Origin of the sequence: Bacillus sp. USDA818B3_A, assembly GCF_009928415.1 — a bacterium.
GTDB lineage: Bacteria > Bacillota > Bacilli > Bacillales > Cytobacillaceae > Neobacillus.
The window spans coordinates 14,211-61,123 of record NZ_JAABNN010000019.1; the positions used below are offsets into that span (position 1 = coordinate 14,211).

The 46,913-nt window shown below is 39.5% G+C and carries 44 protein-coding genes and 1 other annotated feature; of the genes, 17 read left to right on the top strand and 27 right to left on the bottom strand.

Annotated elements, in window-relative coordinates:
* A partial coding sequence (locus GXK58_RS21400) for a LysM peptidoglycan-binding domain-containing protein (protein ID WP_160725216.1) occupies positions 1–1,108 on the bottom strand: 1,108 nt, incomplete at its 3' end.
* Between the two features lie 264 nt (positions 1,109–1,372).
* Between GXK58_RS21400 and GXK58_RS21405 the strand changes: the two genes are divergently transcribed.
* Entirely contained in the window at positions 1,373–1,774 is a 402-nt protein-coding gene (locus tag GXK58_RS21405) for a cytochrome-c oxidase (protein ID WP_160725217.1), read from the top strand.
* Between the two features lie 581 nt (positions 1,775–2,355).
* On the opposite strand, the gene GXK58_RS21410 is transcribed toward GXK58_RS21405, so the two are convergent.
* Positions 2,356–5,439 (bottom strand): efflux RND transporter permease subunit, encoded by a 3,084-nt coding sequence (locus GXK58_RS21410; protein ID WP_160725218.1) that lies wholly within the window; start codon positions 5,437–5,439, stop codon positions 2,356–2,358.
* 95 nt (positions 5,440–5,534) lie between these two features.
* Between GXK58_RS21410 and GXK58_RS21415 the strand changes: the two genes are divergently transcribed.
* From GXK58_RS21415 to GXK58_RS21425, 3 genes are all read left to right on the top strand, one after another.
* A complete protein-coding gene (locus GXK58_RS21415) occupies positions 5,535–6,362 on the top strand; it encodes a TetR/AcrR family transcriptional regulator (RefSeq protein WP_160725219.1) in 828 nt (275 codons plus the stop codon).
* Between the two features lie 158 nt (positions 6,363–6,520).
* On the top strand, positions 6,521–7,780 hold the full coding sequence (locus tag GXK58_RS21420) for an FxLYD domain-containing protein (protein ID WP_160725220.1): 1,260 nt from the start codon (positions 6,521–6,523) through the stop codon (positions 7,778–7,780).
* Between the two features lie 9 nt (positions 7,781–7,789).
* On the top strand, positions 7,790–8,920 hold the full coding sequence (locus GXK58_RS21425) for a S1C family serine protease (protein WP_160725221.1): 1,131 nt from the start codon (positions 7,790–7,792) through the stop codon (positions 8,918–8,920).
* Positions 8,921–9,101: 181 nt separating this feature from the next.
* Here the strand turns inward: GXK58_RS21425 and GXK58_RS21430 are convergent, their stop codons facing one another.
* Positions 9,102–10,346 (bottom strand): cation:dicarboxylate symporter family transporter, encoded by a 1,245-nt coding sequence (locus GXK58_RS21430; protein WP_160725222.1) that lies wholly within the window; start codon positions 10,344–10,346, stop codon positions 9,102–9,104.
* Positions 10,347–10,674: 328 nt separating this feature from the next.
* Between GXK58_RS21430 and GXK58_RS21435 the strand changes: the two genes are divergently transcribed.
* The 3 genes from GXK58_RS21435 to GXK58_RS21445 all read left to right on the top strand — a co-directional run bounded on the left by GXK58_RS21435 (position 10,675) and on the right by GXK58_RS21445 (position 11,934).
* On the top strand, positions 10,675–10,875 hold the full coding sequence (locus tag GXK58_RS21435) for a hypothetical protein (RefSeq protein ID WP_160725223.1): 201 nt from the start codon (positions 10,675–10,677) through the stop codon (positions 10,873–10,875).
* Positions 10,876–10,961: 86 nt separating this feature from the next.
* The gene (locus GXK58_RS21440; RefSeq protein ID WP_160725224.1) at positions 10,962–11,174 is read left to right on the top strand and encodes a hypothetical protein; all 213 of its coding nucleotides are present in this window, start codon (positions 10,962–10,964) and stop codon (positions 11,172–11,174) included.
* 58 nt (positions 11,175–11,232) lie between these two features.
* On the top strand, positions 11,233–11,934 hold the full coding sequence (locus GXK58_RS21445) for an HAD family hydrolase (RefSeq protein ID WP_160725225.1): 702 nt from the start codon (positions 11,233–11,235) through the stop codon (positions 11,932–11,934).
* 210 nt (positions 11,935–12,144) lie between these two features.
* Here the strand turns inward: GXK58_RS21445 and GXK58_RS21450 are convergent, their stop codons facing one another.
* Positions 12,145–13,476, bottom strand: coding sequence for an amino acid permease (locus GXK58_RS21450; protein WP_160725226.1), 1,332 nt, complete (start codon positions 13,474–13,476; stop codon positions 12,145–12,147).
* 112 nt (positions 13,477–13,588) lie between these two features.
* Positions 13,589–13,813: a binding site (T-box leader), on the bottom strand.
* Positions 13,814–13,974: 161 nt separating this feature from the next.
* On the opposite strand from GXK58_RS21450, the gene brnQ reads away from it, so the two are divergent.
* Positions 13,975–15,327: a branched-chain amino acid transport system II carrier protein gene (gene brnQ, locus GXK58_RS21455; RefSeq protein ID WP_160725227.1), complete on the top strand. Its 1,353-nt coding sequence runs from the start codon at positions 13,975–13,977 to the stop codon at positions 15,325–15,327.
* Between the two features lie 434 nt (positions 15,328–15,761).
* Here the strand turns inward: brnQ and ptsG are convergent, their stop codons facing one another.
* Both ptsG and nagB read right to left on the bottom strand, forming a co-directional pair.
* A complete protein-coding gene (gene ptsG / locus GXK58_RS21460) occupies positions 15,762–17,702 on the bottom strand; it encodes a glucose-specific PTS transporter subunit IIBC (RefSeq protein ID WP_160725228.1) in 1,941 nt (646 codons plus the stop codon).
* 78 nt (positions 17,703–17,780) lie between these two features.
* On the bottom strand, positions 17,781–18,527 hold the full coding sequence (gene nagB, locus GXK58_RS21465) for a glucosamine-6-phosphate deaminase (protein ID WP_160725229.1): 747 nt from the start codon (positions 18,525–18,527) through the stop codon (positions 17,781–17,783).
* Between the two features lie 234 nt (positions 18,528–18,761).
* Between nagB and GXK58_RS21470 the strand changes: the two genes are divergently transcribed.
* Entirely contained in the window at positions 18,762–19,487 is a 726-nt protein-coding gene (locus GXK58_RS21470) for a GntR family transcriptional regulator (protein ID WP_272928171.1), read from the top strand.
* A gap of 60 nt (positions 19,488–19,547) precedes the next feature.
* Here the strand turns inward: GXK58_RS21470 and GXK58_RS21475 are convergent, their stop codons facing one another.
* Positions 19,548–19,856, bottom strand: a complete 309-nt coding sequence (locus tag GXK58_RS21475) for a spore coat protein (RefSeq protein ID WP_160725230.1) — start codon at positions 19,854–19,856, stop codon at positions 19,548–19,550.
* Positions 19,856–20,059, bottom strand: coding sequence for a hypothetical protein (locus GXK58_RS21480; protein ID WP_160725231.1), 204 nt, complete (start codon positions 20,057–20,059; stop codon positions 19,856–19,858). The genes GXK58_RS21475 and GXK58_RS21480 overlap by 1 nt, the downstream gene beginning before the upstream one ends.
* Positions 20,060–20,182: 123 nt before the next feature.
* Between GXK58_RS21480 and GXK58_RS21485 the strand changes: the two genes are divergently transcribed.
* From GXK58_RS21485 to GXK58_RS21495, 3 genes are read left to right on the top strand one after another with little or no spacing between them, the layout of a single operon-like run.
* The gene (locus tag GXK58_RS21485; protein WP_160725232.1) at positions 20,183–20,392 is read left to right on the top strand and encodes a spore coat protein; all 210 of its coding nucleotides are present in this window, start codon (positions 20,183–20,185) and stop codon (positions 20,390–20,392) included.
* A 15-nt stretch (positions 20,393–20,407) separates the two neighbouring features.
* Complete coding sequence (locus GXK58_RS21490) at positions 20,408–20,767, top strand: spore coat protein (protein WP_160725233.1); 360 nt, start codon at positions 20,408–20,410, stop codon at positions 20,765–20,767.
* 18 nt (positions 20,768–20,785) lie between these two features.
* Positions 20,786–21,922, top strand: coding sequence for a zinc-dependent alcohol dehydrogenase (locus GXK58_RS21495; RefSeq protein ID WP_160725234.1), 1,137 nt, complete (start codon positions 20,786–20,788; stop codon positions 21,920–21,922).
* 124 nt (positions 21,923–22,046) lie between these two features.
* Here GXK58_RS21495 and GXK58_RS21500 read toward each other — a convergent pair whose 3' ends face one another.
* The 3 genes from GXK58_RS21500 to GXK58_RS21510 all read right to left on the bottom strand — a co-directional run bounded on the left by GXK58_RS21500 (position 22,047) and on the right by GXK58_RS21510 (position 24,906).
* Positions 22,047–23,357: a hemolysin family protein gene (locus GXK58_RS21500; RefSeq protein WP_160725235.1), complete on the bottom strand. Its 1,311-nt coding sequence runs from the start codon at positions 23,355–23,357 to the stop codon at positions 22,047–22,049.
* A 68-nt stretch (positions 23,358–23,425) separates the two neighbouring features.
* Positions 23,426–23,809 (bottom strand): MerR family transcriptional regulator, encoded by a 384-nt coding sequence (locus tag GXK58_RS21505; RefSeq protein WP_160725296.1) that lies wholly within the window; start codon positions 23,807–23,809, stop codon positions 23,426–23,428.
* Positions 23,810–23,979: 170 nt separating this feature from the next.
* On the bottom strand, positions 23,980–24,906 hold the full coding sequence (locus tag GXK58_RS21510; RefSeq protein ID WP_160725236.1) for a DMT family transporter: 927 nt from the start codon (positions 24,904–24,906) through the stop codon (positions 23,980–23,982).
* Between the two features lie 113 nt (positions 24,907–25,019).
* Between GXK58_RS21510 and GXK58_RS21515 the strand changes: the two genes are divergently transcribed.
* Together GXK58_RS21515 and GXK58_RS21520 are read left to right on the top strand one after the other, a co-directional pair.
* Entirely contained in the window at positions 25,020–26,417 is a 1,398-nt protein-coding gene (locus GXK58_RS21515; protein ID WP_237389741.1) for an aminotransferase-like domain-containing protein, read from the top strand.
* A 121-nt stretch (positions 26,418–26,538) separates the two neighbouring features.
* A complete protein-coding gene (locus tag GXK58_RS21520; RefSeq protein WP_160725237.1) occupies positions 26,539–28,002 on the top strand; it encodes an alpha-amylase in 1,464 nt (487 codons plus the stop codon).
* 75 nt (positions 28,003–28,077) lie between these two features.
* Here GXK58_RS21520 and GXK58_RS21525 read toward each other — a convergent pair whose 3' ends face one another.
* The 4 genes from GXK58_RS21525 to GXK58_RS21540 form a co-directional block, all read right to left on the bottom strand.
* Entirely contained in the window at positions 28,078–30,330 is a 2,253-nt protein-coding gene (locus GXK58_RS21525; protein ID WP_160725238.1) for an EAL domain-containing protein, read from the bottom strand.
* A gap of 190 nt (positions 30,331–30,520) precedes the next feature.
* A complete protein-coding gene (locus GXK58_RS21530; RefSeq protein WP_160725239.1) occupies positions 30,521–31,006 on the bottom strand; it encodes a hypothetical protein in 486 nt (161 codons plus the stop codon).
* A 113-nt stretch (positions 31,007–31,119) separates the two neighbouring features.
* Positions 31,120–31,779 (bottom strand): PspA/IM30 family protein, encoded by a 660-nt coding sequence (locus GXK58_RS21535; RefSeq protein ID WP_160725240.1) that lies wholly within the window; start codon positions 31,777–31,779, stop codon positions 31,120–31,122.
* 1 nt (position 31,780) lies between these two features.
* Positions 31,781–32,194 (bottom strand): hypothetical protein, encoded by a 414-nt coding sequence (locus GXK58_RS21540; protein ID WP_160725241.1) that lies wholly within the window; start codon positions 32,192–32,194, stop codon positions 31,781–31,783.
* A 251-nt stretch (positions 32,195–32,445) separates the two neighbouring features.
* Here GXK58_RS21540 and GXK58_RS21545 point away from each other — a divergent pair, with 251 nt between their 5' ends.
* Positions 32,446–33,393 (top strand): L-lactate dehydrogenase, encoded by a 948-nt coding sequence (locus GXK58_RS21545; RefSeq protein ID WP_160725242.1) that lies wholly within the window; start codon positions 32,446–32,448, stop codon positions 33,391–33,393.
* 30 nt (positions 33,394–33,423) lie between these two features.
* Positions 33,424–34,665 (top strand): MFS transporter, encoded by a 1,242-nt coding sequence (locus GXK58_RS21550; RefSeq protein WP_160725243.1) that lies wholly within the window; start codon positions 33,424–33,426, stop codon positions 34,663–34,665.
* A 136-nt stretch (positions 34,666–34,801) separates the two neighbouring features.
* Here the strand turns inward: GXK58_RS21550 and rpiB are convergent, their stop codons facing one another.
* The 12 genes from rpiB to GXK58_RS21610 form a co-directional block, all read right to left on the bottom strand.
* Complete coding sequence (gene rpiB, locus GXK58_RS21555) at positions 34,802–35,248, bottom strand: ribose 5-phosphate isomerase B (RefSeq protein ID WP_160725244.1); 447 nt, start codon at positions 35,246–35,248, stop codon at positions 34,802–34,804.
* 28 nt (positions 35,249–35,276) lie between these two features.
* Positions 35,277–35,423 carry a GapA-binding peptide SR1P gene (locus tag GXK58_RS21560; RefSeq protein WP_237389742.1) on the bottom strand — a complete coding sequence of 49 codons (147 nt, stop codon included), beginning with the start codon at positions 35,421–35,423 and terminating at the stop codon, positions 35,277–35,279.
* 137 nt (positions 35,424–35,560) lie between these two features.
* On the bottom strand, positions 35,561–36,892 hold the full coding sequence (locus GXK58_RS21565) for an MFS transporter (protein WP_160725245.1): 1,332 nt from the start codon (positions 36,890–36,892) through the stop codon (positions 35,561–35,563).
* A 364-nt stretch (positions 36,893–37,256) separates the two neighbouring features.
* Positions 37,257–37,967 (bottom strand): FadR/GntR family transcriptional regulator, encoded by a 711-nt coding sequence (locus GXK58_RS21570; RefSeq protein WP_160725246.1) that lies wholly within the window; start codon positions 37,965–37,967, stop codon positions 37,257–37,259.
* Positions 37,968–38,038: 71 nt separating this feature from the next.
* Positions 38,039–38,797 (bottom strand): SDR family NAD(P)-dependent oxidoreductase, encoded by a 759-nt coding sequence (locus GXK58_RS21575; protein ID WP_160725247.1) that lies wholly within the window; start codon positions 38,795–38,797, stop codon positions 38,039–38,041.
* Between the two features lie 24 nt (positions 38,798–38,821).
* The gene (locus GXK58_RS21580; RefSeq protein WP_160725248.1) at positions 38,822–39,775 is read right to left on the bottom strand and encodes a transketolase family protein; all 954 of its coding nucleotides are present in this window, start codon (positions 39,773–39,775) and stop codon (positions 38,822–38,824) included.
* The gene (locus tag GXK58_RS21585; RefSeq protein WP_272928173.1) at positions 39,775–40,617 is read right to left on the bottom strand and encodes a transketolase; all 843 of its coding nucleotides are present in this window, start codon (positions 40,615–40,617) and stop codon (positions 39,775–39,777) included. The genes GXK58_RS21580 and GXK58_RS21585 overlap by 1 nt, the downstream gene beginning before the upstream one ends.
* A gap of 223 nt (positions 40,618–40,840) precedes the next feature.
* The gene (locus GXK58_RS21590; protein ID WP_160725250.1) at positions 40,841–42,172 is read right to left on the bottom strand and encodes an MFS transporter; all 1,332 of its coding nucleotides are present in this window, start codon (positions 42,170–42,172) and stop codon (positions 40,841–40,843) included.
* A 123-nt stretch (positions 42,173–42,295) separates the two neighbouring features.
* Positions 42,296–43,321, bottom strand: coding sequence for a zinc-dependent alcohol dehydrogenase (locus tag GXK58_RS21595; protein WP_160725251.1), 1,026 nt, complete (start codon positions 43,319–43,321; stop codon positions 42,296–42,298).
* A gap of 298 nt (positions 43,322–43,619) precedes the next feature.
* Positions 43,620–44,309 carry a FadR/GntR family transcriptional regulator gene (locus GXK58_RS21600; protein ID WP_160725252.1) on the bottom strand — a complete coding sequence of 230 codons (690 nt, stop codon included), beginning with the start codon at positions 44,307–44,309 and terminating at the stop codon, positions 43,620–43,622.
* A 247-nt stretch (positions 44,310–44,556) separates the two neighbouring features.
* Positions 44,557–45,234, bottom strand: a complete 678-nt coding sequence (locus tag GXK58_RS21605; protein ID WP_160725253.1) for a PspA/IM30 family protein — start codon at positions 45,232–45,234, stop codon at positions 44,557–44,559.
* Position 45,235: 1 nt separating this feature from the next.
* Positions 45,236–45,586, bottom strand: a complete 351-nt coding sequence (locus GXK58_RS21610; RefSeq protein ID WP_160725254.1) for a hypothetical protein — start codon at positions 45,584–45,586, stop codon at positions 45,236–45,238.
* A gap of 197 nt (positions 45,587–45,783) precedes the next feature.
* On the opposite strand from GXK58_RS21610, the gene GXK58_RS21615 reads away from it, so the two are divergent.
* Positions 45,784–46,701, top strand: coding sequence for a nuclease-related domain-containing protein (locus GXK58_RS21615; RefSeq protein WP_160725255.1), 918 nt, complete (start codon positions 45,784–45,786; stop codon positions 46,699–46,701).
* Positions 46,702–46,913: the final 212 nt, after the last annotated feature.

Below are 46,913 nucleotides of genomic sequence, written 5' to 3' on the forward strand. Positions count from 1 at the left end.
ATGCTGCTGGTGCAGTCGCTGGTGCTTTTGTTGTTTCACTTGTTGCTGCTGGTGCAGTTGCCGGTGCTTTTGTTGTTTCACTTGTTGCTGCCGGTGCAGTCACCGGTGCTTTTGTTGTTTCGCTTGATGCTGCCGGTGCAGTCACCGGTGCTTTTGTTGTTTCGCTTGTTGCTGCTGGTGCAGTCGCCGGTGCTTTTGTTGTTTCACTTGTTGCTGCTGGTGCAGTCGCCGGTGTTTTTGCTGTTTCACTTGATGCTGCTGGTGCAGTCGCCGGTGTTTTTGTTGTTTCACTTGATGCTGCTGGTGCAGTCACCGGTGCTTTTGTTGTTGTTTCGCTTGATGTCGATGGTGCAGTCACCGATGCTTTTGTCGTTTCACTTGATGCTGCTGGTGCAGTCACCGGTGCTTTTTCTGTTGTTGCTTCACTTGTTGCTGGTTTTGCTGACTCTGTGGTTGTCCCTGAAGCCGCCTCTGTTGTCGCACTTGAAGCGGCCGGGGTTGTTGTTCCAGAAGTTACTGTCGGATAGCTTTTTGCTGTACCCTTGGTCTCCACAGTGCTTTTAGATGCCGATGGAGTAGTTGTCTGTGTAGAGACAGTAGCAGCGTTACTGCTTACGTTTAACGTTTTTCCAGCATAAATAGTATCAGAGGTTAACTGATTGATAGATTTAAGTTGAGGAACAGTTAGATTATAACGCGCCCCGATTTCAGATAGCGTATCACCTTTTTGAATCGTATAAGAAGAATCACTTACGTCCGATTCTGCTATCTTCAATTGTTGTCCCATCCGAAGGAAACTAGAAGTCATGCCGTTCAAGCGTTTTAATTCGCTTACGGTTGTCCCATTATTTCTAGCAATCTTCCAAAGACTATCTCCTTTTTTAACTGTATAAGTAAGTGAAAGTTTTTGATTCACATAGATTGTATCACTTGTAAGAGCATTCCACTCTTTTAATTGATTTATAGACACATGGTTAGATTGGGCAATTTTCCAAAGGCTGTCACCTGAATGAACCGTATACTGTGGTTCCTGTGCACTCGCTGTCGCTCCAAAAGCAGTAAGGACAAGCCCAGCGGTTGCAGCTGCTGTTACTAGATTTTTCTTCACTTTTTAGTTTTCCTACCCTTCCTTAATTTACTTCAATAGTCATATTAATGCAATTTTCGACAAAAAACATCCTACGAAAGTGGCAGTTTATTGATGCATGCAAAAAAATTGGTAAGATTTTCATCAAAATGTTTTACACTATTAACAGGGACTTTGATAGAAATTGAATTTATACCATTTTTACTATTAATATGTTAAATTCTGTATTATACTTAAACAGCAAGTCATACATAACCTTAACAACAGGGGGATTAAAAGGGAGAAATGGGAAAAACGTTTATTAAAATTGCAGCAGTATATTTTTCAATTGGGGTTTTAGTGGGAATGACAATGGGAATTCTTCACGACTTTAGACTGACTTCCACTCACGCTCATATCAATTTATTAGGCTGGGTATCAACGGCTCTATTTGGAATCATTTATTCAATCTATCCGTTTGCGGCTAATACAAAATTGGCTAAAACTCATTTCTGGTTACATAACATTGGTTTTCCAGTAATGGTGATTGGATTGGTTTTAGAATCTTTTGGTGTCGCAGCGGCATTGCCTATTATGATTGTAGGTTCTTTAGCTGTAGTGGTTGGTACACTATTATTCACAACCAACATCGTTAAGACGCTTAACAAAGGTACTAGCCAGAGAGCAAATAACAATTTAAATGCTTAATGAGAACATAAAAAAGGCTTCCGTGACGGAAGTCTTTTTTGTTTTTAAGAAATAGAGAAGTGCTGCGAACACTTCTTAACCACTCTCTTGGTCCATCTTGGGTAAAAATAATTCCCCCAGATACTCGGCATGCGCCAAATACTGCTCTACAAATTCCGTTAAGGTAATTGGTATCCCGGTATCCTCCAGCCAATAATCAAAACTGATCGCGATATTCTTTTTGATGATATCGTTTTTATACCAGTGCGGTGCGAGCGGATGATTAAGGTCAGCGAGGACATCAGCAATCTCTTGGATGGTTGTTATTTACAACACCCTCTTTTTTAAAAAATGGAGACCTCTTTATTTAATGTATGTAGTTCACAAAATTTAACTCACATAAACAACTTCTTAGATACCTATTTTTTAAAAGTGCCGATAAATGCATGAAAACTGCCGATAAAATCGGAAAAAGTGCCGATAAATTGTTTGAAAGTGCCGATAAATCCCAAAAAAGTGCCGATAAGCCGTCTTTACAAGGACAGGCAAGCTATATAAAACGAAAAAGCCCAGCAAGACTCATCATCTTGCAGGGCAATCCATTAATTTTCTTGCTCTTCTCTTCGATTTTTCTTAAACCACTTCGATAATACCTCATAAACAATCGGTACCACGAACAAAGTTAACAAAGTCGAACTCGTTAGACCGCCGATTACGGTTATACCAAGGCCTTTCGAGATCAAACCGCCGCCGCCTTCACCAAGGGCCAGTGGAATTAACGCTCCGACAGTTGCAATTGCCGTCATCAAGATCGGACGCAGACGTGTCGCACCGGCCTCAAGTACCGCATCACGCATCTTCAAACCATCACGTTCCATATGAATAATCCGGTCCACAAGGACAATCGCATTCGTCACGACGATACCAATCAACATCAATAGACCCATCATAACGGAAACAGAAATCGTTTCGCCGGCAATCAAGAGACCGACAAACGAACCTATGACCGCAAACGGCAGTGAGAACAGGATCGCAAATGGGGCAACCCCTTCACGGAAAGTGACAACAAGGATGAAGTACACGATCGCAATCGCGGCTAACATCGCAGCTCCAAGCTGTGTAAAGGTCTCCGTCATATCTGCCTGAACTCCGGCAGTGCCGACGGTAACTCCTTTCGGTATATCAAGTTTATCCACTTCTTTATCCAAGCGATCCGTTACTTTTTTAACATCCTTACCAACAATAGTTCCAGACACACTCGCATAGTATTCGCCCTTACTGCGTGCCAGCGTATTGAGCGTGGTTCCTTTTTCCACTTTTACAAGCTGTGAAAGCGGAACAGTCGTACCCAATGCAGTTGGAACTGGCGTTTTTAACATGTCATCAATCGAGGCCGGCTGTTTGGATTGTTCCTGCTGGACAATGACATCCAGAGATTCGCCATTTTTCTCGATTGTCGTTAACACATCTTGCGTCTGCATAGGGTTCAGCATCATAACAAGCTGTCCTGCGGTTAACCCATATTTCATCAAGTCATTTTGTACTACTTTGAAGGTGTACTCCACATAAGGGTCCTCTGCACTGGAAGAAACATCTTTTAACCCTTTATCCTTCTGCATCACTTTTTCCACCTGGTCGACAGATTCATAGAGTTTATCTAAATTTTCACTGTAGAAGGTGTAGCTGACCTCATTGGAACCTGCTGACATTGCCCCAAAGTTCTGGCTCTTCCAGGTACCTGATTGATCAAGGTTTTTCACGTATTTTTCAATTTCCTCTTTTACCTTAGGGAAATCTTCTGTATCGGGGTCAAAAATTAAGTACATTAGGCCCCCGCCGCCGCTGCCGCCAAACATGGCAGTGGTTGTGTCCCCTTTATCCGTTACTGAGATCTGAACGATATCAATATCATCACGCTTCAGCATCTTTTCTTCCACGTATTTAACGTTCTCTAACGTTTCAGCTTTTAACTCACCTGCTTTTGGCGTGTAAGTTAAATACACCATTTTTTCTTCTTCACTGCCCATGAAACTGAAGCCGATTAATGGCGTTAGCGCCAAACTTCCGGCTAATAAAACAACCGCCAGGATGGATGTAATCACCTTATGATTAAGCGTCTTTTCGAGCGCCCACTTATACCATTTCGCAAGCTCTCCAACTTCTTTATGTTTTTTGCCTGTTTTTTCACCATACAACTTTTTCTTAAACAGGGTATGGGACAAAGCCGGCACTACCGTAATCGCCACAAGTAATGAAGCTCCAAGGGCGAACGTCATGGTTAACGCAAACGGGGCAAACAACTCTCCGACCATGCCACCGACAAAAATAAGCGGGGCAAACACGGCAACCGTTACTAATGTGGAGGATAGGATTGGTTTAAACATTTCAATCGTCGCTTCACGGACAAGGGCGCGTCCATTTAATTTCTCATCTTTTAAATGTAAGCGGCGATAAATATTTTCCACGACAACAATCGAGTCGTCGATTACCCGGCCGATCGCAACAGTAATCGCACCAAGTGTCATAATATTAAGCGTTATATCGAGCCAGTGGAGAATCATTAAAGCCATGAAAATCGACACTGGAATCGAGATGATGGACGTAATCGTTGATTTTAGACTGCGTAGGAATAGCAGGATAATCACAACAGCAATGAAACCGCCAAAGACTGCTTTTTCCACCATGGTTGTGATTGATTCTTGAATGGGCTTGCCTTGGTCTAATGTCACATCAACATGAAGACCATCGATCTTTTTTTCTTGTTCTTTAACAACGTCCTTCACACTATCGACTACATCAACCGTGTTGGCACGCTGCTCTTTAACAATTTGAATGGCGATTGCATTTTTCCCATTTGTACGGGAAACGGACTGCACTTTACCCACTGTTTTAATAGAAGCAATCTCGCTTAATTTTACAAATGGGGTGGGATGTGTTTTTGTCGGTGTCACAGGAATCATCGTATTCTTCAATTCATCGGCTGTCATGTACTTGCCGTCAATGGCAACCGCCTGCTCACCTTCTTTAAACGTGTAAAGCCCCAATGAAACCGCCATATTGCTTGCTTGGATCATTTCTTTGATTTTATCTTCCGTCAGACCAAATTCCTTCAACCTTGCTTGGTTGTATGTAAGGTCGACCTCTTCTATATGCTGACCGGTAATCGTGGCGGATGCCACACCATCAATCTTTTCAATTTTTGGAAGAAGAACATCTTCTACTGTTGAGGTTAATTCCACAATATCTTCTTTTGAACTGCTCGCACTAAGGGCCACAACTGGCATCATGTTCATGCTGATGGCCGTAACCGTCGGCTCTTGTGCTCCCTCTGGGGACTTTACATTATCTAATGCGGATTGTAATTCACGTTTCGCTTCATCCATGTCGATTCCGTATTCGTATTCCACTTGAATACTTGACATGTTAGAATAAGAATTTGAATAAACGGCTTTCACATGGTCGAGGCCTTCAACGGCTTTCTCGATTGGCATCGAGACATCTTCCATTACCTTTTCAGGAGTAGCCCCCGGATACACATCTGTGACCATTAGGTACGGAATGGAAATGTTCGGGATTGTTTCCATATTCATTCGTGTACCTGAATAGATACCTGCTACTGTTACGATAATCGTCAGTAGCCAGACAGCCAGTTTATTCCCAAGAACAAAATTTGCTATCGCTTTCACTGTTACACCCACCCTTGATTGACTTACTAGACTCAATTATTTATAATAATGACCAGCCAGTCATTTGTCAATAAATGACGTTAGGAGAGGTAACAATGAAAAAACAATTAATCATGGAAAAAGCACTCGAGCTTTTTGCAAAGCAAGGGTTTGAAGCCACTTCTGTTCAACAAATAACCGAACATTGCGGAATTTCAAAAGGGGCCTTTTATTTGTCTTTTAAATCAAAGGACGAATTGATTCTTGCTTTAATCGATCATTTTTTGAATCAAATGATCATAGATATTGACTATACGGTCACAAATAGTAATAAAGATAAACTTCTATACCAATTTTATTACACGGTATTCCATACTTCCTATCAGCACGCTGATTTTGCAAGATTGCTAATGAAGGAACAATCCCATTCCTTTAATAATGAGTTTATGCTAAAAATACATTACTACGATCGGTTACTCTCAAACACAATCTTAGTCATGCTGGACCAATTATATGGCGAAAAAGTAAGTGAGACGAAATATGACTTAATGTACTGTGTGAAAGGATTTATGAATACCTATTCGCAATTATTTTTCTTTTATAATTTGCCGTTGGACTTTGAAATATTAGCTGAATCGCTTGTGGAAAAAACAAACTTGTTAGCGCTGAATACGACTGTCCCGTTTATTTCCGAAGAGCTTACCCAGGTGTTTAATCGTCCGATAAATGAGGAAGTCACCAAGGAACAAATCATTGAAGTCCTTGGACAAAAGATGGAGGAAATGGATGATTCAACGGAAAAGGAATCGCTGCTTTTACTTAAGGAGCAGCTGGTAGAACCCACTTACAGTTCTGTAATTATTAGAGGTCTTGTGGAGAATATCCGAAATCATCCTCATTGCAAGTGGATTTCCTTTTTACTCCGACGGTATTATGGGTTTTAAGCAGGACACATTATGTGTGCTGCTCTTTTTTGGGGAATAAGAACAAAAGTTCAATAATTGTAAGCCAAATTACCGTACGAAAATGTAAAAAGCCCCTGCAATAATTTCATTTTACTAGTATAATATACCTATAATTCCCTTTTTATAGGAGTGATAAAATGTATTGTCAACATTGCGGATCAAAGATATATAATGAGTCCGCCCGATTCTGCCCAAACTGCGGCTCAAAATTAGCTTTAGAATCAGAACAAGAACATCAGTCAGCCGAAGAGGCACAAACACAAGAGTTAGCAGAACCTGAATTGGTTAATAGCCCTGCAGTGAACTCAACCGAAGAACAATCCCGTTATACACAAATTAAACGGAGGCGGGCTGGATTAATTTGGCCTATCGCTGTTCCCGCCTTATCGCTCATTGTCGCTGGCGGATCTTCCTATGCTTATTACAGTCATCAGAAGGAGACCAATAAAAGTGTCATTTCGTTAAAGGAAAAAGCAGAAAGGGAGGCCCTAAACGGCAAATATACGGAGGCATTGTCTTCCTTGAAAAAGGCACAAACATTAAGACCTACATATAAAGTGCTGACAGAAGATAAGGAAATGATAGAAAAAGCAGTCCAAGTGGATAAGTCATTAAAAGAAGTTACTAATTCCCTGAAAACACAAAAACTGGATCAAGCAGATTCACAGATTAATAAATTAGGAATTACATTACAAATACTAAAAGGCCCGCTTTACACTCCTCTTAGTAAACAATTAGAGGAAAAATCAACGACACTGGCAGTGGCAAAAATAAAGATTGAGATAAATAAACTTAACACTGTTGAAGACTTAGCAGGAAAATTAACTGCATTATCCTCGCTCAATTCAGCGGAAACAGAGGAAGTAAAGCGATTGATTACGGCGAAAGTGGTTGAGCTAACTACCAAAAAGGCAGAAGAGCAACTAGGTGATAAGAAATTTACAGAGGCAACCGCAACAGTGGATAAAGGTTTAGAATATGCAGCCAACGACACAAAACTAGTTTCTTTTAAAACCAGAATAGAAAATCAACAAGCAGCTTTTGAAAAGGCAGAGCAGGAGCGGATTCAAAAAGCAATTGAGGTTGCCGCACAGGAGGATTTAAATAATCATACCGCTGCTGTCAGCGTTGACAATCTGGATATTTATACGGATGAATACGGGGATCTCCATATTGCAGGTGACCTTAAAAACAAAGCCACAGTACCTATTTCGTCCATCAAAATCTATTATACAGTCTATGATAAAGATGGAAATAACCTAGGATCGGATTATACATATGGTGACCCTTATTATTTAGACCCTGGTCAGAATGGCAGCTTTGACGATTATCATTATGGAGTATATCAAGACTGTACCGTAAAAATTACTAGACTGACATGGGAACTAAATGAATAGGGGGTATTAATGATGAAATGGCTGATTAGCATTACTAGTTCACTGCTGATTCTTGGAACAAGCGGCGGCTTCATTTTTTATTGGCATCAAGAAATTCCTGCCCAACTTAAAAACACCTCACTATTTGAACCGATCAAAACAAAAACAGCAAGTGCTAAAGTATCAGAAAAAGAACTAAAAGATATCATTCATGATATTCAGAAAGAAGTCGTCATGATTCAACAGGAAGATGGCACTTTAGGGTCGGGATTTCTCTATAATAAAAATGGTGACGTTATAACAAATGCACATGTTGTAAGCGGCGCAAAAACGGTAAAAATCAAAACATCGGATGCCAGAGAGTTCCAAGGAACCGTCATTGGGATTAGCCAAGACGTTGATGTTGCAGTGGTTCGTGTCCCAGGAATTGCAACTGAAAAACCATTACAAATTAGCAAAAAGAAGTCGGATGTGGGTGAAGAGGTATTAGCACTTGGGAGTCCATTAGGTTTACAAAATACCGTAACAACTGGGATAATCAGCGGCGTTGGCAGAGACTTTGATATTGAGCCTTTTCATTATAAAGATGCTTATCAAATCTCAGCACCAATTGCACCAGGTAACTCAGGCGGACCATTGATTAACCGGAAGACTGGTGAAGTTCTTGGTATTAATTCGGCAGCCACTGATCAGGGTTCCATCGGATTTAGCCTTCCTATTGTTAATATTTTGTCACTCGTTGAGGGCTGGTCGAAATCCCCACTGACAGAGTTACCTTCTGTCTCGGTTGAAACAGCCGCTGCAGATACGAGTGAGGATGAAGAGTCGCCAGAAATAACTGCTAGTTATCTAGTAAGCTATTTTTATGAAAGCCTGAATTCCCGCGATTATGTCACGGCTTATTCTCTATTAGGCAGCTCTTGGCAGAGTAAGGTAGGTTTCTCCAAATTTCGTAACGGCTATTTACAGACTCAGTCAACCACTATAGACGATATCCAAACAATGGTGGATGGAGAGAATATTACCGTAACAGGTATTATTACTGCTGTAGATTTGAAGGATGGAACTGAAAGTTATGCCAAATATAAAGTTCAGTATACAATTGGTTATGAAAATGACCAGTTAAAGATTATTAGTGGAACAGCTAAGGAAATCCATTAGAAAAAAAAGCAGGACACTTTAAGTTAATATTGGTACTCTACGGTTAGCCAGATTTCTATTTGGTTAACCTTTTTATTTTATCCTGAAAATATTAGATAGTTTTGATTGAAGGATGTATCCCAATTTTAACCTCAAATAAAAAAAACAGAGTGCAATCTGCATCTCTGTCTTCAATCCAATATTAAGCTGCTACTTTACCTTCATCTTTAATCTTGTGGCCTTCCCACTTCGTGATCACGATCGCAGCAAGAGAGTTACCAACGATATTTACACATGTACGTGCCATATCAAGAAGACGGTCAATACCCGCGATAAACGCAAGACCTTCAACAGGGATGCCGACACTGCCCAGTGTTGCAAGAAGTACAACAAACGATACCCCTGGAACACCAGCAATACCTTTAGACGTTACCATCAACACAAGTACAAGCGTAATCTGATGCGTAATACTCAAATGGATGCCATACATTTGCGCAATAAACAACGCCGCAATCGCCTGATAAAGAGTGGAACCATCAAGGTTGAATGAATATCCAGTCGGAATAACGAAAGAAGTAATCGCCTTTGGACAGCCAAGCTTCTCCATTTTTTCCATGATCTTCGGAAGAACTGCTTCCGAGCTTGCAGTAGAATAACCAAGTAGTAATTCATCCTTCAAATAAGCCAAAAACTTGAAGATATTGACCCCAACAATCTTAGCAGTAAGACCTAGAACAACCAAAATAAAGAAAATCATCGCACCGTATACAACGATAACTAATTTCCCTAATGGAATCAGAGACCCTATACCAAATTTTGAAACAGTCACGCCAATTAACGCAAAAACACCAATCGGAGCGAACTTCATCACTTGGTTAGTTACCCAGAACATCGCATCGGCTGTGCCTCTAAAGAAGTCGAGAATCGGTTTACCCTTTTCTCCAATCGCAGCCACACCAAGACCAAAAATAACAGAAAAGAAAATGATCGCTAACATATCACCATTTGCTAATGACTGCATAATGTTCGAAGGAACGATATTAACAAACGTATCGGCCATAGAATGTGATTGAGTGGTTTCCGCAGTTTCCACATACGAATTAATATCTGTCTTCGCTAAGTGTGACCGATCGACACCAGTCCCAGGATGGAAGACATTAGCAAAAAGTAATCCTAACACAATGGCAATGGTAGTAATGATTTCGAAATATAGAAGGGTTTTTCCGCCGAGTTTACCAAGCGATTTCATATCACCAGTACCAGCAACACCTACAATTAGACTTGAAACAACGATTGGGATAACAATCATTTTAATTAAACGGATAAAGATATTCCCAATTGGCTGTAAGAAATCAGCTACATGAGTATTCCCATAAAAAATCGCACCCACGGTAATCCCTAGGGCTAAACCAATGAAAATCTGCCAAGCAAGACTAATCTTCTTCATAACCTCTCTCCTTTTCTTAATAATTATAGAAGTATATCTAAAGAGCGTAAATTCAGTTTAATTAATATCATATCATGATACTACAATATAATTCTAGTTATTTTTTCTCGCATACACAACACTGAAAATAATGGCAGAGCATTATAATCCTTAATTTTATTACTATTGTAGTAGCTTTTATTTCCTATTCAGACCGTTTTCAACGCTTTTTTCATGATAATAATATAGTTATTTTTCACTAAATTGTCATAATTTCAAATCGAATAAATAATAAAAAATCTGTCCATACTTTTAGCAGAAAGAGAATAATTAGTTGGAGGTAGTTTGGATGGGGAGAGATTTAGAAAGCATTTTTACGGAGTTAAAAATCGTTAAAAACAAAGAATTGGAACAGTGTACTATTGAACTAAATCAACCGGATTATAACGATGTTGTTAGAAAAGCTCTATTCATTTATAAACATCAACTCCTGGAAAGTTTAGAAATGTATGATACATATCTAGAAAACAGACAAACGATGGTAATCTAGTGAAAGGCTCCTTTTATAAGGGGCCTTTTTCGATAATACTTCCCTTCGCTCATGAATAAATATAGGTATGCGAAAGGGGAAATAAAATGGACAATCATGGTTTCCTACAATTTGTACTATATAAACTCGTATCCATTTCAATCCAGCTGATATTACTCTATATCCTTGTCTTATTATGTGAATGGTTCGCAGAGAAAAAGGGATATAGCATCTTTGAGCGGTCATTTCTCATCACTCTCGTTTCCCTTCCTGTCTTAACATTCATTATTTGGACAATCATCATCTACCGGTTTCTTTAATGATTGCATTTTAATATAATAAGAGAAGTGTAATGCATTTAAAATAGGAGTGTAGTCCATGAAAGCCTTCTTTTTCGACCTGGATGATACTTTATATGACCAGCTGCAGCCCTTTCAAGCGGCATATAATAGTATTTTTTCTACAATTACAAATATACCCATCCTACAACTTTTTAAAAAAAGCAGAGAGTATAGTGATAAAGTATTCGCACAAACTGAATCAGGGGAAATGCCATTAGAAAAAATGCATCAATATCGGATGATCCATGCGTTTAAGGATTTCGGATATACGATCACTACTGAAGAAGCAGATGCTTTTCAGAAAGAATATAAAGACCAGCAATATAAGGTTTCCCTGATACCAGAAATGAGAAATATCCTTCAACACTTAAGCGCTATGGGCATACCGGTTTATATCACTACGAATGGCCCCTCTTCCCATCAGCGATTAAAAATAGAATCATTAGCTATTTCAGAGTGGCTGCCATCTAACCATATTTTTATCTCAAGTGAAGTTGGTTATGCTAAGCCGCATAAGGAATTTTTTGATTATGTGATTGAGAAAACAAATGCACCTCACGCACATAGTTTCATGGTTGGAGATTCTTTTGAGAATGACATCACCGGCGCCCATCATGCGGGGTGGAACTCGATTTGGATCAATACCAAAAACCGAACGAAGCCGAATGAAACAATTCATCCAACATATGAGACAAATTCCTACCAGCAGCTTGAAAAACTAATTAAATCCTTCTATTAAGCCAGAGTAAACAAAATCCTCTTCCACAATAGAAGAGGATTTTAACCATCTTGGTAAACATAAATGATTGTTCCAAATGGGGAGGCACTTGTTTAAAGCCATCCGTTCTAAAGAATAATGAAGACCAATCAATTGCCAGTTGATAAGGGTGTTACAAATAAAAAAACCTGAAAATCACGGTGGTGATTGTTCAGGTTTTCATTTATCACTTTACTTCTTATTCTTGTTATCAATTAGCACCGAGAACAGCACCAAAATAAGCAATATCCCTATACATACAAAAATACTCAATCGGTTCTCCTCGCTGAACGCAAAGGCCACACAGCTAATGATTAAAGCAACAGCCGTTAACGAAGTCGCATAAGGAAATCCCCAGACATGAAAATGCGGTAATTTATTATAAGTTTTACGAAGCTTCAACTGAGCTAAACAAATCGCAATCCAAACCACAGAGACCGTAAACCCCGGAATCGCCATCAAATACCCAAACACACGGTCAGGTGAAAAATAAGCCACAAACGTACCGCAAATTAGAACGACCGCACTCAAGATCACACTAAATAATGGCACCCCGTTCTTCGACACATACGAAAACTGCTTCGGTGCTTCCCCTTCCGCCGCTAAAGAATACAACATCCGGGTACAGCCATAAATACCTGAGTTAGCCGCTGACAAAACAGCCGTAATAAGGACGAAGTTCATAATATGAGCGGAACCCGGAAATCCGACTGCGGATAACACTTGGACAAACGGACTTGCCTGATTGCCGATTTCATCCCATGGAATCAATCCGCAGATAATCACGATCGGAACCGTGTAGAATAGGACAATTCTCCAAATGACCCCTTTAATTACTTTTGGCAATACCTTCTCAGCATCCTTTGTCTCCGTAAGCGTTAACCCGATTAATTCAGACCCGCCATAGGAAAAGATAACAATTAATAAAGCTGAGAACACACCTGACCAGCCGTGCGGGAAGAATCCTTTATGCTGGACATAGTTTTGTAGATAGTGCGTTTCACTGCTAGGAATGATACCGAATAAAATACAACCGCCTAGAACAATGAAGAGGACAATCATCGTTATTTTTATTCCAGCAAACCAAAACTCAAACTCTCCATACTTTTTCACGTTCATAAAATTAATAGCTACAATAAAAATGGCGCTTATAAAACTTAACGACCACAAAGACATGGAAGGAAACCAGTATTGCAGGAAGCTTCCGGCTGCGATGACTTCAATCACGCACACGGTGAGCCACATAAAACAGTACAGCCAGCCAATCACAAACGATACCTTTGCTCCAAAAGCCAGCCGGATAAATCCTTTCATATTTATTCCCGGATACGCAATGGCCATCTCGGCAATCGCACTCATGACCACCAGCAGCAATAAGCCTGCGAACAGATAGGAAAAAATAACAGCTGGCCCTGCGATCGATACGGTTTCAGATGTTCCTTTAAATATACCCGTGCCTATGGCTCCCCCGATGGCCATTAGCCGTATATGGCGCGGTAATAATCTTTTTTGTAATTCCAACATAACTCCTCCTCATAATGTAGGCTGTTCATTGAACATAACTAGCATTTTGCAACTTCTCTCAGGCAATAAAAATTTTTCAACAAAAATAAAAAAGTCCCTACTGATCAGAATCAGTAGGGACGACTATATCGCGGTACCACCCTAGTTGCAGACAAAAGTCTGCCTCTCGACTTTGTTAACGATCCATTGACCGTCTTTTCCTCATAAAGCCGTGTTCATTTCGAAAAAGATGCTCCGGGACTGAATTTCATCCTTATCTATGTGCTGATTTGCACCTTCCATCAGCTCTCTAAAACAGTGAGATAAGCACTACTACTATTCCCTTCATTGCTCAGGTTATGTGAATTTTAAAGAAGTAGTTCCAAAATCTAAGTATGTTCTGTATTATAGAATTTGAATTATTATTCTGTCAATAATTTTTCAAAATAATATACCGGCATAGCTAACTGCTAAAAAAGGTGTTAAAATGAATCAAATTCTTCAAGAAGGAGCACATATATGCAACAGAAAATATCATTCTCTACCTATGCAGTCATCGGTACCATGTTGTTTGGTATGTTCTTTGGTGCAGGTAACTTGATTTTTCCTATCCAAATGGGACAACTTGCTGGAACCAATTTTTGGCCTGCTTTAATCGGTTTCTTAGTAACAGCAATCGGCCTCCCATTTATGGGGATATTGGCATTTGGTTTATCCGGAAGTAACGGGCTGCGCGACTTGGCGGGACGTGTCCATCCAGTATTCGGAGTCGTCTTCGCGATGGCCCTTTACCTAACAATTGGACCATTTTTCGCCATCCCACGTACAGCAACTGTACCATTTGTAGTAGGTTTCGAGCCATTTATTAATCCAGAGCACACTGCTTTATATCTAGGACTCTTTAGCTTCCTATTTTTTGCCATCGTTTATTATTTCTCGTTAAATCCAGCTAAAATTATCGACTATATTGGAAAATATCTAACACCGGCATTTTTAGCTTTTTTATTCTTCTTGATTATTGTTGCCCTCGTCAAGCCTATGGGGAGTTTCGATAAGCCGACAGGCGACTATAGCGGATTGGCTTTTATTACTGGCTTTAAAGAGGGATACAACACGATGGATGCTCTCGCATCACTAGCATTCGGAATTGTCGTCATCAATGCCATTAAGGGACAAGGCATTACTGACACAAAGACAATTGCGAAAGCAACGTGGAAGTCTGGTATTTTCGCAATGGCACTAATGATGCTGATCTACGGGCTTATCACTTATATGGGAGCTTCAAGTGTATCTGCCATTGGTACATTTGATAATGGCGGATTAATCTTCGCTAAGGTTGCCCAGCATTATTTCGGATCATTCGGAGCGATTTTACTGGCGATTATTATCGTACTGGCATGTTTAAAAACAAGTATCGGCCTTATTACCTCTTGCAGCGAATTTTTCAATAGTGTTTTTCCAAAAGTAAGCTATAAAATGTTCGTGCTAATCCTATGCCTAGTATCCTTTATCATTGCTAACTTTGGTTTGAACAATATTATTCAATACGCAGTACCGGTATTAATGCTACTTTATCCTTTAGCAATTGTTCTAATCTTATTAGCATTATGCTCACCATTATTCAAACATAAGCAAAGTGTTTATGCTGCATCTATGTTCCTTACTTTTTGCGTTAGTTTCTTCGACGGTTATAGTACATTAGCGGGCAGCTTACCAGGTGCGACAAACTCTTTATTTGAATCCATCAAAGCAGCTTACATGGAGTATTTACCGCTCTATGATATCGGCCTTGGATGGATTTTACCGGCTTTAGCTGGTGCAATGATCGGGTATGTTTGGCCAACAAGTTCTAATAAAGCTGCTATTAATTGATAGTAATTAATTGGTGTCCCATCTAGGGGCACCTTTTTATGTACAAAAAATTCTTCAGATATGACACTTGGCACTTTGTTAATGTTTTTCAAACTATCAAAACGGATTATTCCGCATGAAATAATAGAAAGATCGCATCCGCGCGCTGCGCGGATCTTTATACCCCCCTTTCGCTTGGTGCCCTAGAGCACTAAAGATAATGATTGATGTAAGTATAAGTACTAATCTCTTCAAATTATATAAACTTCCTTTTAATAATATATAGTTTAAAAGTTTACATAAAATCTAGCGGCACTTCAATATGAAAGGGACTATTTATTTATTTTTTCTTAATAATATAAAAATTACACACTAGATTGAAATCGATAAACATAAAATCAAAAAGGAAGCCCGGTTTATTACACAGGCTTCCTTTTTATTGTCTGATTTACAACCTACTTTATTTTTAATACAACTGACTCGCCAGCTTGTACATCCTCACCTAGAGTCCTATCTAGTTGCTTCTCTGGTGATAAATTTGTAATAACAACTGGTGTAATCACTGAAGGAACCTTTTCTCTGATGGCATGTAGATCCACCATCATAATCGGCTGGCCTTTTTTCACTTGATCACCTTCAGAAACCAAGGATTCAAAGCCTTCTCCTTTAAGCTGCACGCTGTCAATACCAATATGAATCAGAATCTCACTGCCTGCCTTACTTTTCATGGTAATCGCATGTTTCGTTGGGAAGATACTTACGATTTCTCCATCAACAGGTGCCACGACCTTACCATCCACTGGCTCGATGGCAAATCCATCACCCATCATTAAACTAGAGAATACTTGGTCCGGAACATCAGATAGCGGAATCACTTTACCTGACATTGGAGCAGCCAGTGTATCCTCACCTGAAAGCTTGTCCGATTTTTGCATTTGAGGGTCGGCTGCTTTACTCTTCTTTGACTTTACCGCATTTCCAGCCATAATCGACTTAATTTCATCCTTAAGAGCATCCGATTTCGTCCCGAAAATAGCTTGGAAGTTATTCCCCATTTCTAAGACACCAACAGCACCCAGCCTTTTAAGCTGATCTTTATCCACATTGGCACCCTTGTCAACGGTTACACGTAAACGAGTGATACAAGCATCTAGATGTACAATATTATTCTTTCCGCCTAAGGCTGCAAGGACATCAACGGCCAAATCTCCCCCGCTTGAAACGGCCGCCTCACCTGCGTTTTCCTCATCAACCTCCCTGCCAGGAGTCTGTAAATTCCATTTTTTAATCGCAAATCGGAAAAGGAAGTAGTAAAGAACCCCAAAAACAATCCCTACAGGAATAGCTACCCAACCATTGGTAGACAATCCGTAGTTTAATACGTAGTCAATTCCTCCCCCAGAGAAGGTATAACCATGACGAACATGGAATAAATCCATAATCACAAACATAACTCCAGCCAACATAGCATTAACCAAGTAAAGCAACGGTGCTACAAAAAGGAAGGCAAACTCAACCGGTTCGGTAATACCAGTCAGCGCTGATGTTAAGGCAGCTGAGATAAGAACACCGGAAACCATCTTGCGTTTTTCGGGTCTAGCGGCATGAATCATTGCTAATGCAGCAGCCGGCAGACAGAAAATCATATAAGGGAAGTCTCCCATCATGAATCGTCCGGCAGTTGGGTCCCCTGCAAAGAAACGAGCCATATCCCCTGTAACGATTTCACCTGTAGCAGGGTCTGTATATTGCCCCATCATAAAATAGAATGGCGTATAAAAAATATGATGCAGTCCAAACGGAATCAATAAACGATAAATCGTTCCATAGAAAAACAAACCAATCGTTGAATCAGAAATCATTCCACTTAGAGCATTAATCCCATTTTGAATGGGCGGCCATAGGAACGAGAATACCACCCCTGTAATTAATGCACCTAGCGATGTAACAATTGGAACAAATCGTTTGCCTGAAAAGAACCCCAGTACTTGAGGCAGTTCGATTTTTGAAAAACGTTTATAAAGGAAGGCGGCTAATAATCCGATAATGACCCCGCCGAATACCCCCATATTTATAAGGTGTTCTGCTCCCTCATAAGGCGGCTTCAGCCCAAGCAAAGTCCCCATATTGTCCAGAGTTTTCGTCAAGATTAAATAACCAATAACTGCGGCTAACCCTGCTACACCTTCGCCTCCGGCCAAACCAATCGCCACACCGACAGCAAAGATTAATGGCAGGTTATCAAAAATAACTCCTCCGGCATCTTTTATAATTGGCATATTTAATAAATCAGTATCACCAAAACGAAGTAATAAACCTGCAGCAGGTAAAACGGCAACCGGTGTCATCAGGGCTCGTCCTAGCTGCTGTAAAATTTGAAAGGCTTTTTTAAACATAGATGTTTTCTCCCTTATAGAATAGTTGTTGTTATTTTCCCTCAATGTTGGTTCAATAAAGGATTTCCCTTTGATAGATTAGCTGGCTTGTGTAACCTTCAACTTTTTCGCAGCCTGTTGATCGACGATAACGGTTACATCAGGGTGCGACTGTAAATAGGAGGCAGGCAGCTCAGGTGTGATCTTCCCCTCGACCATTGCTTGAACGGCATCAGCTTTCTCATGCCCGCTTGCTAAAAGTATAATTTGTTTGGATTGCGTTAAGATGGTCTGGATACCCATGGATATCGCCAGACGTGGAACAAGTTCTTCACTGCCAAAGAAACGTGCATTCGCTTTAATAGTACTATCCGCCAATTGAACAACCCTTGTTCTTTCTTCCGGACTCGAGCCTGGTTCATTGAAACCTATGTGTCCATTGGATCCGATGCCAAGCACCTGAATATCAATTCCGCCCGCCTTTTGTATTTCCTTTTCATATAAATCACATTGTTCATGAATGTCCGGTTGATCTCCCCTTGGGATATGAACATTTTCAGGCGAGATATTAATGTGGTTAAATAACTGCTCAAACATAAACCTGTGGTAGCTTTCCGGATGATCTTGCGAAATCCCGACATATTCATCCAGATTAAAGGTCTTCACTTTGGAAAAATCAAGTCCTGACTTTTTATGAAGATGAATTAGTTCCTTATACAGACCAATCGGAGAACTGCCCGTCGCTAATCCTAAACTGGCATCAGGCTTTCTCTTAATAGCCTCCATAAACTTATTCGCACTAATACGACTTAACTCATCATAGTCTTTAGTGACAATTATTTTCATTTTTCTACCCCCTATTTTAAAATTGGTATCCCTTTCAAAATTGATAATAACAATGCATGGAGTTTGTTTCATTTGTTATTACAAATTTAACATGTTGTATTAATTTATGTCAATTGTATTTTTTCTGTAACATTTGGTAAATTACAAATACAGAGTATTTTTGAAAACCCATTCAAAAGTAGTAACAAATGTTATATGATAGAAATATAAAACTGTTTTAAGGGAGGGCTTCTTGTGACAATTGAACAAAAACATGGGGAAGCTTTATATACAACCATTAAATTAAAAATTATCGAACTAATTAAATCTGGCAAATATAAAAACAATGAACAACTGCCAACTGAGAGTGAGTTTTGTGAGCAATACCATGTTAGTAGAACAACTGTCCGCCTTGCCTTACAGCAGCTGGAATTAGAGGGATATGTCAATAGAATTCAAGGCAAAGGGACCTTTGTGTCAATGGATAAAATTCAAACCCCTTACACCCAGAAGATTCGCAGCTTTGCAGAACAAATGGAAGGACGAAATTCAAAATCTGAAGTGTTAAGTTTAGACGTCATTCCAGCCGATCCAGCGATTGCCTTCATTTTAGAGATTTCGGAAAAAGATCCAGTCATAAAACTAATCAGACTCAGGTACGCTGACTCGGAGCCCATTCAATATCATACCTCCTATATTCCTTGGAAGGTTGCACCAGGTATGAGTGCTGAAGATTGCAAAGAATCCCTATTTGAGATTTTACGTACCAAATTTGACGTAAGTATCTCGCACGGACAGGAATCAATCGAACCAATCTTGTCCGATGAAATGGTTAGCAAATACTTAAACATTCCTGTCGGATCGCCAACCTTCTTAACAGAATCGAAAACCTATGACAACAAAAGCCAAACAATCGAATACGCTCAAATTATCACACGGGGAGACCGAACGAAATTTGTCGTTGAACAAACATATAACTAACAGAGCCAATGGAATTTACAAAAAACCCAACTTTCATATATGAATGCTGGGTTTTTTTATTTAGCTATTTGTTTTTTCAGCCAAATTCGTTGCCATGTTAGCAGCGGTTAAATCAACTTGCAATTGATCACCCAATACATGTGGATGATAAAATCCCTTTGCAATCATATAGTTGGTAATATTCTCATGCGTTTGAATGGCATCTCTTAATTGTTCTCTTAAAGCCGTTCTGAGTTCTGGAGTAGCGGCTTCGGTAAGAGCAACCGTATAATTTCTAACCCCTGCCTTCGCTGCAATTAAAAAGTCGGTGGCAATCACCTGATCGGTCATCCCGCCCATTCCCATCAGGTTTTGAACAAATGAATTCATTACTGCGCCTCCCGGTTGGTTAAAAATTGTTGTAACTTCTCGATATGACGTTGACCTGTCGTCACATCATTGGCAAGAATCGTTTTTAATTCCTCATCCTGTACTAATGCACTCATTGTCGATGATTTGGTCAGACAAAGGTTTTTAAAGGTCAATAATTCATGAACATCGAGAGTCTCGTGTAATCCTAAATACTTAACCATCTATACCACTCCATCGTTATCGGTATTTTTCCCTCTTATATTTTCAATAAATTGTTTATCATATTCATTATTTTCATCTAGTTGGAGAAAATATCTCTGTCAAGAAATGGAGGTGTGAAGTAAATGGACCAAGAACAGTTAGCACTACATGAAACCTTAGAAACACATGAGCTGATTAATTTTAAAACGGTTTGTTTGCTTAGATCCAAATTGATGCAGGGGATTTGTTTCAATAATGAACTCAAACAACTGATGGAAAAAGACGTGAACCAATCGATTCAAGATATCAATGAACTACTGCCTTTTTATAAAAAAAGCCAACTATTTCATTAAGCTGGAGGTGGAAAAATGCAGGATTATCTTGACCCGCGAAATGCGGAAGGCATGCCTAATTTAGCTGATTCTACGTTTGCTATGGATTTCTTAATCTCAGTCAAAAGCGGAATCCGCAATTATGGTTTTGCCATCACTGAAACAACGGACCCTGAATTAAGAAGGGTACTAACCAAACAATTGGAAGCCGCCCTTGATTTACATGGAGAGCTTTCGGAACTCATGATCAAAAACAAATGGCTCCATCCTTATAACTTCAAAGATCAATATCCGATTGATTTAAAAGGCGCCGAGACGGCGGTCCAAATTGCCCAAATGACCCTCTTCCCTAATGACACGGATAGAGGCGGAATGTTTGCTACACCAAATCAATAAAAGGAGGGACATACTTTAATGAAAGCTGTTACTTATCAAGGGATTAAAAATATAGAAGTTAGAGACGTAAAAGACCCCACGATCAAAAACTCAGACGACATCATTATTAAAGTGACTTCATCCGCTATCTGCGGGTCGGACCTCCATTTAATTCATGGCATGATTCCAAGTACGCCAACAGACTTTGTGATCGGTCATGAGCCGATGGGTGTGGTGGAAGAAGTCGGACCAGATGTCAGAAACATAAAAAAAGGCGATCGCGTCATTATCCCTTTTAATGTCAGCTGCGGCTCCTGCTGGTATTGTCAGCATGACCTAACCAGCCAATGCGATAATTCCAATCCTCACGGGGACATCGGCGGATTCTTTGGCTACTCCGAGCTGACCGGCGGCTATGCAGGCGGGCAGGCCGAATATATGCGGGTTCCTTACGGGAATTTCACTCCTTTTAAGATTCCCGAAAACTGCGAAGTGGACGATGAAAAACTAGTCTTACTCGCAGATGCTGCCTCTACAGCCTATTGGTCCGTTGACCATGCGGGCGTAAAGGACGGAGATACGGTCGTCGTATTAGGCTGTGGTCCTGTTGGTTTACTTGCCCAAAAGTTTGCCTGGTACAAAGGGGCAAAAAGGGTGATTGCCGTGGATTATATTGACTACCGATTGCAGCATGCAAAACGGACAAACAATGTAGAAATCATCAATTTTGAGCAGCATGAAAACACAGGCCAGTATTTAAAGGAAATCACTAAGGGCGGAGCCGATATCGTGATTGATGCTGTCGGTATGGATGGTAAGTGGACGCCTATGGAGTTTCTCGCAAGCGGACTTAAGCTGCAAGGCGGAGCAATGGGAGCACTAGTGATTGCCTCACAAGCCGTGCGCAAAGGTGGGACGATTCAAGTTACTGGGGTATACGGCGGGCGCTATAACGCATTCCCTCTAGGTGATTTATTTCAGCGTAATATTGATCTTAAAATGGGACAGGCCCCAGTTATTCCATACATGCCTTTTCTTTATGATTTATTTGCCTCTGGAAAAATTGACCCGAGTGACATAGTCACCCACGTTCTCCCATTAGACCAAGCAAAACATGGTTATGAAGTTTTTGATACACGGACTGAAGATTGCATCAAAGTGATACTAAAACCATAAACACAATGGCCCAGTACCGTTTTTCAGGCTGGGTTTTTGTTTTGGTGTCAAGGCAAAAGGACGGTTCCCATGCTTCTAAAAGCATGAGAACCGTCCCAGTATGCCCCCAATCGAGGTCTAGCTATTAAGCATATGATTCCTTGTTTAAAGCTTTTACAATTTCTAATGATTTAATATGGTAGCCATCAACTGCGAGTACTTTAAACTCATAATTGTCGTGGTAAATTTTTTCACCTTCAGAGACGTCCATTTTTTGTGAGAGGATCCAGCCGCCGATCGTATCTATATCTGTATCATCTAATTCCATACCAAATAGATCATTTATCTCTTCTAAAAGGACCTTTCCATCAACGATCGTTTTAGTATCACTGATCTTATTAATTTCAGGGACTTCATCGGCATCAAATTCATCGCGAATTTCCCCTACAATTTCTTCAAGAATGTCTTCAACCGTCACTAATCCTGCAGTCCCTCCATACTCGTCCATTAAAATCGCCATATGGATTCGTTCTTTCTGCATTTTAAGAAGCAAATCGTGGATGGCAATCGATTCTATCACCTGAATGACAGGGCGCACATAATGTTCGATTGGTGTTTCTAAGTTCTTATTAATAACGTAGTCCGTCAAAACTTCCTTCATATTCACAATACCCACAATATGATCTTTTTCACCATCGATAACTGGGTATCTTGTATAATTCTCATTTTTTAAAATTTCAAGGCATTCTGCTAATGTCTGAGATTTATCAAAGGCAACAATCTCGGTACGTGGTACCATAATTTCTTTAGCAATTCGATCATCGAATTCAAATATATTGTTCACATATTTAAACTCAGATTGATTGATTTCCCCACTCTTATAGCTTTCATTAATAATTAATTGGAGTTCCTCTTCCGAGTGAGCCGCTTCGTGTTCTGAAGCAGGTTTCAATCCAAATATTCCTACGATTAAACGAGCAGAGCCGTTTAATGCTTTAATAAAAGGATACATTACTTTATAAAAAAGGATCATCGGCCGGGCGAAAAGCATTGTGACCGTCTCCGCTTTTTGAATAGCAAACGTTTTTGGTGCGAGTTCACCTACCACCACATGAATAAATGTGACAGATGCAAATGCTATAATAAACGATGCCACACTTGAAACGGTCTCCGGTAAGTTTAAGCTGACAAATAGTGGGTGAAGGATATGCTCCACCGTGGGTTCTCCCAGCCAGCCTAAGCCCAAGGCAGTAACGGTAATACCCAACTGACAGGCCGATAAATATTCGTCAAGATTTGAGATGATTTTTTTTGCTGCTAGTGCATTTTTGTTCCCTTCACCAACCAGCTGATCAATTCGGGTACTGCGAATCTTAACAATAGCAAATTCATAAGCTACGAAAAATGCAGTAAATGCAATAAGGATTGCTATAATTAGCAAATTTATAATGGTCAATAGTCTCCTTACTCTTTTGCGAAAGTAAGGAATACACCTCCTGGTTTATTAAAAAATAAAGTAAAAAGTTATCCGAACAGCAATAACAATGTTTGCGCCAATGTAACTCCCTGAATGGAAAGTTTATTTGTAAGCATGTCCTTTTCATCATGGTTCAATTTCTGAAGCATAGGCTCCATGACTTTTATTTCCTCTTTAAGGTGTTCCATAAGAAGAGCAATCTGTTCACAATGTTTTTCTATTTTCTCTTTGTCGATCGCCTTTTTTGAATCAAGCATACCAATATAAGATTTGATCTCCTCAAGCGGCATATTAAGAGTCTTATAATGTTCAACTAACTCCAAGATGTGAATCGAATCTTCCCCATACATTCGATAATTTGAATCCGTCCTTGCAGGGGTCAGTAAGCCTATTTGGGTATAATAATCAACTGTTCTTTTTGATACGTTCATTAAATTCGCTATTTCACCAATCCGATACAACTTCCCAACTTACTCACCCCTTTCTAGTTATCTCTAATTTTATCACAACCGAAACTATACAGTCAACGTGATGGTTCAAAAGTAGGCGGACGGACACTATAAAATCCCCGGACAAAAATCCAGGGATTCCTTTCATAATATTAAATTTTTGCCTTTTTATCTAACCTTAGGTCGGCTCTGAGATGAGATTTCAAATTCGGCAGTGAAATGATGACCGTTCCAATAATGATTGTGAGTGCCCCTGCACCAGATACCCAAGAAACCGCTTCATGATAAAAAACTACCCCCAGCACCATTGCAAGAATCGGTGACACAAAAAGCCAGGTCGAAGGAAAAACGGGATTCGTCTTCGAAACGAGCCAGTAGTAGAGACTATGCCCCAGCATTGAACCAAATATAATCAAATAAATAGAGGACCCGATGGCGGCCGGACTCACCAATGCGTCCAAATGGACATCCTCCGTCACAAGAGACAAAATCATTAACAAAATACCTCCATGCATCATTTGAACGGCATTCAAAGCAATCGGGGAAACTTGATCAACAAACTGATTGATCACCTTTTTGGAATAAATCGTACCTGAAGCATAAAACACCTCGCCCACAATAATTAAAAGACACCCCGCCAACAAAACTAAGTCCATATGAAATGTAAAACTCGGTAAAATGAGGAGGAACACCCCCACTATTCCAACAAGACAGCCAATAAACGAACTGGTATTAGCTTTTATTTTTAAAATAAAGGTTTGAATAAGCAGAATCATCACCGGCCCCGTCGCCGACAAGACGGCTGCCATTCCTGAAGGGACAAACTGCTCCGCCCAATAAAGCGTGGCAAACGTACCAAAGGTTAACCCAACGCCCGAGAGCAGCATCTCCTTACGAAAAAACAATCCTATAGGTGCCTTTCTTTTTATAACCATAATGGCGAACAGAATAAGACCGGCGATCAAAAAGCGAAGGCCCGCCGAGAAAAATGGAGGCACGCCCGCATCAATCCCTATTTTTATCGCAAGAAACGTGGTGCTAAAGATCAAACACATACACAAATAACCAATCAAAACCATGTCTATTCCTCCCTTGTGCTCCATTATAAGGGAAGGCAAATAGAACAGATGAAAACGACTAGACCAGATGGAAGCTTTGCATGTTAAAATCAAGGGAAATGGGAGGGAAGAAAATGAATGGAGATTACCTCTTTAAACAAGTTTATGATTATGTCATACACCGAATCGAACTCAATGAATGGAAAGAAAATGAAAAGCTGCCCTCGATTAGAAATCTAGCTGCTGACATGAATGTCCATCGCTTAACCGTATTAAAAGCCTATCAGCTCCTCAAACAAGAAAATAGAATCTATTCGAAAGATAAATCTGGCTATTACGTGCAATCTACTGGGGAAAAAAGCTTTGCTAACCCGGAAAACCCGATAGTTTCCGCTTATGTGCAAAAAAATCATTTATCGGAAATTCATAAATTATCAGTTTCCTATCAATTTTCACAGGCATTAATTGATCCAAACCTTTTACCCAACCGCTATATTTCTGATTATGTGAAGAAAGTTTTTGACCTCTATCCGAAAGTACTCTCCACCTACTCCACTGTTCAAGGTGACGAAGAGCTGCGTCAATCACTTTCCGACTATTTTAATCAAAACTATAAAACAATTACACATCCCGATCATCTCTTTATAACAACTGGATCACAGCAAGCCATCCATTTAATAGCCCAGGCATTTGTGAAATCTAGAGACACCGTTTTATTTGAACGGCCGAGCTATAGTTCTGCGATTGATGTTTTTAGAGCCCAAGGAGCTAAAATTGTAACAGTTGATATTCATCCGTATGGATATGATTTGGAACAGATTGAACTATTGATGAAAAGGCACAAACCACGGTTGTTTTATCTGAATCCTACCTTTCATAACCCAACTGGATATACGGTCCCATCGTCTCAGCGGAAGCAACTGGTTCAGCTAGCAGAACAATATCGCTGTCTTTTAATTGAAGACGACGCCTACAGTGACATCTATTTTGATCAGCAGCCTCCACCGCCAATGTATACCTACGATACGTCGGGTATGGTTATCTATATCAAGAGCTTTTGCAAATATATCTCTCCGGGTTTAAGGATTGCTGTAATGATGAACGGAGCAACAACGGTAAGAAACTCGCTTTTCTCCGTTAAAGCCCTAGCAGATAATGGTTCACCTCTATTAAATCAAAAGATTTTCCTTCATTATTTTTCATCGTCAAGGTTGCAGCAGCATGTGGAGAAATTACGAATTGCTTTGCAGATACGAAAGGAAAGAATGGAGGAAGAACTCTCATCAACGGGTTGGCAGTGGACCAGTCCTAATGGCGGTCTCAATTTGTGGGTACAGCTTCCCAGCCATCTTTTAACAGTAGAATTATTAGCCAAGAGCATCGAGCAATCCATCTCCTTCGTTCCCGGACAGATTTGCGACCCTCTAAAAGAGCCGTCTTCCTGGCTCCGGTTAAGTTATTCGTTTGTTAACGAGGAACAAATTACACAAGGAATGAAAAGGTTTATCGATTTGGTGCACTCTTCCCTATGATTATCTCTTTCTTCATGATTCGGAAGCATGAGGTCGTACTTTGCTCCCATGAGGATTGACTTGCTGTCTAACCGGGTAAATAACCTGTAGTCGATGATTCGTTAATCAAGGAGGAAGCAGCATGGAGAGAAACAAAACCATTATGCAATTTTTTGAGTGGCATCTAATGAACGATGGCACCCATTGGAAACGTCTTAAGGAAATGGCACCAAAATTAAAGGAAAAAGGTATCACATCGATTTGGATACCTCCAGTCACAAAAGCGTCTACTCAAGGTAATAATGGTTATGCTACATACGATTTATATGATCTAGGGGAATTTGACCAAAAAGGAACCGTCCGTACAAAGTACGGAACGAAAGAGGAACTATTAGAAGCGATATCTGCCTGCCACAATCTCGGTATAAAAGTTTATGTAGATGTCGTGATGAACCATAAAGCCGGTGCCGATGACACGGAAATTTTTGAAGTAGTTGAGGTCGATCCAGAGGACCGGACAAAAGAAATATCTGAAGCTTTCGAGATTGAGGGCTGGACAAAGTTCACCTTCCCTGGCCGCGATGGAAAATATTCTTCCTTTCAATGGGGCTATGAGCATTTTAACGGTACAGATAAGGATGAAAGGACAGGCAAAGACGGAATCTTTCTCATTCAGGGAGAAAATAAGGGTTGGAGTGACAATGTCGATGATGAATTCGGTAATTATGACTATTTAATGTTAGCCGATATTGACTATGATCATCCTGAAGTCAAAAAGGAAATGATTAAATGGGGCAAATGGATGGCCGATACCCTCGAATGCGCTGGATACCGCCTAGATGCCATCAAGCATATCGATTCTGAATTTATTCGTGAGTTTGTTGAGGAGATGCGAGAGCACCGCGGGGAGGATTTTTATATTGTTGGAGAACTCTGGAAACATGAGTTGGAGGGATATCAGCAATACCTTGACCAAATGGACACTCATATAGATTTATTTGATGTCCCGCTTCACTATAAGCTGTGCCAAGCTTCCAATGAAGGAAACGACTTTGACTTAACCCACATTTTTGAGGATACCCTTGCCGGCTCCTACCCTGAGCATGCCGTTACTTTTGTGGATAATCATGACACCCAGCCACAGGAATCTCTGGAATCATGGGTACAAGATTGGTTTAAGCCGAGTGCCTATGCCCTGATCTTACTTCGACAAGAAGGCTATCCGTGTGTCTTTTATGGGGATTATTATGGAATCCAAGGCCCAGAGCCTAAAACAGGAATTAAGGAAATCCTCGATTCCATGCTCTTTGCCCGCTATGAAAAGGCATACGGGGAGCAGCAAGATTACTTTGACCATCCAAATACAATCGGCTGGGTTCGGCTGGGTGTGGAAGAGATTAAACATTCCGGCTGTGCAGTGGTTGTCTCTAATGGAGATGACGGTGAGAAAAGAATGTATGTCGGTGAAGATAGAGCTGGGGAAACATGGGTGGATTTAACCAACTCAAGAAATGAAGAAATTACGATTGAAGAGGATGGTTATGCTACGTTCCCGGTTAACGGAGGAAGTGTATCGGTTTGGGCTCACGCTCCCGAGGAGCAATAAATAAGAACTGCGATTGTTCAAATGGCATTAGAAAAGGAAGAAGACAACTCTTCTCCCTTTTCTAATGCATTTCTTTTAGTCAGTAATCGGAAACCGAACTTCAACGGTTGTCCCTTGATTCTCAGTACTTTTTATCGTAATAGACCCATTATGCTGTTTGACGATTCGGAAGCACAACATTAAACCTAGACCAGTCCCTTTTTCCTTATTGCTATAAAAAGGCTCTCCAAGTCTTTTAATACGTTCTTCACTAATCCCCATTCCATTATCAATGATTTTTATAAGGACATTTTCCCTTTCCAAGCTTCCAACTATCTGAATGATGCCTGCCTTCACAATAGCCTCCATGCTGTTTCGAATAATATTGATGAAGACCTGTTTGACCTGATTACGATCACACATAATTGGTGGAAAAGCACCGTCATATTCCTGATAGATTTGAACATTTTTCAGATTGGCTTCCGGGCGGAGCAATATTACCACATCCTGAAGAATCGATGCAAGATCATAGCGTTCCAATTTGGATGGCTGCGGTTTCGCCAGGTTTAAAAATTCTTGAAGAATATCCTCAAGTCTTTTAAATTCCTCAAATATAATATTAAAATATTCAGGTTTATGAGTCCCTTGTTGGAACAGCTGAATAAATCCTTTAATCGATGTGATCGGATTTCGTATTTCATGTACCACACCGGCAGCCAATTCCCCGACCATGGCCAATTTCTCTGATTTGGCTAATTGTTCTTCTCTTCTTTTTTGCTCAGTAATATCACGACCAGCAATGATAATATGTTCCATTTCGCCATGACTGCCAAACACCGGTGTAGCAATACCCTCTATTAATACATAATTTCCACTTGAATGTAAAAATCGTGCTTCTATTCGAGAGGAAGGGACCCTTCCTAGGATTTGCCGATATTGTTTCATTACTTTATGTCTGTCTTCGGGGTGAACCAATGGAAACGCACTAGCTCCTTCATAGGATCTTGCGGGAGTACCAAGTGCCCTTCCAAGAGAAGGAGTTGCATATAAAATCTTCCCGTTGTTATCCAGCAGCATAAGGATGTCACTCATATTCTCGGTGATAAGACGATATTTGGACTCGCTTTCCCGTAAAGAATTCTCCACCTGTTTTCGTGCGGTTATATCAATGCAAGAACCGATCACCTCGATGATTTCTCCGCCCTTTTTGATTGGACGCAGACTGGCTAAATAATCAATTCCATTGGCGTGGCCTTCATAATGGACAAGTTCGTCCCCATCCCACGCCTTCTGATAATAGACCGTTTTTCTCAAGGCGATTTCCAAAGGAAAAAACTCATCCAGCCTTTTTCCCACCACTTGCGCTGGGATTAATCCCATTCGATAGAGCAACTCCCCATCACAAAGGGTATGAATAAATTGTCCATTCATTCGTTTAAACTTAAAAATCATCCCTTGTTGCAGACGAACGGTATCTTGTAATTCTTTTTTTGCTTGATTTAATAGCTCCTCATACCAGATCCGGTTCTTGATATTCTCAGGGATACCGTGTTCATTCACCACTTGTTGAATCTCAGGAAGATTATCATCTAACTCCTTTGCAGACATAGGTTTACTGAAAAGATATCCTTGCCCCTGATCACATAAATGCTGTTGGAGAAAGATCAGCTGCTCCTTTGTCTCAATTCCCTCAGCAACCACCTTCAAATTTAAATTATGAGCGATGGAGATAATGGTTTTAACAATCGCTTCGTCATTTGGATTGTTATGAAGCTCCCGTACAAACGACTGGTCTATTTTCAATGTATCAATCGGTAATTCCTTTAAATAGCTTAATGAACTATATCCTGTCCCGAAATCATCAATACTGATAGAAACTCCAAGATTCTTCAATTGTTGCAGGGTTAGTATGGTATGTTCAAGATCAGGTTTTATACTTTCGGTTAATTCAACCTCTAAATAGTGTGGTTCCAGACCTGTTTTTTGCAGGACCTCTTCAATTGTTTTAACGATATTTAAGTTAATAAACTGCTTTTGCGATAAATTAACAGAGACTGCTGTGTAAAAACCTTTCTTTTGCCAGTTTTTAATTTGCCGACAAGCGGTATATAGAACCCATTCCCCGATAGGTATAATCAAACCGGTATCTTCAGCAATTCCTATAAAACTTTCTGGTAACACCAATCCCCAGATTGGGTGATTCCATCTGATTAACGCCTCTACGCCAACTAGTTCACCTGTCCTTAAATCCAGCTTCGGCTGATAGTGCAGTGTAAACTGGTTCTGTTCAATGGCCTTTCGAAGCTCTAATTCTATTTTTATACTTTGATCGTCGGTAGAGTTATTCATATCTTATTCCCCATTACTACTGTTGATATATTGCAAGTTTATCATACTTATAAAATGAAATGAGGGTATTTTTACTAGGCATAAAGGTGGAAAAAATGGAAACTTACCTATAACAACCATGTGTTATCGATTATTTTTGTAAAGCTTTGTATCTATATAAAAAGAGCTGCCGCCGCAGCTCTTTAATATACTATTCAGATTTACATTTTATCCATTTACGATGCAGCGGGAGTAAGAAAGCAAATACAACCAAATATAAAGGGATGGAAATAAAAAAGCTCCAGCCATGTGGCTTCATATAGCCTACACTCCTCATCCCCCATTCAATTAAAACAGACATGATCGTGAAAATAATCGTGAGTTTCCATTTATTAGTCTTCTCTAAGTAATTTAAATAAATCACAGCCATTGAGGACGGAATGAAGCTGTAACTAAAAAATTCACCAATTCCGGTGATTTTTGGATGGCCAAAATCCACAAGATCTAACATTTTTCCTAATATCGAATCAGAAATCCATGCTAAATATCCAACGATTCCAAAGGTAACATAAAATTCTCTCCAGCCTATTTCTTTTTTAGGCATAAAAAGAGCATAAAGTAACAAGAACATCGAGATTAAGATTGGAAACCAAACCCCTTGAGCATGTAAATCCAAATTCTTCATTATGGAATTCAAAATACTCACCTCAACTTTACTATGTCCAAATTCAAGGTAAATATTTCAAGTTTCTCGTTTCTACATAAAAAGAAAAGCACCAACCCTATCTGGCGGTGCTCCTCTTTCTGGAATTACAATGCATTCTTTAATTTTTTAAGTTCCTTATTCAGTTCTTCATCAGTCACATAGCGATCATATGCCGTATCAATCTGGGCTAACGGAGCGGCAAACTGATTACCTGCCTGGACCTCTGCCTCCATCATTAGGACCTTTTCTTCCGCACGTGCTACTCCTCTGGCAACATCATCCGTATTGAAGGAAACCGTTACTTTCTGAATTTGTTTCATCGACTGAGCCACATTGGCACGGGAAGCCAACAAGATTTTCTTTTGCTGCATTTGATTATACGTTTCTTTGAGCTGGTCCAATTTTTCAATAAGAATTTGCGTTTGTCCCTTAAGCGCCTCTAACTGATCGGCATAAACCTGTAACGTCTTTTCCTGGTTAAGCTTTTCTTGCACCGCTAATTTTGCGATTGCCTCCTCGCCCTGTTCAATCGCTAGCCTCGCCTGGCGAGTACGCTTGTCCACTAAAGCTTTGGTTTGTGAAATAAGAGCCGCTTGTTTTTTCTCAACAAAAAGTTGTCTTGCTAGTGCTTGCTGGCCTTTAGTAATTTCCTGTTCCATTTCTCTCGAATACTCATTCAACATGGCAATCGGATCTTCCATACTGTCTAATAATCCGTTGATTTCCGCCATTGTAATTGTCTTTAATCTTCTAAAAATACCCATGTTATTCATTCTCCTTTTTAGTTAAAATATCTTTTTCCCATTGATCTAAAATGTTGGCATTTTGGTTAGTGACTGGAATTTGTCTGCTTGCAAGTGAAGTGTCGATAAACTGTTGCATGGAAGAAGCTTTTGATTTCTTTCTGAGCCATCTGAATACTAGAACAAGAACAGCTAGTCCAATGATTAGGAAAAGCCAAGGGAATCCTCCCTCATGGTGAGCGCCATTCATCATCATTTGGCGCCCGCCTCCAAAGCCGCCACCGCCGTGTCCCATTCCACCCATAGCTTGTCCGCCATGCGGGCCTCTAGCATACGCACTGCTTCCTCCTAATAAAAAGTGAAGGACGTTGAACACCAGTACGGCAGAAGCAACGATCACTCCCCAAAAAATACCTTTTTTTACTTTTGTATTCATCTCTCAATCTCCTTTCGGCTATCTTATGAAATGAATATTACTAGCGAATGGTGAAAACTTGGTGAAAAAGAGAGAAGTTTTTTTAAAATTGAAATTCCCCATGTTAACCATGACTTTTTAAAAATGTAAAGGCTTGCATAGTAAAGTTCATAATTACGTCATATTTATTGTGAAATTATTCACAAACTAGTGATATACTAACGTCATCAACTTGTTAATTAATACATTTCATATATAAGGGAGAGATCATCATGGAAAACAGAAATAAGAAAGTTAATCGCGTAGTTTTAATTGGAACAGGTGCCGTCGGCTGCAGTTATGCCTATTCCATGATTAATCAAGGAGTAGCAGAAGAGTTAGTTCTTATTGATGTCAATGAAGCAAAATCTGAAGGCGAAGCAATGGACCTAAACCACGGAATCCCATTTGCGCCATCACCAATCAATGTATGGAGCGGTTCTTATCAAGATTGTGAAACTGCCGACTTAGTTGTTATTACAGCAGGATTGGCTCAAAAGCCAGGTGAAACTCGATTACAATTAGTAGAAAAGAACACAAAGATTTTTAAAGAGATCGTAAAAAATATCATGGCCAGCGGCTTTGACGGGATCTTCTTGGTGGCAACCAACCCAGTAGACATTTTAACTTATGTGACTTGGAAAGAGTCAGGGCTTCCAAAAGAACGAGTGATTGGTTCTGGCACCGTCTTAGATTCTGCGCGCCTCCGCTTTGCGCTAGGTCAACATTTCAATATGGATACTCGGAATGTTCATGCCTACATCATCGGTGAACACGGAGACACAGAACTTCCTGTTTGGAGCCGCGCTTCAGTAGGGGTGGAAAGATTGGAAGAACTTCCTGCCGAAAAACTAAACAAGGAATGCTTGGAACAAATCTTCGTTAATGTCCGTGATGCGGCCTATCATATCATTGAACGAAAAGGGGCTACATTCTATGGAATTGGCATGTCTCTTGTCCGAATTACAAAAGCAATCTTAAATAATGAAAACAGCATCTTAACCGTTTCTTCTTATCTAGATGGACAATATGGACAGCACGACGTATTTATCGGAGTTCCAGCTGTAATTAACCGTGGCGGAATCCGCGAGGTGATTGAAATTGATTTAAATGAACTAGAAAAGCAGCAATTTAATCACTCTGTTTCAGTCTTAAAAGAAACAATGAAGCCTGTAATCTAGAAATTACCTTTGCCATAGATGAAATCTCTAATGAAAGCAGATGAAATTATGGAAACGTTGAATCAAACAAAAAAGGGTTACTTTATGATGGCTGTCTTATGGCTCGCTTATGTGACCTTTGCGATGAACTGGGTGGCGGGTTCTTCCTTAACTCCGCAAATCACCGAAACGTTTTTCGGAGGACCCGTTGATCCGCTTATTTCTCAATTAGTGAACTATTCCATTACGACCGCCCGTGTATTTGCCAATATTTTAGCAGCTGTGGTGCTGATGAAATTAGGCCCTAAAAAGGCGGCAGGTACAGCCATCGCCCTGTTAATGATGGGCCTTGTCGCCATTTATCTTCCTAACTATTGGGCCTATACTGCTGCCCGGATGGTTATGGCAGTAGGTGGTTCCATGGTCATTGTTTATATGAACCCTGTCGTTGCCCATTATGTAAAAAATTCACACGTTAAACTGCGCATTAATGCGGCTAATACGGTAGCCTATAATGCGGGTGCGTTTATTGTCGCTGTGTTATTTACGGTTTTTGCCAATCAAATGGTGGCCAATTGGCGTTTAACATTAACGGTTTTTGCCTCTTTAACGATACTTTTTTTCATCGGCTGGCTTTGGAAAGCAGAAACTTTTGAGACAAAGGAAGCAGATGGAGAAGCAGAACAGTATGGTTACAAAGACGCACTCAAGGACGGATTCCTTTGGCGCTACGGCTTGGCGTTTGCTTCCTTTTTAACCTTGTATGTCTTATCGCTGGTAAGCTTTAAAGCGATTTTCGACCAATATACATTGTTGAACGGCTCGATCACGAACCTGTTAATATCAGGGCTTGGGATCCTCGGGACATTTGCCGGAATTACCATTGGAAATAAAGGGGTACCGCGTAAGCCAATCCTTCTTTTCTCGGGGATTGTTATGGTAGGTACGTTTGCCCTGGCGATTGTTTTCGCTAATAAAATTCCGCTTCTATCTTACACACTGATTGCGATTTCCGGTTTTGCGATGTATATTCAGTACCCAATCTTTTTGAATCTTCCTCATGAACTTAAAGGGATGACGCCTCAAAGATTGACGATTATGTTCGGATTATTTTGGGCGATTGCTTATGCAGGACAAACGATTGCAACGATTGTTTGGAGTTTCATCTTAGGTTCTGCCGGATATACACCTGCGATGATTTTCTTTATCGCTGCTTCAAGTTTATATATTTTCCTTGTGGCTACTTTCCCGGAAACACGGGAAAAGGTGGCAGCTTTGCGAAAAGCAGCTTAGGAGGCAAAGATAGCATTGGGACAGTTCTAGAGCTTCCTGAAATTAAAATATTTGTTACTAAAAAACCCCTTCGCATCATGCCAAAGGGGTTTTTTACTTGTCTTTAAAGGAAGCCAGAGAACCGTCCACTCGCTTCCTATGACTTACTTTTTTCATATTCTTTTATTTTATTGATACGATTTGCATGCCTGCCACCTTCAAAGGGGGTTGTTAACCATATTTCCGCAATATCACGAGTTAAGCCAGGACCGATGACACGCTCTCCCATCGCAAGGATATTGGAATTGTTATGTTCTCTTGTTGCCTTAGCACTAAACGTATCGTGAACCAGTGCACAACGTATTCCCTTTACTTTGTTTGCCGAAATACTCATTCCAATCCCCGTGCCGCAAATCAAGATACCTCGTTCCACTTCACCACTTGAAACTTTTTCCGCAACAGGAATGGCGTAATCTGGATAATCAACAGAGGTATCACAATCACACCCTAAATCTAAGTACTCAATTTTCATCTCTTCTAGCAGTGAAATAATTTCATTACGAATATTGATACCACCATGATCAGATGCAATAGCCACTCTCATTTTATTACCTCCCAATTGTTAAGTGACGTTAAATTTTTTTCTTCTCCTCGGAACAATCCTGACACATTCCATACCATGTTTTAACGCCTTCTGTACTATCCACAATGTCAATAACTTCTTCACACACTTGACATATAATCGTACCTTGTTTTTCAATTAGTTTCTCGCCCATCATTCGCTTCCCCCTATACATTTCATATGTTAAATAAAAAACTTATAGATCGACGCAACAATAAAAGGGATCTACTTTTTCTAACCCTAAAAGTGTTCCTGCTTATCAGCTATCTCGCAATTTATGCATGACAAATTTTCTTAACTAGATTTTTTCAATTTATATTCGACACGCGTGCTTTGAACCTTTCCTGACTGTTTTACCAAGAAAACAATAATGCAAGAACTGATGATCATACTCACACCTAAGAAAACCATACTAGTATGAAAAGATCCTGTTGTATCCTTAATATAGCCCACAATGTAAGGCCCAAAAAATCCACCAAGATTTCCTATACTATTGATAAGGGCAATAGCGCCTCCGGCTGCAGCCCCTGTTAAGAAAGAAGGCGGAATGGCCCAAAATGGTGCGTATGCTCCAAAGGCTCCACATAATGAAATGGTTAGAAATACAAAGGATAAGATAATGCTTACATCAGAAATATAACTGCTAACAATCATCGCAATCGCACTTATGATTAAACATACAGCAACATGCCAGCGTCTCTCATTCTTTTTATCTGAATGGTTGCCAACTAGAATCATCGCCACCATGGCAATAATATACATAGGGAATAAAATCCAGCCCATACTTTGAGTGCTAAGAGATATTTTTTCAGATAAACCTTTCGAAATGGTTGGTAAAAACATGTTAATCCCGTAATAGCCAATCATCCAGCAAAAATACCCGGCTGATAAAATGAGAACGTCACGATCCTTTAAAGCCTGCAGGAAAGTGTAGTGTTTCACTTGCTGCTTTTCCAGTTTCTCTTTTGTTGTAACGTCAATTAGCCATCTTTTCTCGTCTTTGTTCAACCATTTTACTTCTTCAATTCGATCATCAAGATAGAAATAACATATAATACCCAAGATGACAGATGGAATTGCCTCAGAAATAAACAACCATTGCCATCCTGCCAAACCAAACCAGTTAACGTTTAGCAAGTATGTACATAATAGAGCACCTATAGCATTGGTACTTGGTATGGCAACCATAAATCCAGCAATCGCTTTTGCATGATGTTTGGTTTGATAAAAACCGCTTAAATAAGCAACCATACATGGATAAAAACTTGCCTCAGCAACACCTAATAGAAATCGTACCGTATAAAATTGTATTGGAGTTTGGACAAAAGTTTCTAAAAAAGCAAGGATGCCCCATGTAACCATGATCCTGCTAATCCATTTCCGCGGTCCAATCTTTGCCATCATGGCGCTGCCCGGTACCTCTAAAAGAAAATAACCAAGAAAAAATATTCCGGCTCCAAATCCGAAAATAGCATTCGAAAAACCTAGATCATTGTTTAATGACAGGGCAGCATATCCAATATTCACCCTATCAAGTACGGATATTGAAAAACATAGAAATAGAAATGGAATTAATCTTAACGTAACTTTTTTAGTAGTTGAACTCTCAAGTGCATGTTGATCCAAAGTAGTTCCCCCTCATGATGTTATCCCTTCCTTATGCCGAGCCTTTTATCTCAATTAAGGTTACAGGGAAATAAATTCTCCTTGAAGAAATAGTTCCATCGGAATTTTTAGATTACTAATATTAAAAATATTGCAAACCCATACATCAAACGCTTTCAATTTAAACTTAAAATATAACTTGTTATACAAATAGATAGGAAGTTTCATTTATTCTCTATAAATGGCTCCTAGTATTCCTTTAAAATTCTGGACAGCTACTAACCATTTATTTTGTCTACTTGTATACTAAGATACCTTTTTTGTGTTAAGTATATATTTGCATGTAAGGGTTGTCAATACGATTTAGGGGTGAAAACTTAATAGTCTAATCTTTCCAATACCGATCATATAAGTTTTTCATATGCTTCTTCATGACTTCCACTGCCTCTTTTTCGTTGTGATCCTCAATCGCTTTAATAAGTAATTGATGTTCCTTAAAATTAATATCCCGATAATCCGGTCGAGTGACGGTTCGATCCCGAATAAATTTCCACATTTCTTGTTGTTTCATGGCATTACTAATAGCTGCCATAATATTAATAAATAAATCATTATGAGAGGCTTTTGCAATACTAAAATGTAATTTGTGGTCTGTTTCTGGTACATAAACACCAGCCATTATTTCATTCTCCATCTCTTTGAGGGTCGAGCGGAGTTCCTCTATATCTTCATCTGTTGCTCTTTGGGCTGCAAATTTTATAATAAGCGGCTCAATGTTCATCCTTACCTCAACAATATCTTCTGGGGATATCGATTTAAAGAAAATGGCCGATTCAGAATGATCAGGTGTGATTTGGTTACTTCTCACATAAACTCCTTCACCTTGACGGGAATAGACAAACCCATTTAATTCCAATGCACTTAAGGCCTGTCGAATGGGAACACGGCTTACACCGAATAATTCGCACAACTCTCTTTCGGCAGGAAGTTTATCCCCTTTTTTAAAGGAACCCAATTCGATTTCAGAAAGGATCTGATGATAAATTTGCATATATAATTTCTTACTGGCCACTGGATTAAAATTAATGACAACCACCCCTCTCCGTAAGTGTTCATTGAAATTACACAGGCATTCCTAACTGGAATGCCTGAACAGTAAGGATAAAATTAATCCATATGTGAACCGCCATTAATATCAATTTCTTCTCCTGTAATGTAGGAAGCTTCTTCTGAAACTAGGAAAGCAATAGTCGCAGCAATTTCCTCCGTCTCACCTGGTCTTCCCATTGGAATCCCATCGATTACTTTCTTTGCATCCTCTTCAGGTAGTGACTTCCAAATGTCTGTATTAACAAGACCAGGTGCAACACAGTTCACAGTGATTCCATCAAGAGCAACTTCACGAGCAAGATTCTTAGAGAACCCTAATACGGCAGCCTTTGAAGCGGAATAGTGCGGCCCTCCAAATACACCGCCGCCTCGTTTAGCGGAAACGGATGAAAGACTAACGATTCTACCATACTTTTGTTCTTTCATCGGTTTTAGTACGGCTTGGGAGCATAAGAACAGTCCAAACATGTTTACATTAAATACTCGGTTGATGTCCTCATATGTCATATCTTCAACGGTTACCTTTTGCGAAATTCCAGCATTATTCACAAGGATATCAATTCTGCCAAAGGTTTGCAGAACCTTTTCAATCATGGCGTCATTCGATTCTTTACTGGTCACATTTAGTTCTACTCCTAAAGCTTTTCCGCCAGCTTCCTCAATCGCATTGACGGTATCCTGAATTCCATCCATATTAAGGTCAGCGACAACCACTGCTGCTCCCTGTTTGGCAAGGGTTAAAGCAATGGTACGTCCAATCCCCTTTTTTGATCCACTGCCTGTAACGATCGCAACTCTATTATTTAATTCAAACATGTTTCTTCTCTCCTCGATGATTTATTAGTTTTTTACTAGATCTTTTGCTGTAGATACAATATTTTCAATCGTAATACCATTTAGCTCTAACAACTTCTCATACGGAGCGGATTGTCCAAACTGATCTTGAACTCCAATTCTTCTCACAATCCCCTTGCCTTCCTCTGCTACTACTTCACATACGGCACTTCCTAAACCATTTAAAATATTATGGTCTTCAACAGTAATTATTTTTCCAATATTTAGGCAATCTACGACAGCTTCCCGATCTAGCGGCTTTATCGTATGCATGTCTAATAGTTTTACAGATATTTTTTCTTCTTCTAATCGCTTGGCAGCTTCTAAGGCGAGATAGACGGTGTCACCATTTGCAATAATCGCAATATCTTTTCCGTCCTTGATCTGCTTTGCTTTTCCAATCGTAAATTCTTCATTTTCATCATATAACATCGGTACTGTATCTCTCGTAAAACGAAGGTAAACCGGTCCATACATTTCAGCCGCTTGTTCTACTAATTTTCTAGTAGAATAATAGTCAGCACCCATAATAACCGTCATATTTGGAATGGTTCTTAGTACGCCCATATCTTCAATAGCTTGATGACTTGCCCCATCATTCGCTGGAGTCAGCCCGCCATGGGAACAAGCGATTTTTACATTTAGGTTTGGATAACAAATTTCTTGTCTGATCTGCTCCGCCATTCGTAATGAACCAAATACAGCGTAAGTGCTTACAAACGGGATTTTACCTGTCGTCGCAAGTCCAGCCGCCAATCCAGCCCCATTTTGTTCTGCGATACCAACATTTACATGCTGATCTGATAATTGCTTTGCAAATTCTGTTGTCTTACATGATTTACCGATATCAATATCCACTACATAAATATTTTTATTCTTTTTGCCTAAACGGACAATTTCATCACCGAATGCTTCTCGGGTCGCCTTTTTAAGTAGAATGTCTTTTTCCATAATGCTCATTATTTTAACCCCCCTGCTACTTCTTCGATTGCATTTAAAAACTCAACATCATTTGGAGCAACACCATGCCATCCACATGAATGTTCCATAAAAGATACTCCCTTACCCTTTACCGTGTTAAGAACAATACATTTTGGAACTCCATTTTTTACTTCACGAATACTATCTAATGTTTCCACAATCTCTTCCATCGAATGTCCATTAATTCTTCTTGTTTCAAATCCGAATGCTTCAAATTTCTTTTCTAAATCCAGATTCGGCATAATTTCATCGGTTGTACCATCAATCTGCAATCCGTTATCATCAACGAATACAACTAGATTATCTAACTGATATTTAACAGCACTTTGTGCTGCTTCCCAAATTTGGCCTTCTTGACACTCGCCATCTCCTAACATAGCGAAAACGCGATAGGTCTTTGAATCCCTTTTTCCTGCCAGTGCCATTCCAACTGCGCAAGAAAGTCCCTGCCCTAAAGAGCCTGTAGAAATATCAATACCAGGGCACTTTTTCATATCTGGATGTCCTTGGAATGGAGAACCATACTGTCTTAACGTGTAAATGGTGTCATAAGGCACATATCCTCTTAAAGCTAATGCTGAATATTGGATCGGGCACACATGTCCTTTCGATAATACGAAACGATCACGGTCTTCCCATTGAGGATTTTTTGGATCAATGTTCATTTCCTTAAAATAAAGTGCGGTTACCACATCGGCTGCAGATAAGGAGCCTCCTGGATGCCCGGATTGCGCTTCATGAATCATTGTAAGAGCTGTTTTCCTCATCTCGATTGCTTTTTGCTTTAATTCTTCAATGCCAACCTCTTTCATACTAGTCACCTCATCTAATTTTAATAACCTGTTTGAATTGCTTCGTTGTTTTCTTGTCTACTTGTCTACTAAGTTAACTTATGAACTCAGTATAACACCGTTTTCATAATTGTCAACACGAATTTTATATAAAATTAACCAATGAAAAATTCTATAAAAATTTACGTTTTAAAACAAAAAAACCTTCGGTCAACAAAAGTTGTGATCCGAAGGTTTGAGATTCATATTCTTTTTAACTAGTCTTTTCCAATTTATTTTCAACATCCGGCTTTAAAACCTTGCCTGACTGTTTCACTAAGAAAACAATAATACAAGAACCTATTATCAAACTTGCACCCAAGAAAATCATACTCACATTAAATGATCCTGTTAAATCTTTAATATACCCGACAATATAAGGCCCAAAGAATCCACCAAGATTCCCTATACTGTTAATAAGCGCAATAGCTCCTGCAGCTGCTGCTTCAGTTAAGAAGGAAGGAGGAATCGACCAAAATGGAGAGTATGCGCCAAATGCTCCACAAAGGGCGATAGTTAAAAAGACAAACGATAAAACAATACTCGTATTGGCCACCAAGCTGCTAATAATCATAGCAACCGCACTGGTTGTTAAACATGCAGCAACATGCCAGCGCCGCTCGTTCTTTTTGTCGGAGTGGTTACCAACTAGATACATCGTAACCATCGCACAAACATACATGAGTCCTAAAACCCAACCCATTGTTTGGGTACTAAGGGAAGTTGCTTCTGTTAAACCTTTTGAAATGGTTGGTAAAAACATAACAATTCCATAGTAGCCGATCATCCAGCAAAAATATCCAATCGATAAGATTAACACATCGCGATCCTTTAAAGCCTGCAAGAATGTATAGTGCTTTACTTCCTGTTTTTGAAGCTTCTCTTTTGTTGTGATGTCAATTAGCCATTTTTTCTCATCTTTATTTAACCATTTTACATCTTCAATTTTATCATCAAGATAGAAATAGCAAATGATACCTAAAATCACAGCCGGAATCGCTTCCATAATAAACAACCATTGCCATCCTTCCAGTCCAAACCAGTTAACCCCTAGTAAGAAAGTGGAAAGAGGCGCACCTATTGCATTAGCACCTGGTATAGCAATCATAAATCCAGCAATGGCCTTTGCATGATGTTTCGTTTGATAAAAACCGCTTAAATAAAAGACCATACATGGATAAAAACTAGCTTCTGCAACACCTAAAAGAAATCGTGCTGTATAAAATTGCATCGGAGTTTTTACAAAAGCCATTAAAATAGCAATAATGGCCCATGTAACCATGATTCTACTAATCCATTTTCTTGGTCCAATTTTCGTCATAATCGCACTGCCCGGTACCTCTAAAAGGAAATAACCAAAGAAAAAGATTCCTGCCCCAAATCCAAAAACCGCATTAGAAAAGCCTAAATCTTGGTTCATTTGTAGTGCTGCAAATCCAATATTGACCCGGTCTAGTATTGATATCGTAAAACATAAAAATAAAAACGGAATGAGCCTTAACGTGACCTTTTTAGTTGTTGAACGTTCTAATTGAACGTGATTCATATTAATTCCCCCTATCGTTCTCCCTTAGAATCATTGCAAACCCTTACAAAAAACATTTTTAAAAAAATTTTAAAATCCTTACTTTTTTCTACATAAGATTGAGCGACAAAAAATATCGAACATTTAAAATTTCAATAAAACCTTAACAGCATTCTCTAATTTTTGGTCAACAATATTCATAGCATTCTGGATATCTTCTATTGGTATCACCTTTGTTATAAGCAAAGAGGTATCAACTAAATTAGCAGCAATTGCCGCTGCTGCAATCTCAAAATCCTCTCTCACATACATGTTGGATCCAATTAATTCGATTTCTTTATTTTGAATGTAGGAAATATCGATTTCCGGTTTTTTTCCAAAAAGAGCTACTTCTGAAACTTTTCCGCCTCTTTTGATGATCTTGAAAGAATCATTTAGTACGGATTGAATTCCAACAGCAATAAATACTGTGTCTACTCCTTCACCATCTGTCTCTTCCAATATTCGTTCAACTGAATCCTCATAATTTGTATTTATTGCAGAAGTGGCACCCAGTCTTTTTGCAATCTCTAAATTATAATCTAAAGCATCTGTTATGAAGATCTTGGTTGCACCCGCGTTTTTTGCAGCTACCATTAAACCTAAACCTATAGGTCCGGCTCCGAGAATAGCTACTTTATCGTTGTGCCCTACACCAGCCTGCCTAACAGCATGAACGCCCACTGCAAGGGGTTCGATTAGGGCTCCCTGTTCATACGATACATTATCTGGCAACTTTACAATGGTGTTTTCCGGAACAACGATATATTCCCCAAAAGAACCGATCCATTCTTGTGTACCTAACACCCTTTTTTCCTTACAAATATGATAATTTCCAGCTTGACAAGTTTTGCAAACACCACATCCATAATGAGGCTCCACAGTAACTCGGTCCCCTATTGAAACACCCTTGACTTCTGAACCTGTTTCGACAACCACCCCTGCAAACTCATGTCCTGATATAACTGGTGGGACTCGAAAAGGATGTGTTCCATGGTAAGCATGTATTTCAGATCCACATATCCCAGTTACGACCACTTGAATTTTGACTTCATTCGGATGCTTAATCACCGGTAAACTAACTTCTTGTAATTCAATCGAATATGGTTTATCAATGACTGCTGCTCTCATATTCTCCCCCTTTGTTTAAAGCATTTTATTCTTTTTGCTTGTCTTCTTGTTCACTTGTCTACTAAGATGTTATGTAATTAATATACGTTTCTTGATTTTGTTTGTCAATAAAAAAAATAAGAAGAATCAGACTAATAGATATAGAAAAAAACTCGCCGATTGGCGAGCTCCGTAAGAGGTGAAGACAGAGGCGTATTGGCACAGCCTGTTAGGAAAGTTATACTTTCCTAGTAAATAAAAAATTCCCCATCATTATTTTTGATGGGGAATTTACTTTTGGTTTGAAAGATTGGTTCATCTAATCCTTCCAATACCGGTCATATAAATTTTGCATATGATTCGTCATAATTTTCACTGCTTCTTCTTCGTTGCGCTCCTCAATGGCCTTAATAAGTAATTGATGCTCTCTGAAGTTAACGTCCCGATAATCAGGTCGAGTTACAGTCCGATCCCGAATAAATTTCCACATTTCCTGTTGTTTCATTGCATTGATAATATCCGCCATGATGTTGATAAATAAATCATTATGAGAGGCCTTTGCAATACCACCATGTAATTTTTCGTCCGTTTCGGGTACGTATACTCCAGACTTCGTTTCCTCTTCCATCTGTTTGATCGTTGAACGAAGCTCTTCTATGTCTTCATCCGTTGCTCTTTGAACGGCAAATTTAACAATAAGTGGCTCGATGTTCATTCTTGCCTCAACAATATCTTCAGGAGATATTGATTTAAAGAAGGATTGATCCGTTGCTAGCTGATTGCTTTTCACATAAACTCCTTCTCCTTGTCGGGAGTAAATAATTCCATTCAATTCCAAGGCGCTCAGGGCCTGCCGAATAGGGGCACGACTTACACCAAACATTTCGCATAGTTCTCTTTCAGCTGGCAGTTTATCACCTATTTTGAATGAACCCGATTGGATTTCGGAAAGAATTTGATTATAAATTTGCATATATAATTTCTTGCTGGATACTGGATTAAATTTCATAAAAATCTCCTCTTTTTACACTAGGGTTGTTGTATCCTAAGTAAGTTATTAGACATGTATAATTATAATGATATTTATTCCAAAGGGCAATAAACTTAGTATCCTAAAGGTTGACAATATGTTGTCATTTTATCCAATAATCCTAAGCAAAGTCGTATATCTTGCAATCTTCAATGTAAATACTCCTCCCTTTTTGCAGATAAAAAGAGAAGCACCAGCCTAGACGGCGGTGCTTCTCTCCCTTGTATTATAATGCCGATACTTTTTCGTTTTCGTTTTTCAACTTTTCAATTTCCTTGTTGAGCTCTTCATCGCTTACAAAGTTATCATATGCGGCATCAAACTGAGCTAACGGAGTGGTGAACTGATTGCCAGCCTGAACTTCTGCTTCCATCATCAGGATCTTCTCTTCCGCACGGACCACTCCTCTCGCAATATCGTCCGTATTGAAGGAAACTGTCACTTTTTGAATTTGCTTCATCGATTGAGCCACATTTGCACGTGAAGCTAATAAGATTTTCTTTTGCTGCATTTGATTATACGTTTCTTTCAACTGATCTAATTTTTCAACGAGGATCTGGGTTTGTCCCTTAATCGCCTCTAATTGGTCCACATATATTGGCAACTGATTTTCTTTGTTGAGCTTTTCTTGTACAGCTATTTTTGCCATTGCCTCGTCGCCTTGTTCAATTGCTAGTTTCGCTTGATGAGTACGCTTGTCCACTAATGCTTTCGTTTCCGAAATTAGTGCAGTTTGTTTATTCTCCACAAAAAGTTGTCTGGCTAAGGCTTGCTGGCCTTTTGTGATCTCTTGCTCCATTTCTCTAGAATACTCATTTAACATCGCGATTGGATCTTCGATTCCGTCTAATAGTCCGTTGATTTCCGCCATTGTAATTGTTTTTAGTCGTTTAAAAATACCCATTTTATTCATTCTCCTTTTTAGTTAAAATATTTTTTTCCCATTGATCTAAAACGCTAGCGTTTTTGTTTGTTACTGGTAAATGTGTGCCGATTGTTGATGTGTTAATAAACTGCTGCATGGATGAAGCTTTTGACTTCTTTTTAAGCCATTTTACTAATAAAACTAGAACGACTAGTCCAATAATCAGGGAGAACCACGAGAATTCTCCTCCATGGTGCATCATATGGTGGGACGCGAATCCGTTTCCGCCATGTCCTAGTAACCCGCCAATTCCTCTTAATGGAGAGTGGACGATGTTTATCACCAAAATGATAGAAGCAATGAGTGCTCCCCAGAAAATACCTTTTTTCATTTTTTTATCTCCTTTCGTTGTCGATGTAATGCATATTAATAGAGATTGGTGAAATCTTGGTGAAAAGAATAGTAATTTTTATTTTTTGTGGATTCTGTTTTAGAAGAAACCAGAGTTAACAAAGTGGACAAACAATTATTTTGTAGACTTTTGTAAAATAAAGAGGAGTATTTTTAGAATGGGAAAGGAAGGTTGATATGCACCCCTATAAGCCACGTACAAAATCAAAAGAATTAAGAATCTATAGCTCTTTAAACGCACGCATGGAGTTATCTTCAAAGGACAAACTGCATTATTCTCACCTTGAAAAAGGATACCAAGGTGAGGTGTTTTTTGATCAATTAACCTCAAAGCTGCAGAATGATTTATATATCTTAAATGATTTATGCCTTGAGCAAAATAAATCATCCTTTCAAATGGATACCTTAATCATTTCTCAGCGAACTATCTACCAGTATGAGGTGAAAAACCATGAAGGTGATTATAGGTATGAATCAGGAAATTTCTATCCTAAATTATCTAAGGAAGAAATAAAAAACCCTTTGGATCAATTAAAACGCAGCAAATCTCTTTTCCGCCCTTTACTTAAAAATCTTGGCTCTCAGTTACCTATTGAAGGTTCTGTAACCTTTGTGAACCCAAATTTCACTTTATATCAAGCCCCTTTAAATGAGCCGATTATTCACCCCACTCAACTTAACAATCTTATGAAAGAATTAAACGAAATCCCTTCAAAACTAACTAATCACCATAAAATGCTAGCTGATAAGTTAATATCTATGCACCAAACTGAATCACCCTATACTCGGTATCCACCTTATAGCTATGATCGTATGGAAAAGGGAGTTCTCTGTGCATGGTGTAACTCGGTAATTTCTTCTCCTACGGACGATAGGATGAAGATTGTCTGTAATACATGTGGTCATGTGGAAACGATTGATTCCGCTGTCTTAAGGTCTGTGGAGGAGCTAAAACTTCTTTTCCCTGGTATAAAAATCACTACGAATAATGTTTATGCGTGGTGCAAGGTGATTGAGTCGAAAAAGCAAATTAGTCGAATCCTTAAGGAACACTATACTTTGGTAGGATTTGGTCAGTGGACATATTATGAATAGAAGATGGATATGCTTCTATTAAGTTACTTTGATTGGCTGCCCTGATTTACTGGGTCATTTATTGCGGCTATTGACTACCCAATGGGCTCTTTGGGGCTCTGCTCGGTCGTCTATAGACCTTATTGGCTACCCAACTTCTTCTTCAGAGTTCTGCTCGGTCGTCTATAGACCTTATTGGCTACCCAATTTCCTCTCCGGAGTTCTGCTCGGTC

Bases quoted from the DNA above. Each gene is read 5' to 3' on its own strand.
- GXK58_RS21405 (WP_160725217.1), top strand. From the start codon at position 1,373: ATGGGAAAAACGTTTATTAAAATTGCAGCAGTATATTTTTCAATTGGG.
- GXK58_RS21415 (WP_160725219.1), top strand. From the start codon at position 5,535: ATGAAAAAACAATTAATCATGGAAAAAGCACTCGAGCTTTTTGCAAAG.
- GXK58_RS21420 (WP_160725220.1), top strand. From the start codon at position 6,521: ATGTATTGTCAACATTGCGGATCAAAGATATATAATGAGTCCGCCCGA.
- GXK58_RS21425 (WP_160725221.1), top strand. From the start codon at position 7,790: ATGATGAAATGGCTGATTAGCATTACTAGTTCACTGCTGATTCTTGGA.
- GXK58_RS21430 (WP_160725222.1), bottom strand. From the start codon at position 10,346: ATGAAGAAGATTAGTCTTGCTTGGCAGATTTTCATTGGTTTAGCCCTA.
- GXK58_RS21435 (WP_160725223.1), top strand. From the start codon at position 10,675: ATGGGGAGAGATTTAGAAAGCATTTTTACGGAGTTAAAAATCGTTAAA.
- GXK58_RS21440 (WP_160725224.1), top strand. From the start codon at position 10,962: ATGGACAATCATGGTTTCCTACAATTTGTACTATATAAACTCGTATCC.
- GXK58_RS21445 (WP_160725225.1), top strand. From the start codon at position 11,233: ATGAAAGCCTTCTTTTTCGACCTGGATGATACTTTATATGACCAGCTG.
- GXK58_RS21450 (WP_160725226.1), bottom strand. From the start codon at position 13,476: ATGTTGGAATTACAAAAAAGATTATTACCGCGCCATATACGGCTAATG.
- brnQ (WP_160725227.1), top strand. From the start codon at position 13,975: ATGCAACAGAAAATATCATTCTCTACCTATGCAGTCATCGGTACCATG.
- ptsG (WP_160725228.1), bottom strand. From the start codon at position 17,702: ATGTTTAAAAAAGCCTTTCAAATTTTACAGCAGCTAGGACGAGCCCTG.
- nagB (WP_160725229.1), bottom strand. From the start codon at position 18,527: ATGAAAATAATTGTCACTAAAGACTATGATGAGTTAAGTCGTATTAGT.
- GXK58_RS21475 (WP_160725230.1), bottom strand. From the start codon at position 19,856: ATGAATTCATTTGTTCAAAACCTGATGGGAATGGGCGGGATGACCGAT.
- GXK58_RS21480 (WP_160725231.1), bottom strand. From the start codon at position 20,059: ATGGTTAAGTATTTAGGATTACACGAGACTCTCGATGTTCATGAATTA.
- GXK58_RS21485 (WP_160725232.1), top strand. From the start codon at position 20,183: ATGGACCAAGAACAGTTAGCACTACATGAAACCTTAGAAACACATGAG.
- GXK58_RS21490 (WP_160725233.1), top strand. From the start codon at position 20,408: ATGCAGGATTATCTTGACCCGCGAAATGCGGAAGGCATGCCTAATTTA.
- GXK58_RS21495 (WP_160725234.1), top strand. From the start codon at position 20,786: ATGAAAGCTGTTACTTATCAAGGGATTAAAAATATAGAAGTTAGAGAC.
- GXK58_RS21505 (WP_160725296.1), bottom strand. From the start codon at position 23,809: ATGAACGTATCAAAAAGAACAGTTGATTATTATACCCAAATAGGCTTA.
- GXK58_RS21510 (WP_160725236.1), bottom strand. From the start codon at position 24,906: ATGGTTTTGATTGGTTATTTGTGTATGTGTTTGATCTTTAGCACCACG.
- GXK58_RS21515 (WP_237389741.1), top strand. From the start codon at position 25,020: ATGAATGGAGATTACCTCTTTAAACAAGTTTATGATTATGTCATACAC.
- GXK58_RS21520 (WP_160725237.1), top strand. From the start codon at position 26,539: ATGGAGAGAAACAAAACCATTATGCAATTTTTTGAGTGGCATCTAATG.
- GXK58_RS21525 (WP_160725238.1), bottom strand. From the start codon at position 30,330: ATGAATAACTCTACCGACGATCAAAGTATAAAAATAGAATTAGAGCTT.
- GXK58_RS21535 (WP_160725240.1), bottom strand. From the start codon at position 31,779: ATGGGTATTTTTAGAAGATTAAAGACAATTACAATGGCGGAAATCAAC.
- GXK58_RS21540 (WP_160725241.1), bottom strand. From the start codon at position 32,194: ATGAATACAAAAGTAAAAAAAGGTATTTTTTGGGGAGTGATCGTTGCT.
- GXK58_RS21545 (WP_160725242.1), top strand. From the start codon at position 32,446: ATGGAAAACAGAAATAAGAAAGTTAATCGCGTAGTTTTAATTGGAACA.
- GXK58_RS21550 (WP_160725243.1), top strand. From the start codon at position 33,424: ATGAAAGCAGATGAAATTATGGAAACGTTGAATCAAACAAAAAAGGGT.
- rpiB (WP_160725244.1), bottom strand. From the start codon at position 35,248: ATGAGAGTGGCTATTGCATCTGATCATGGTGGTATCAATATTCGTAAT.
- GXK58_RS21560 (WP_237389742.1), bottom strand. From the start codon at position 35,423: ATGATGGGCGAGAAACTAATTGAAAAACAAGGTACGATTATATGTCAA.
- GXK58_RS21575 (WP_160725247.1), bottom strand. From the start codon at position 38,797: ATGTTTGAATTAAATAATAGAGTTGCGATCGTTACAGGCAGTGGATCA.
- GXK58_RS21580 (WP_160725248.1), bottom strand. From the start codon at position 39,775: ATGAGCATTATGGAAAAAGACATTCTACTTAAAAAGGCGACCCGAGAA.
- GXK58_RS21590 (WP_160725250.1), bottom strand. From the start codon at position 42,172: ATGAATCACGTTCAATTAGAACGTTCAACAACTAAAAAGGTCACGTTA.
- GXK58_RS21595 (WP_160725251.1), bottom strand. From the start codon at position 43,321: ATGAGAGCAGCAGTCATTGATAAACCATATTCGATTGAATTACAAGAA.
- GXK58_RS21600 (WP_160725252.1), bottom strand. From the start codon at position 44,309: ATGAAATTTAATCCAGTATCCAGCAAGAAATTATATATGCAAATTTAT.
- GXK58_RS21605 (WP_160725253.1), bottom strand. From the start codon at position 45,234: ATGGGTATTTTTAAACGACTAAAAACAATTACAATGGCGGAAATCAAC.
- GXK58_RS21610 (WP_160725254.1), bottom strand. From the start codon at position 45,586: ATGAAAAAAGGTATTTTCTGGGGAGCACTCATTGCTTCTATCATTTTG.
- GXK58_RS21615 (WP_160725255.1), top strand. From the start codon at position 45,784: ATGCACCCCTATAAGCCACGTACAAAATCAAAAGAATTAAGAATCTAT.